The organism is Exiguobacterium sp. KKT215, from assembly GCF_055635335.1.
Window position 1 is genome coordinate 259,341 of the sequence record NZ_CM145756.1, and the last position, 56,009, is coordinate 315,349.

The window sequence follows — 56,009 nt, forward strand, 5'->3', positions numbered from 1 at the left end:
TCTGCTCTTGACGACCTTACTGTACGCACCAGGTACGTTGCTCTATATCAAGGCACAGCGTGAGAACGGCATCAAGACGTTGACGAAGACGGAATGGATTGTGGCCGGTGTCTTGACCGCGCTCGCCATCTTGGCCGTCGTGCGCATCGTCTCAGGAAATATCTCAGTCTTTTGATCGGGGGAAACCAATATGCGGAATAAACGAGTAGTCATCGCACTAGGTGGAAATGCGATTCAACAAGGAAAAGATGCGACGGCCGAGGCTCAAATTCGAGCCGTCGAGGCGACGGCTGAATCTCTGGCCGCGCTTGTCGCCGAAGGGATTGAGGTCATCATCACCCATGGGAACGGGCCGCAAGTTGGGAATTTGATGTTGCAACAGGCTGCGTCGGATAGTCCGGCGACGCCGGCCTTGCCACTCGACGTTTGCGGGGCGATGACACAAGGGATGATTGGCTATTGGTTCGAGAATGCCCTCACGAAAGCTCTGAGATCGCGCGGTTTGGAACGTTCGGTCGCGCCAATCGTCACGCGGTCGGTCGTCGACCCGAACGATAGTGCCTTCAGTCACCCGACGAAGCCGATTGGTCCCTTCTACGACGAGGCGGAAGCGCAGCAGATGGAACGGACGACCGGTTATGTGTTCAAAGAAGACGCCGGTCGCGGCTATCGCCGCGTCGTCCCGAGTCCGTTTCCAGTGGCGATTCTCGAGCACGCGGTCATCCGTGACCTTGTCGCCCATGAGCACATCGTCGTCGCCTCTGGCGGCGGCGGGATTCCCGTCATCGATACACCAGATGGTTATGTCGGTGTCGAGGCGGTCATCGATAAAGATTTCGCCGCTGCGAAACTCGCCGATCTCGTCGACGCCGACATGCTCCTCATTTTGACGGCCGTCGAGCACGTATTCGTCGATTTTGGGACCCCGTCGGCTCGGGCGCTCGAGGAGACGACGAAAGAACAGCTCGAGACGTATATCGCCGAGGGGCAATTCGCACCGGGCAGTATGTTGCCGAAAGTTCGGGCGGCCCTTCAGTTCGCCGAATCAGGACACGACCGGGTTGCCGTCATCACGTCGCTCGAACAAGCCCTTGCGGCGGTCCGAGGTGAGGTCGGGACGCGCGTCCGACTCGCCGCGACGCTCCAACAATAAGCTCAACGCCACAGACATCAGCGTCTGTGGTTTTTTTCTGAATTGGTAGCTCGTCGTTTTTTATGGTCCGACATGGGGAAGGAATGTTGTATGTCGATTTAGACATTGCTATCATTTTGAGTGTAAACGTTTGCACAAATTAGAAGGGGAGTGACGAAGAGCGGTAACGCTCGAGCTTATGCGTCTATTTGAAGAGGAGAACGTCTATACGCAACAAATGAAACCACAGGCAGATAATCGAGCAATCGTCCAAGGGAGCTGCTATCGCTTCACGGTGCTGACGAGCCAATTGATTCGGATGGAATACGCGGAAGATGGGGTGTTCGAGGACCGACCGACCCAAGTCGTCTTTAACCGGGCGTTCGCAGTCCCGGAGTTTCGCGTGATCGAGGATGAGACAGAACTGCAAATCATCACAGAGCACGTCCACCTCTATTACACGAAAGGGCCGTTCGCGCCGAACACGCTCTACGTCGATGTGAAAGGGAACTTCAGTACGTACTATAGCCGCTATACATTTAACGGACCGGAGCGGACGTTGAAAGGGACGGCGCGAACGCTCGACCATGTCGACGGGGCGACGGAACTCGGTGAGGGCATCGCCTCAAAACAAGGATATGCCGTCATCGATGACTCCGATTCGTTCATCATGACCGAGGATCGTTTTGTGGAACCGAGACGGAAGCATATCCATGACTTGTACTATTTCGGTTATGGACATGAATATAAGCGGGCGCTGCGTGACTTCTATCAACTGACAGGCCCGACGCCGCTGTTGCCACGAAAAGCGCTCGGCAACTGGTGGAGCCGCTATTGGCGCTACGACGAGACGGAATATAAAGAACTCATGCGTCGGTTTAAGACAGAAGACATCCCGTTCTCGGTCAGCGTCATCGACATGGATTGGCACGTCACCGATGTCCCCGAAGAATACGGGAGCGGATGGACGGGTTATTCATGGAATAAAAACCTGTTCCCGGACCCGAAAGGCTTCTTGACGTGGCTCAAACAAGAGAGTCTGCTCGTCACGTTGAACTTGCACCCGGCGGACGGCGTGCGTGCCTTCGAAGATCAGTATACGGCGATGGCCGAGGCGATGGGCATCGACCCGTCCCAGGGTGACCGCATCCCGTTCGACTTCTCTGATAAGCGCTTCATTCAAGCTTATTTCGAGCAGATGCACCATCCGCATGAAGTCGACGGCGTCGATTTTTGGTGGATTGACTGGCAACAAGGCTCGACCTCGAAAATGGAGGGGCTCGACCCGCTCTGGATGTTGAATCACTATCATGCGACCGATATCGCCCGGGATGGCAACCGTCCGCTCATCTTCTCCCGTTACGCGGGGCCGGGCAGTCATCGCTATCCGGTCGGATTCTCGGGTGACACGCTGATTTCGTGGGCGTCCCTGGCCTTCCAACCGTACTTTACAGCGACGGCGGCCAATATCGGTTACGGCTGGTGGAGCCATGACATCGGCGGGCATTATCGCGGTTCGAAAGACGACGAGCTCGCCGCACGCTGGGTCGCGTTCGGGGTGTTCAGTCCGATTATGCGACTGCACTCGACATTGAGTACGTTCAACGGCAAGGAGCCGTGGCGCTTCGGTCTCGAGGCGGAACGGTCGATGAAGACGTTCCTGCGTCTGCGCCATCAATTGATTCCATATATCTATACGATGAACTGGCGCAACCATGTCGGCGCCTTGCCGCTCGTCTTACCGATGTATTACGAGCACCCGGACGAAGACGCGGCATATGAGGTGCCGAATGAGTATTACTTCGGCAGTGAACTCATCGTCTCCCCAATCGTCGAACCGATGAATCGACAGCTCCACGTGGCGGCGACGAACGTCTGGCTACCGAAAGGCGACTGGTTCGACTTCTTCACGGGTCATCGCTACAGCGGAGACAAATCGGTTCGCATGTTCCGTGGGCTCGAAGATCAGGCGGTGTTCGCCAAAGCCGGGGCGATTATCCCGATGGCACCACACCATTCGGGTCGAAACGATACCGACAACCCGGCCGATTTGGAAGTGCTCATCTTCCCAGGCGCCTCGAACACGTTCACGCTCTATGAAGACAATGGGAAGGACCGTGGCTATGAGACGGGAGCCTACGCCGAGACGACGTTCACGCTCGATTGGGAGGAACGGAGCCTTCATATCCAAGTGACAGGTGACCGGTCTGTGTTACCGGTGGACCGCCATGTCACGTTGCTCCTTCGAGGGGTGACCGGGTCTGGTGAATACAAACGGGAGACACAGACGCTTCGCCTCGAGCTCGGACCGATCAGAGACGAGCTGACCGTGGAACTCCCGGTCGATGTGACGGCGAACGACCATCGTCTCGATCGGTTGTATCGCTTCTTGGACCGTGCGGAAATCTCATACGATTTAAAAGACCGGTTATACCGGTCAGCGGCGGCGAAGACGCGACTCGAAGCATGGCTGTTCGATTTACATGCGCTCGAACTCGATCGCGACCTGCAAGACGCGATCATGGAATTGATGCTCGACTGAATACTTTATTGTGACGAAGAGGGGCGGTTCATGCCCTTCTTTTTTTGTCAGAAAATCGTCGGATTTTGTAAGCGTTTTCAATAAGAGGTCGCTTTATACTTAAAAGAGAGGCAAGATGGATTGGAGGATGCGACATGAAACCAAAATGGACGGTGGACGATTTGAGACAGCTTGATGTGTTCGCCAAATGTGCCACACGAGAGCTCGAGGCGCTGTTGCCGCATGTCTATTGCCGCACGTATCGGAAAGGTCAACTCTTGTTCATAGAGGGCGATCCCCGGGAACGGGTCTATTTCTTGATTAGCGGTTATGTGAAGCTTGAACGTTGCAACGAGACGGCGACACATCAATATACGGACTACTTGAAACCGAAGCAGTTGTTCCCGTATCGCGGCTTGCTGACGGAACCGTACTATCAACATTCAGCCGAGGCGTTGACCGATATCGAGGTCATCTATATGCCGACCGATCGATTCGAACAACTCGTCTCGCGGAACGCATCGATGTTGCTCCACATCGTCGGACAGATGAACCGGATTCTCGATTTGCACGAGCGCCGTGTCCAGGACATCATCACACCGAGTGCGACCGACCGGGTGCTCAACACGATTCATTACTTGATTGAAGACCTCGGGGAGGCGGAAGCGACGGGCGTTCGTGTCCGCTGCCCGTTCACGACGATTGAGATTTCGCGCTTGTCGGGCACGTCACGAGAGACCGTATCGAACATCTTGTCGCGGTTGCGAAAAGAAGACGTGCTTCAATTTGATGCGCGGGAATTGATGATCGGTCATCCTGAATATTTTGAACAGTCGCTGTGATGGCGCCGCGTGTGGGACGTGGCGTTTTTTGCATGTCTGAGGAAGCGAAGCGTTCGCCTTGCAAGGGTGCATCAGGTATAATTAGTGAGAATCCTCACAAAGAAAAAGTCTCCTGATTGATAGAAAGGATGAACGCAGTGAAACGACTGCAAGCTCTCGCTTTAGCAGAAAAACGCCATATCGTCGGACTCATCATCGCGGCAGTGATGATTGGGTTGTCGATTTTAGCTCAAGCCTATTTGATTGTCGACATTGTCGATCAAGTCTTTTTAAAAAATGCATCGTTTGAAAGCATCGTTCCGACGCTCGGGTGGCTCATCCTCGCGCTCGTCACACGAGCTGGTTTCGGCTATATGTCGGGGAGGATTGGAGCGAGCCTGTCAGAAAAGGCGAAACGAACACTCCGATTGCAATTGCTCGACCGCTATACGTCGAATCCGATTGAGACGTCACTATCCGGTCAATCCGGTAAAAAGGTGAGCGTGTTCATGGACGCGGTCGACGAAGTCGATGCCTACTTCAGCCAATATTGGCCGCAAGTCATTCAAACGTCGATTATTCCGCTACTCATTCTCGTCGTCGTCTTCAGCCAACATTGGATTTCAGGCGTCATCATGATGGTGACGGCTCCGTTCATCCCGATTTTCTTCATCATCATCGGGATTGCGACCCAGAAGAAGTCAGAACAGCAGATGGAGAAAATGAATCAGTTCTCCGGCAAGTTCTTGGACGTGTTGCAAGGATTGACGACGCTCAAACTATACGGTCGGACCGAGCGTGAGGCGCAAGCGATTGAAAAGAGCAGTCTCGACTTCCGCGACGCGACGATGGTCGTCTTGAAGACGGCGTTCCTGTCGGGTCTCATGCTCGAGTTCATCTCGATGCTCAGCACGGGCGTCGTCGCACTCGAAGTGGCGCTCCAAATGGTCGTCTGGGAGAACTTGACGTTCTTCTCCGGCTTTTTGATTCTCGTCTTGGCCCCGGAATACTATTTGGCCATCAAAGACCTCGGCGGTGCGTTCCACACCGGACGAGGCAGCATGGGGGCGGCCGACCGTATTTTCGAGGCGCTCGATGCACCGGATGAACGCTTGACCTGGGGCGACCGGACGTTGACGAGCCCGACACCCGACCTCGAGCTCGACGCCGTCTCGTTCGCCTATGAAGGTGGACGCTTTACGCTGCATCCATTAAGCGGTGTGATTCCTGCCGGTGCCCACGTGGCGCTCGTCGGGGCGAGCGGGTCCGGCAAGACGACCGTCTTGAACGTGTTGTCCGGGCTCGTGAAACCGGACAGTGGACGTGTCCTCGTCGACGGAGAACCGCTCGAGACATACACCGATTCGTCATGGTATGACACGATTGGCTACATCTCACAAAATCCGTATTTGTTCGCCGGTACCGTCGCCGATAATATCGCCCTCGGGGAAACGGCCGACGAGATAAACATCCTTGAAGCCGCGAATGCAGCCGGATTGAACGATGTCATCGCGCAATTGCCGAACGGCATTCATACCGAACTCGGTGAAGGCGGTTATGGATTGTCTGGAGGCGAACGGCAACGGCTCGCCTTGGCCCGCGCCTTCTTGAAACGACCGGGCATCATCTTGTTCGATGAACCGACGACAGGGCTCGATTTAGTGACGGAGCAAATCGTTCGGCGCTCGATTGAGGAGTTGTCGCGCGAGGCGACGCTTGTCACGGTCGCGCATCGCTTGCATACGATCAAGCAGGCGGACGCGATTTGGTTCATGGACGATGGGAAGCTCCTCGCCCAAGGCACGCATGACGAATTGCTCAGCGTTCCGCAATACGCTGACTTGTTCACGCTACAGAAAGGGGTGAGAGGATGAACTCACTTTGGACGATCACGAAATGGATGATGCGCGAGAAGAAGGATATCATCCTCTCGATTTTCTTTGGGTACGTGGCCGGCATCGCGGCCGTCGCCTTGTTCGCGGCGAGCGGTTACCTCGTCTCACGGGCCGGTCTCGTACCGCCGCTCTATGCGCTCATGGTGCCTGTCGTTTTGATTAAATTGTTCGGTGTGATTCGGGCGAGTGCGCGTTATCAAGAGCGCCTTGCCTCGCACCGAGCGACATTCACAATTTTGAGCGAGTTGCGGGTCCGGTTTTACCGCCAGCTCGAACCGCTCGTGCCGAGCATCTTTGCCAAGTATCGGAGCGGGGATTTGCTCGCTCGCGTCGTCGGTGACGTCGAGAGCTTGCAAAACTACTTTTTACGGGTATTCTATCCGCCGATTATCTTGGTGCTCGTCTTCTTGAGTACGATTTTTTTCGTCACGTATTTCTCGATGTGGGTCAGCCTCTGGATTTTGTTCGGTGTGTTCGTGACCGGTTTTTTGATTCCGGCGTTCTTCGCCCGAATCCGTGCCAAGCACGACCGCGAGCTTCGCGCCTTACGGGGTGACCTGTCGAGTGGGATGACAGAGATGATGTACGGATATCGCGATTTGTTGCTTCATCATCAACTTGGACGGACACGCGGCGAGCTGCTCGAACAGAGTGACCGTTACGCCGAAGCGCAGAAGCGGGATGTGACGAATCAGTTCTTCAACTCGTCACTCGTCGTGGCGGCCTCCCTGCTCGTCTCGTGGGGTGTTCTTGCCATCGGGACGTATCTCGTCGTCGACGGCGAGTTGAACGGCCTATTTTTGGCCATGCTCATCATGATGTCGCTCACCGCGTTTGAGAACGCGACACCGATGGCGGTCTTCCCAGGTCACTTTGCCGACAGCAAGCAAGCGGCCGATCGACTGCTCGAAGTCGTCGAGCCGAGTGAAGCAATCGTCGCGGCCGAGGCCGCCCGGACGGACATGATACTCGAATCCGCTCCGGACGTATCGTTCGAGCGCGTGACCTATCGTTATCCGGATACGTACCGCGATGTCCTGAGCGACGTGCATGTGACGTTACGAAGCGGGACGAAGACGGTCATCGTCGGGCCGAGCGGCTCAGGGAAATCGACGCTCCTGCAACTGTTGCTCGCTTTCGTCAGACCTGATTCCGGTGAGATCCGAGTGAATGGGCAACGGTTGGACGATGTGACCCAAGCATCGGTCTGGCGTGAAGCCAGCGTCGTCCTTCAAGAGAATCACTTCTTCTTCGGGACGGTGCGCGAGAACTTGGCGTTAGCCGGAGAGTTCACCGACGCTGAGATGGAAGCGGCGCTCGCGAGCGTCCGGCTCGGTTTCTCACTCGATGAGCCTGTCCTCGAGAAAGGGGCGAACTTGTCGGGCGGAGAACGGCAACGGCTCGCCATCGCCCGGGCGCTCTTGAAGAACGGGGTGCTCTGGATTCTCGATGAAGCGACGTCGGCTCTCGATGCGCGGACCGAGGCGGACGTGTTCGCCGAAGTCTTCCGCCGTGCCGAGTCATCGACACTCGTCATGGTCAGCCATCGCTTGACCGGGCTCGAGCGCTTCGATCACATCATCGTCATGGAAGGCGGTCGCGTCGTAGAGACGGGAACGTATGATGAACTGATGCGGTCCCGCGGTGTATTCTATGGATTGAAACAGATCGAGCAAGATATTTTCGCATGAAAAAACGAGCGGCTCCGTCGGAGAGCCGCTCGTTTTTTGGATGGCAAATTTGGGTGCAACAAATGGGGGTTGTCGCATTGCTTTCAAAAAGAGTGTCGTGGAGGGGAATCCACGTGACGCAATAGTTTGGGGAACGGTTACGTCAAGCTTTTGGGAGCTACACCTTGAGTATAGGTGATAACGATTCTCATTGTCAATTAGAAAATGATACAAAAAAACCGCAACCGGTTCGGGTTGCGGTCGATTGTCAGCTTGATGGTACGCCCTTGCGGAACGTGAAGCGAATCAAGCTGAACAAATAGCGGATATAGAAGAGCGCGAACGCATAAAATACAGCGATGGCTGATGCGCCGAGTTCAACACCTGGAATGTTCATCAAGAACTCGAGGATGAGAATCGACAGCAAGAAGATGTAGAGGCCAGCGTCGAGATAGAGCGGCATCAACTTGCCGCGTTGATGCCAGAACGTCCGGACGAGCGGAGCGACGATCATCCCGATGATGCGTTCCGCGAAACCGATGCTAAGCACGGAAATCATGAACGCAGCGACCGTTTCGAACGAGACGAGCTCTGAGAACGCAAACATCGAGATAAGCAAGAGCGGGCCGATGAAAATCATCATTGAGAGTGACGTGCGTAAAAAGATCAGTAAGTTCCGTTTCATCGTGTCGACTCCCCCGAAGAGCGACTGGCGGAACGTCTTGCCACGTTGATAGTCGAGGATGAACGATCCCACAAACATCAAACCGAATAGTGATAACAATACTGTCATGAAATGTGTTTCCCCTTTTTCTGTCCAAATCTATGATCAACTGTAAGAATCATCGAATCAAAGTCTAGCCTAGTGTACCGATTCACTAGTTGAAAGTAAAGCGGGAAAACTGTGTAAAACCGCAATCTTTAGCGAACGATTCGCCGATTACGACGCCAAGATGAAGCGATTGCGACCAGATTCCTTAGCGTGGTATAACGCTTCGTCGGCATGCTTCAACACGCTGTCGACTTCGATGTCGTTTGAATGGCAGGCGCCGAGCGAGACCGTGATATGTAACGTCCCGGCGCTCGTCTCGAACGGGAATGTCGAGACTTTTTCTCGTATAGATTCGGCGAGGCGAGTCACGTCCTCTCGATTGGCGTTCGGCATGATGATTAAAAATTCTTCTCCGCCGAAACGACCGACAAGATGCCGTTCGTCGCTCTCGGCGACGAGTAACATGCCGAGCTCACGCAATACATCGTCCCCGACGTCATGGCCGTACGTGTCGTTCACGCGTTTAAAGTGGTCGATGTCGACGAGAATCAACGCGTACTCTTTCGCCTCGACGTTCAGGTTGGCCATGGCTTCATTCAATAGACGTCGGTTGGCGATGCCGGTCAATGCATCCGTCCGAGCAAGTTGTTGCTGGTGCTGGACGTTCTCAAAGTGACGTCGCAACTCTTGGAGCAACCGGTAAGAAGCACAGGCACCGCCGTATGCCATCACGACGTAGGCAAAAATGACAGGGTAGAACAATTGAAGCGGTAACGCGTAATAGATGGCGGCACCGAAAACAGCGATACTGATTGTCGTGAAAATAAGTAGCGTATTGCGGGTATTATCGAGTTTGAGGCGCAATAGACTGATGGGAAGGACGAGCCCAATCATGCTCAAAACGGCCAGATAAAAGCCGATGTACGCCCCGTCGGTGACCATCAAAAAACGAGCAGTCAAAAAGATAACGGCGGCAACCGTTCCGCTGACCCATCCACCGAACAGGACGGCAAGTGAGATTGGGATGGAGCGCAAATCAATTAGGATCCCTTCAAGTGGCAGTGCGTTCGCTAGTAAAATCAAGGCGACGAACCCGGTTTGAACGCCGAGCAGAATTCTGCTTTTTAAAGGTGATTTCGGTGTGAGCCGTGGACGGTTTCGGAAAGGGAGAAACGAAATCGTGAATAGCGTGAATAGGATACACAGATTTAGAAAAAATGAGTTGATGATTGTGAGCATGAACGCATCCCCTAACGTGAAATGGAAATAATTAGTTTCAGTTTAGCACATTACAACCAGGTTGACGCTTGATGGATGGGGATAATGTGTTCACCATTCCCGCCATTCTTCCGTCACGTCTTCTGTCGTCTCATAACCGGCTAAAATGGCACCGGCTTGAATGAAGTCGTACAATTCCTCACGCTCGACCGTCTCGATGAAATGGTCGTGTTCTTCGTCAATTTCGTTTAAACGCAATACGACGTCGCGGACGGCCGCTAACACGTTTGCTTCCGTGCCGTCTGCCTGTGTCAAGGCGGTCACGTACCGCCGAAGCGCGGCATCGACGGCAAAGATGATCTCGACGGTATACACGTCATCTCCCTCGTTCATTCGGTCTTCCCACATCAGTGTCGGGCGATTGGCCCATAATCGTTCAACTTCCATATTAGGTGCCTCCTTCGAAATGGAACATCATCTTCCACTCTATCTTAGCAAATAAGTTTGGTATGATAGAGAAAAAGGGGGACTGTCCGTGCGGTATTGGGACCATTTCAAACGAGCCTTCATTCCGATTGCGCTCATCTTGATCGGGTTAGCCATCTTTTATACATTATCGGCTCGAGGCAATCTGGCATTGACTGCTTTCGGAGCGGCCATCGTCGGCGTCATCTTATTTTTAGTGATGCGTCATATGAATCGGGTCGAAGAAGACTAACGAGAACACGTTCGGGGTTCTCGTTTTTTGTTGTCTGTGAGATTTTTTGGGTACACTACATAGTAAGGAGGGATTTATTATGACAAAAGCTACATTTGCGGGAGGCTGTTTTTGGTGTATGGTCAAACCGTTTCATAAATATGAGGGGGTCGAGCGCGTCATTTCCGGCTATACGGGCGGACATGTCGACAACCCGACCTACCAACAAGTCTGTTCAGAGACGACAGGTCACCTAGAGGCGATCGAGGTCACGTTCAATCCGGAAGTCATCTCGTACGAGGAACTGTTGCGCATCTATTGGCGTCAAATCGACCCGACCGATGGTGGCGGACAGTTTAACGATCGGGGTGAATCGTATCGACCGGCGATTTTCTATCATTCAGAAGAACAGCGTGCGGCGGCTGAACGCTCAAAACAAGAAATCGAAGACTCAGGCCGCTTCGATCGACCAATCGAAGTGGAGATTCGCCCAGCGAAGACGTTCTGGGAAGCAGAAGACTACCATCAGGACTATTACAAGAAAAACCCATTCCGTTATGAGATGTACCGGGTCGGTTCTGGCCGGGCCAAGTTCGTGAAAGAGGCGTGGAGTGACAAGAAGATTCAGAAAGAATTGAAAGATCGTCTGACGCCGATGCAATATAAAGTCACGCAAGAGAACGGCACCGAGCCCCCGTTCCAAAACGAATATTGGGATGAGGAGCGGGAAGGGCTGTACGTCGATGTCATCGATGGGACACCGCTCTTCACGTCACGCGATAAATTCCAATCGAATTGCGGTTGGCCGAGCTTCGCGCGTCCAATCGAAGAGAAGCGCATCGACATGAACATGGACACGACGCACCATATGGTCCGGACGGAGGTCCGTTCGAAGGGAGCCGACAGCCACCTCGGCCACTTGTTCGATGACGGTCCGAAAGAGCTCGGTGGCTTGCGCTACTGCATCAACTCGGCAGCGCTCCGTTTCATTCCAAAAGAAGAACTCGAGTCTGCAGGGTATGGAGAGTACAAGCACTTATTCGATGCGTGAAGGAGAGAAGGCCATGTTCACATCCGTCAAACAACAGATCCGTCGTGAGACGCTCGCGACCGTCTTGGACTATTACGACAAATCGATTCGAAATCTATCGGAAGCCGCCAGAGACGAGAAGTATAACAAGATGAGCGCGACGCCGTTCTCGTTTTTCCGGGGGAGTTCGCACTTGTTCTATTACGACTTTGCGAAAGTCCCGCTCGCGTTCGATACGGATGCGTCCCATCCGACGTTCATTCAAGGAGATCTCCATTTTGAGAATTTCGGTGTGTTCGAGGATGGCGCCGGGACGATCATTTACGATGTGAACGATTTTGATGAGGCGTATCTCGGCTCTTATTTGTTTGACGTGCTGCGCATGGCCATCTCGGTCGACTTGTTTGCCGCCGAGTCAGGTTTTGACGCGACTCGGGCCATCGAGACGTATGCCGACACGTATGCGCGCGCGATGGAGCGCTATGCGAATGGGAAAGACGAGGATGTCCAATTCACGAAAGCAAACACGTGCAAAGCGATCAAGAAAGTGATTAAAAAGGCCGAGAAGAAGAAAGACGCGTTCATGGCCGAGCGGACGGAAGTGCGGGATGAGGAGCGTTACTTTGCGACGAGTGACGACCTCGTTCCGGTCAGTCCGAAGACGGCGAAGCAAATCAAGCAGGCATGGCCGGACTATTTGTCGTCGTTATCGGAGAAACATCGCCATCACGCCGACCATTACAAGATTAAAGATATCGCCATTAAACGTGAGAGTGGCACCGCTTCGATTGGACTCGAACGCTATTATATTTTGATTGAAGGCGCGGACGAGGAGCATGACGAGGATCTCATCCTGGAAATGAAACAAGCCCAATCGGCCGTCCCGTCTCTCTTCTTGCCGACGCATCCATTGTTTGAGGACGGGCTGTCCCATCAAGGGGCCCGTGTCATCGCGGCTCAGCGTGCCATGGTGCACAGTCGTGACCCGTATCTCGGCTACTTGACGATTGATGGGAATGAATACTACGTCCGTCAACGGTCACCGTATAAGCGAAAAGTGAAAGCGAAGCACATCAAGAATGAGGAATCGCTCATCGAGACGTTGAAAGTGCAGGCGGAAATCACCGCCAAGATTCATGCCCGGGCCGATGCGGATGCGAACGTGCTCGATTATGAGGCGAGTGAACGCATCGCGGCGGCCATCGGTGTGTCGCGCCCGCTGTTTATCCGTCAAATCACACGTTGGTCCCAATTTTACGCCAATCAAGTCCGGTTTGATTTTGAAGCGTTCCAGACATGGCTCACGACGCGCTCGGAGACTCACGTCTGAACGAGCATCGGACTTGCGGCCAGCCCCTCGTTTGCTTCAGAATGGAACGGTAAAGGATGTGTGCGATAGATGATTACGGAACAACAGGTCATCTTGCAGATGAAGCAAGTGATGACACAAATCGAACAGTCGAGCGGAGAGGCCCAGAAGCGCCATTTGGCCAAGCTGATGGGGTATTGCGAGCTACTGCTCGCCGATTCGGCTTCGACGCAACAAGCAGTGGTTCCTGTGGCCCAACCGGTCGAGTCGAAGCCGCCGCTCGATCGTCAGATGGCGGCGTTCCTTGGAATTCCGCTTGAAGAAGAGGATAAACCGAAAACTGATTCATTGCTCGACTTTTAAGCTGTGCCCTGTGGCACAGCTTTTTTTGTGAGGCGTTCGCGTTGACTTATATACCATAGGGGGTATAATGAGGTTAACTAAAATATAGCTAACGGAGGCGTGACTATGCTTGATTTCTTGTTTGTTGCAGTAGTGATCGGATTGATTTATTTTTGGTGGACGAAGCGAAACAGTGTCAACACGGTATCGACCGATGAGTTGAAACGGAAAATCGCGGAAGAGCGGAACATTCAATTGCTCGACGTGCGGGAACCGCATGAGTATAAGGGCGGGCATATCAAACAAGCGAAAAACGTCCCTTTGTCTGGATTCGGCAATGCGAGCGCGCAGTATCCGAAAGATAAAGATCGTCCGGTCTACGTCATCTGTCAGAGCGGGATGCGAAGCCAGCGGGCCGCTGCCATGTTGAAGAGCGCTGGCTATACGGACGTCTACTCGGTCAAAGGCGGTATGAATTTCTGGCGTGGATCATGAGAATAGCTCCAGCCGAACAATATGTTCAGCTAGAGCTATTTTTATGGAACGTTTCCGCTTTCGGTTTTCAGGGGATTCTGCTACGGTAGGAACATAGGAAAGAGAGAGGGGACCAGACAATGGCAGTCATTTTATTTGATATCGATGGGACGCTCGTCGACACGACCGGACCGATGACGCAAGCGATTCACGAGGCGTTGGAGCAACTTCCACATTTACCGAAACCGAGTGAGGATGCGGTTCGTTCCGGTTACGGGTTGGCCGGCAACGCATTTTGGGAGCACGTCATCCCGGAAGCGACGATTGAAGAGATTCGCCAAATCCGCAAGTTGCGGCATGAGACGCTCGAGCGAGCGATGGAAGGACAGCTCGTCTTGTTCGACGGCATCTATGAGATGCTCGAGGCGCTTCATAAAAAAGGGCACACGTTGACGACCGCGAGCAACTGCGGTGTCCATTATTTGAACTTGATTCTCGACTCGCAAAATATTCGCCAGTTCATGACGGCGCCAGAATGCCTCGAATCCGTAAGTGGTGAGAAAAAAGCCGACATTTTGACGGCGCATCGCCTCCGTCACGGCGAGAACGACTATGTGATGGTCGGGGACCGGAAATCGGATGTCGAAGCGGCTCGGGCCCATGACTTCCCGGTCGTCTTGACTGGATTTGGGTTTGGAAACGAGGACGAATGGGCGCTCGCGGATCATGTAATTGCGACGCCGAACGACTTGATTACGTATATCGAATCATAAAAAATTCCGGTTGAACGCGATGTTCAACCGGAATTTTTTTAAAGTCCAAGCGAGATATATTTGATTTCTAAAAATTCTTCGATGCCATGGTGACCACCTTCACGGCCGAGACCGCTCTGCTTCCACCCGCCGAACGGTGCTTGCGGCGTCGACGGGAGACCGTCATTGACGCCGACGATGCCGTATTCGAGCGCTTCGGCCAAATAGAGGGCCTCGTTGATGTCTTGCGTGAACACATAAGCGGCGAGACCGAACGGGGTCGCATTCGCCCGCTCAATTACTTCCTCGAGCGTATCGAACGACGCAATCGGTGCGACGGGGCCGAATGTCTCCTCGTTCATGCACAGCATATCCTCATTCGCATAGCGGACGACGGCCGGCCGGACGAACAATCCGTCGAGCTGTTCGCCACCCGTAATTTCCCCGCCCCGGATTTGGGCGTCTTCCAAGTGCTTCATCACTTTCTCGACCGCGGCCTCGTCGATGAGCGGGCCGATATCCGTCCCTTCGTCGAGTCCGTTCCCGACTTCGAGCGCCGCGACGGCCTCAATGAATTTTTCAGAGAACGCATCGACGATGGATTGCTCGACATAAATCCGGTTGGCACAGACGCACGTCTGTCCGCCGTTACGGAATTTCGTCGCGACGGCTTGAGGCACGGCCTTGTCGAGGTCTGCCTGCGCTGTGACGATGAGCGGGGCGTGACCACCGAGCTCGAGCGAGATTTTCTTCATCGTATCGGCGGCACCGCGCATGAGCGTCTTGCCGACCTCGGTCGAACCGGTGAACGTCAATTTGCGGACACGGGGATCGTGTTGCCACGTGTTCACGATGTCAGAGGCTTTCCCGGTGACGAGATTGATGACACCGGGGGGGAAACCGGCTTTCTCGGCCAGTTTGACGAGTTCAATGGCCGTCAGCGGCGTCGCGGAGGCCGGTTTCAGGACGACGGTGCAGCCTGCAGCCAGAGCCGGTGCGAGCTTCCGGGTGATCATCGCCGCCGGAAAATTCCATGGCGTGATGGCGGCGACGACGCCGACCGGTTGCTTGATGGCGAAGATTCGCTTCTTGTTCGACGAGGCCGGGATGGTCTCGCCGTACACGCGTCTTCCTTCGGCGGCGTACCACTCGATGAAGCCATTCGCATAGCGGACTTCGCCGATGGCTTCTTGTAACGGCTTGCCTTGTTCTTCAACCATCGTCCGAGCGATGGCTTCCGTATGTTCATCAATCAGGCGGTTCCATTCGAGCAGGAGAGCGCCGCGTTCTTCGGCGGTCTTCTCTTGCCAGTCCTTCAAGGCATCGTACGCGGCATCGACAGCCTGTTTCGCTTCGGCCGTGTCACTCTTTGTCACCGTGGCCATGATGTTTCCGGTAGCGGGGTTGCGCACCTCGATCGTGTCCGATGTATCAATCCATTCTCCATTGATGAAATTGTTCTCCACTCGCATCTTGATTTCCCCTTTCGTCTAGGTCACATTGTAAAAGTACCCGTTTTCAAAAATCATACACAATTTTACAAAGAGGAGGGTCGCCATGTGGATCATCATCGTAGGTTATGTCGTCGGCAGTATCCTGGGCGGGCGCTTGTACGGCATGTGGAGTGGTCAACATCTGGCTACGACCGGATCGGGGAACACCGGTGCCCGCAATGCGTTACGGATTGGCGGGAAGCGAGCCTTTTTGTTCGTTTACGGATTCGACGTCTTGAAGACGGTACTCGTGTTGTCAATCAGCGGTCCGTACTTTTTTGAGACCGGACTCGCCTTGACGCTCGGCCACATTTATCCGATTTGGCATATTCGTTCCGGGGGGAAGGGGTACGCCGTATTTTCTGGAATTATATTAGCGTACAGCCCGCTATGGTTTATCGTGGGACTTCTGCTGTTGTTGCTTCTCATCAAAGTGACGCGTAACTCGCGCGAGACGGGGCTCGTCATGCTCGTGCTCCTACCGCTCGCGGCCTGGGGGGACGCAACAGATGTCGGATTGGCCGGTTTGACGATGCTACTCATCGTGTATCACCACATAAGGGGGAAACAACGTGATTGAATTTCGAAGAGCAACGCCGGAGGATGCTTCGGCGATTCACCGACTGAACTATGAGACGTTCGTCGAGGAAATCCCGCAGCACCATCCAAACGCGGACCGATTTCTCGTCGACCGCTTTCATGACACGAATACATATTGGATTGGGTTGGCGGACGGGCAGCTCGTTGCCATGTGTGCCATCCGGGACGAGCACCCGTTTTCACTTGAACAAAAAGGTGTGACGCTGCCACCGGGAGAGTGGATTGAAGTCCGGCTATTGGCCGTGACGCCCGCCTATCGGAACACGAGGACGTTTGCCGGACTTATGCGAGCGATGCTCATGGAAGCGACAGACCGGGGTGTGGAAGGGATTGTCATCAGCGGAACCGTACGCGAACAGAAGCTATATCGACGGTTCGGGTTTATCCCGTTCGCAGAACCGGTCGGGACGGCGGAGGCATTATACATGCCGATGCAGTTGACGCGCTCTGGGTTCATGCAGTCAGAGACCGCGCGAACGTTGCGGCCAAAGCTACTCCTCGCCGGGCCCGTCGAACTGTCGAATCAAGTGCGCGCTGCGCTTGCCGCTCAGCCGATATCACATCGGTCGGCCGAGGCCAGCCGTTTGCTCCATTCGGTCCAGTCGAGGCTGAGCCGTCTCGTCAAGTTGCCCCATGTTTACACATTGCTCGGGAGCGGGACGATTGCGAACGATGCCGTCGCCGCCCAGTTAAGCGGACGTGGCGTGATCATCGACACAGGGGAGTTCGGACGGCGGCTGATTGACCATGCCAATCGGGCTGGTCTTGAATTTGATGTCGTCCCGCTTTCGACTGGGCGTTGTCTCGACTTAAAGCGAATCGGACAACATGCACCAGATTGGATTTGGACGGTCCATTGCGAGACGTCGACGGGGAAGCTGGTCGATTTGGACCAGTTGCGTCAGTATGCACAAACACATCCGATGAAGATTGCAATTGATGCCATCAGTGTGGTCGGGACGAAAGTGACCGACTATTCGTTCGCGCATCTGGTGACGTTCGTCTCGGGCAAAGCGCTCCGGAATGCTCCTGGATTGGCGTTTGTCGCCATGCGAGAACGAGCTGTCCCGAACCCGTCGATTCCTCGTTATTTGGACTTGGCAGGCTATGACCCAATCGCCTTCACGCAATCGGTCCCGCTCATTCAAGCGATGGACGTCGCCTTGCGCGAACTGACGGACGCGGAGATTGCGACCCATCAATCCAAACTTGATGCGTTCGTACATGAACTGGTGCGCCGCGGTGTATCGGTTGAACTCGGGGACGACCAAGCGCCGGGCATTTTTTCGCTCACGTTGCCAGACACACTGTCCTCGATTGAACTAGGGCATCAATTGGCGTTCCATGGCTATCAAGTGCAGTACGAGAGCGTTTATTTGCGGCACGCGAACTGTCTCCAAGTCGCGACGATGGGATGGACGACCGACCGGGATTTGCAGCAAGTCGCTGCCTATATCGGGACGTGGCTCCAGAAAAAAACCGCCACTCCAGGGAGTGACGGGTTCAGACGCGGAAATCTTGGCGGGCCAAATGACGAATCTTTCGACCGAGGCGTCTTGAGTTGAAATAAGCGATGACCGAGACGACACCACCTGACCAGAACAGCCACTCATCCGGTCGGAGATAGCCGAATAGCCCGACGACAAGGCCGAGAATAATCAAGCCAGCGTTGAACGTTTGACGATGGAGCAGTTCTTTCGACTCGAGCTCACGTTGGAACATCGCTTGTTCGGACAGGCGCTTCCGGGTCGGCTCTTTCAAATAGTTATCGAGGAGCGGCGGGACGTTCAGCAACTTCTTGCCGTAGTTGAGCGCCGTCATGACGTAACGGTTTTGAATTGTCGTGCCGTCGGCCTCGAGCCATTGAATGACAATCGGTTTACCGAGCGTAAACAAATCGATTTTTGAATCAAGGATTTGTAAAATCCCGAGCAAGGTCGAGGCGGCTCGACCGAAGAACGCGAACTCGGCTGGCAATTGAATCGGCTCGTTCTTGACGAGCAACTGGATGTCTTGCAACACTTTTTCAATCAATTTCGTGTCGACCGTGTCGATATCGGTCTCTAAATAGAACGTGACCGCTTTCTCGAGTGCCTGGCGGATATTGTGCTTGTTCGCCGTCGGCAACAAGAAGCGCAAGTCTTCGAGACCGTCGACGACCCCGTCATAGTCGAGCGAGATGAACGCCTGCAGGATTTTACGGATGGTCGCCATATCTTGTGGTGTCGTCGAGCCGACCATTCCGAAGTCGAGCAGGATGATCGTGCCATCGGCTCGGATCTGCACGTTACCCGGGTGTGGGTCGGCGTGGAATTTCCCGCCGAACAACAGTTGCTCGGCCGCCATCGTGAATAAGCGTTCGGCCAGGGCGGAGCGATCGATGTTATTCTCTTTCAAGAAGGCGAGGTCGGTGATGCGACGCGCATCGACCCAATCCATCGTCAACACCCGGTTCGAACAGAGATGATCATAATAGTCCGGTATGTAGACGTCCGGATTTTCGGCGTACTTCGCTTTGAAATAAAGGGCATTTTTTAATTCGGTTTGGAAATTTAATTCATCCCCGATGACAAAAATCATTTGGCGATATAAGCTATCTAAGTCGGTCGATTTTGCCAGCGAGGTCCGCTTGAGCATCGTCGTGACGATTCGCATCGCTTTAAAGTCGGTTCGAATGATTTTTTCGATGTCCGGACGCTGGATTTTCAGAGCGACACGCTTCCCTGTCTCAAGCAGGGTCGCGCCGTATACCTCCCCAATCGAAGCGGAGGCGACGGCATCGATGCCGACGTCTTTCACGACCTGTGTGTAAGGGACGCCCCATTCTGCTTCCAAGATGGCGCGGGATTTGTCCCAGCCTGAAGTCGGGACACGGTCGACGAGCTCCGACAATTCATTTAAAACGGATGGGGGCAACAAGTCGGCTCGAATCGATAAGAATTGGCCAAGCTTGATTAGCAGCCCCTCGAGTCGGAGCGCGTTTCGCTTATACTCGCGGGCGAGATTCAACATGAGTGTCTCGTATTCTTCGGTCGACGCGAGACCTTGCTGCTGTTTGCGTGAGAAGGCATAAATTTTAATGATGAATCGGGCGAACATTGTGACGATAATCCATATGCGGAACAAGGCGATTCGTTTCATAAAGTACCGACATCCTTTACAAGCAGTCGCTCGACTGGTCTGATTTTTTGTATCTTAACTTTACCACAGAATGCTTTCAAGAAAGGGCAAGGGATGTTTATGGAGTGGGAATTACTCAATGTCGTCGGGACGATCGCGTTCGCGGCGAGCGGCGCCATCATCGCGATGGACGAGAAATATGATATTTTTGGGGTATGGTTGCTCGCCTTTACGACAGCCTTCGGCGGCGGAGCGATCCGAAACGTCTTGCTCGGCAACCCCGTCAGCTTGATTTGGCAACAAAATGATCTCTTCATCCTTTGTTTTCTTGTCGCGTTGCTCATCTTCCTGCTGCCGAGCGTCGTCTTGCCCCATTGGGAACGCTGGGGCGTCATCGTCGATGCGATTGGGCTTGTCGCCTTTTCTTTTCAAGGCGCACAAGTCGCCATCAAGCTCGATTTACCATTATCGGCAGCGATTGCGGCTGCCGTCTTGACAGGTGTCGGTGGGGGTGTCGTCCGTGATTTGTTGGCCGGCCGTAAGCCGCTCGTCTTACAATCGGAAGTATATGCGATTTGGGCCATCATCATCGCGGTCGTCACGTATTATTTCCGGCTCGAAGGTGGGCTTGCGGTGTATGCGCTATTAATTGTCGTGGCGACGCTTCGAGTGATATCCTACTATCGAAAGTGGAATTTACCTGCACGCAAAGTGCGATAAGGGGGAAACTAGTATGAAAGTATTGCTGATCATCGGCGCTGCCTTGATGGCACTCGGCGTCGCGTTCGGTGCGTTCGGGGCCCACGCCTTGAAAGAACGTCTGACACCGAACATGCTCGCGAACTGGCAGACAGGCGTGCTCTACCATATGATTCATGCCATCGGGATTATCGCCTTGGCGAGCGTCTTGATGAAAGTCAGCATCAGCCAGTTCAGCACGGCAGGCTGGCTCATGTTCGCCGGAATCATCTTCTTCTCGGGGAGCCTTTACGTGATGGCGCTGACCGGAATCACGAAGCTCGGAGCGGTCACACCGATTGGCGGCGTCTTGTTTATCGCGGCCTGGGTGTTCGTCATCATTGGCGCGCTCAAACTGTAATCAAACGTTAACGCCTGATTAACAGTCATCATGTATCATTCGGAGTGTGAGACCCCTTGTCTCCACACCAACGAACAATTGGCCCGTTTAGCCTTTTTCGCCTGGAGCGAGAGACTAAACAGGCCCTTTTTACGTTTTTTGGAAATGGTTAGACTTAGAAAAATACCTGGATTATACTTTTTTAATATAAGGTCAATAATTTCCTATTTTCATCTATTATTACAACTATGTTTCGAGAAAAGAAAAGTGAAAAAATGTTGAAATATAAAGGGGTGGGGAGCCGTATAAGGTTTCCCACCCCTTCGTCGTAATAAAAGTGAAATATAACTTTAACAGGAAAACATTCGACACTTCGATATAATTAGTCGTGTTGAAACTAAAAAATTAATCGTTTTTGTTACATAGCAAAACGACTGACCTTTAAATAGTACGTGAACCCTAACCCCGTCAATAGAAAGGATGTCCCCATTGATCAATTGGAAACGCACCGTCTCGACACTCACGCTTAGCGCGCTTCTTCTTGGGACGCACTCGGTGGCTGATGCCTCGACGTCAATCAAGGAGAAACAAGAACAGCAGAAGAAAGTGCAAGAGCAACGGAATAACGTCAAACAGAACCAATCGAATACGTCTTCGAAAATTAAGCAAAATAAAAATGAAATCTCGAAAGTTCAAGCTGAAGTCAACAAGATGGATGCCCAGCTTCAAGACATCATCAATGATGTCGCAGCGAAACGCCAAGAAATCAAGCGTACTGAGTTGAAAATTGAAGACCTCGAAGCTGACATTAAAGGCTATGAGAAGAAGATGAAGGCTCAAGAAGCAATGATGAAAGAGCGTATGGCCACGATGCAAACGAATGGCGGCGGCTCAATCAATTGGGCTGAGTTCATCTTCGGTTCGAAAAACTTCTCGGACTTGATCACACGGATGATCACGGCCGGAACGATTCAACGAAGCGACCAAGAGTTGTTTGAAGACTATGAAGCGACGCGTCAATCGTTACAAGAAGCGCAAGCATCACTTAAAGAAGAACGCACATCGCTCTTGAAGCAACAAAAAGCGCTAGAAGTACGTCAAGCTCAACTCGAGAAGAAGATGAAACAGCGCGAAGCTCGCATCAAAGAGCTCGAGGACAAGAATATCAAATTCGAATCGCAAATCTTCGACCTTCAAGAAATCGAAGCGACGTTAATCGCGCAAGAAGAAGCGATTGCGGCTGAGATTGAAGCGCAACGTCGTGAGGAAGAAGAAGCGCGTCGTCGTGCTGAAGAGGCGGCTCGTCAAGAAGCAGCCCGTAAAGCTGAAGAAGCTCGCCAAGCAGAAGCGGCGCAAGCAGCAGCAGCAGCCCGTCAAGCAGAAGAAGCAAGAGCGGCAGCGGCTAAAGCCGAGGCAGAACGAGCAGCAGCTCAAAAACAGCAGAACAATAACAATAATACCCAGTCGTCTTCATCTTCAAACCAGACGACACAAAATAGCACACCGGCACCGAAACCAGCTACGCCAGCACCAAAGCCGGCGCCAGCACCAGCGCCTAAACCAGCTCCGACGGCACCGACCACATCGGCACCGGCACCATCGGGCGCAATGTTCATTCAACCGACAACGGGACGTTTCTCACAAGGATGGGGACCGGCAAGCGGTCAATTCGGCTACTCGTTCCATAACGGCGTCGATATCGCTGGACCTGTCGGAACACCAATCCGTGCCTCGGCAACGGGAACGGTCATCCGTGCAGGCTGGGGTGGCGCATATGGGAATCACGTCATGATCGCCCACGTCATCAACGGACAAGTCTGGACGACGGTCTATGCACACTTGAACTCGGTCTCAGTAAGCGCCGGTCAACGTGTGACGCAAGGGTCGAACATCGGTGGACTCGGCAACACGGGTAACTCTTCAGGCCCGCACCTTCACTTCGAGATTCACCAAGGAAGCTATTCATATTCAGGAACGAGCGCGGGAAGCACAGTCAACCCACGTCAGTTCTTCTGATATTCAACGAGGACCCGTCAATCGTGACAGGTCCTCGCTTTGTGTTCCAGCAAAACTAAAAACAAGCGCCTATCCGTTGCGGACAGGCGCTTGTTTCAGTTGGCTTGCTCGATGTCGTCTGATTGATCTTTTGCTTTGCGGAACCGCTCACGGACGAGATAGATGACGGTCAATCCGACCAACCATGGAATCCCGAACTTGAGCAGAATATTGAAGTCGGTGAACCATGTTGTGATCATGAGGCTGAGCAACAGTCCGGCACCGAGTAACGGCAAGAACGGGTAACCGATCATGCGGACCGGTAATTTGCGTCCTGTCCACTTCTTACGGAAGAACAAGTGGGAGACGAATACCATGAACCATGTGAAGATGGCTCCGAACATCGAGATGCCCATCAAGAATGGATACGATGTTTCCATGAACACTTGAAGCAACGCCGCGAGAATGATCCCGCCTGTTGAGACGAGCAAGGCGGGCATTGGAATCCCGCTAGCGCTGACTTTTTTAAAGATGCGCGGAGCATCACCGGCCTCGGCGAGGGAATACATCATTCGCGTTGAAGCGTAGAGCTGTGCATTCATCGCCGACAAGGCGGCGATCAAGATGACGAAGTTCAAAATTCCAGCGGCGCCAGGCACGTCGAATTGTTGCATGACGAGAACGAACGGGCTTTGATCGATGCCCGCTTGCTGCCATGGGATGAGCATGAGCATGATCCCAATCGTAATGAGATAAAAGAACGTCAGACGGAACACAGTCGCGCGCAACGCTTTCGGTACGGCGCGGTCCGGGTCTTTCGCTTCGCCGGCCGTGACGGCGACGAGCTCGGTCCCGAGGAAACTGAAGAGCGAGATGAAAATCGTCACCCACATCCCGTAAAACCCGAAGGCGAAGAAACCTTCATCGCCGGTCGTGATCGATTCGATTGGTGAACCGGGTTGACCGAACAGCGTGGCGGCACCGAGGACGATAAACAGAATGATGGCCGTCACTTTGATGAACGATAACCAGTATTCGGTCGTCCCGAACGTATGGACGTGCCGGGCGTTGACGTAGATGAGCAATCCGCCGAATACGGCGACCCAGACGAATCCGTTCACGTCGGGGAACCAGTACCGCATATAGATGGCGATTGCGCTCACTTCGACGCCGATGGCGAGGACGTTGGCGACCCAGTACGAGTAGCGGACCAAAAAGCCGGCGAGCGGATGGACATAGCGTTCGGCGATTGTGCCGAACGAGCCCGAGGTCGGATGGGCGACGGTCATCTCAGCGAGACAGCCCATCAATAACAGGACGATGAAGGCTCCGATGGCGTAACTGACGAGCACACTCGGTCCTGCCGTTTGGATAGCGAGCCCGCTTCCGAGGAAGAGGCCCGTCCCGATGGCGCTACCGAGCGAAATCATCGTCAACTGCCGCGTGGACAGTTCACGTTTTAATTTGCTAGTTTCCAAAGTCAATTCTCCTTTAGTTGAGTGAAGTGTTGTTGGGGACGACTATAGCAGACAAAAAAATCAAGTGTCAACTCGCGAAATCGCAAAAGACGGTATCGATTCGGCCGCACCTATAGAAGCAAAGTTTTTTTACATGCTTTTGTTTGACAGGAGGTTTCTCGACCTGTATAGTACGAGTTAACTTAATTGAAACGAATAAAGGCGTCGACGAAGAGAAGTAACGACGGTCCCCGTATGACAGAGAGCTGATGGTTGGTGTGAATCAGTATGCGGGACGTCGCGAATGGACTTCCGAGCTCTAAACCGAAACTTTTAGTAGGCTTTAGCGGGTCACCCACCGTTACCATGGGAAAGCGGATGTTTGTCCGTGAAGTGGGTTCTACGGAACCAACGAAGGTGGCACCACGGGGTTACTCGTCCTTCTCATAGCGCAAGCTATGAGTCGGGCGGGTAACCCTTTTTCGTTTCAACACATCATAAATCAGTGATTGAGAAGAGTAGCGTGAACAAGTCTCGTTCAGAGAGCCGGGGGTGGTGGGATCCCGGCCGAGGCCATCACGTGAATGGGCTCATGAGAGCATGGCTGAATCAAGTAGGTCATGACGGTTTCCTCCGTTATCGGGATACGATGTGATAGCATCGGAAAGTGGGATCAATCGATCCAACGAGAGGTGGCACCGCGGTCCATACCGTCCTCCATACGACAGACGTCGTATGGAGTTTTTTTATACCCAAAATGCTTGAGGAGGAACGGACATGTTAACACGACTATTGACGAACCCATTGACGACGAATGAAATGAAACTGGCAGCGGCCGAGCTGTTCCAAGCCGATGAAGCGCAAATCGCCGAGGTGTTACTCGCCATGAAAGCGCGCGGTGAGACGGCTGAGGAGATGGCCGGACTCGCTGACTATATTCGTGAGGCGGCAACGTTCCCCGAGACGACGCTCCCTGTGCTCGACGTCTGTGGCACAGGCGGTGACGGGGCGAACACGTTCAACATCAGCTCGACGGTCGCATTCGTCTTGGCGGGATTAGATATCCCGGTCGCCAAACATGGGAATCGCAGCGTGTCGAGCCGGTCAGGCAGTGCCGACGTCCTCGAGTCATTGAATATCCCGATCGTCCAAAGTCATGAGGCGATGCTCGCCGACCTTGAGCGGACGAACTTGAGTTTCTTGTTCGCCCAACATATCCATCCGGTCATGAAACATGTCATGCCGGTCCGGAAACGACTCGCAACGGCGACCATCTTCAATCAAATCGGCCCGTTGACGAACCCGCTCAAACCGAAGCGGCAATTGATCGGCGTGTACCATCCATCGCTCATCGAGAAAATGGCGACGGCGATGCGCCACCTCGGCGTCGAGCGCGGCATGGTCGTCCATGGGGCAGGCGGGCTGGATGAAGCGAGTCTCGCTGGCAGAAATGACGTCTTGTTCTTCAACGGCGACAAAGTGGCCCGTTACACCGTCGACCCGCGCGACGTCGGATTGATGCGCGCTCCGCTATCGGCCTTGCAAGGCGGGACACCAACTGAGAATGCGGCGACGCTCCTGGCCGTCTTGAACGGAGAGCAGGGACCGGCGCGAGACGTCGTCTTATTGAACGCCGCGCTCGCCCTCTGCACATATGGGACGGTCCAGACGCTTCGTGAAGGTGTCGCGGTGGCAACGGCAAGCATCGATGAAGGGCACGCCATCCGCGTGCTCAAACAATTACAACGAACGGAGGTTGGCGCATGAGCTACTTGACGAAAATCATCGGAACGAAAATTGAAGAGGTCAATCAAATGGAAGACATCGAGGTGACGCAGACGACAGCCATCTCATTACCGCTTTTAATGAAGGACGGTTTTCATGTCATCGCCGAGATTAAGCGGGCCTCCCCGTCAAAAGGTGTGATTCGCGAAGAAGTGGACGTCGTGAGCCGGGCCCGCACGTATGAACAGGCAGGGGCGACAATGATTTCCGTTTTGACGGATACGACCTATTTCAACGGTTCGTTCAACGACTTGCATGATGTCGCGGCCGCTGTCGAGATCCCAGTCCTCTGCAAAGACTTTATCATCGATGAACGACAGCTCGACCGGGCGAAGGAAGCTGGAGCGAGTGCGGCACTATTGATTGTTGCTGCGCTCCATCCGAGCCGGCTTCATACCTTAAAACAGTATGCGCGGTCCATCGGCCTCGACGTGCTTGTCGAAGTTCATGATGAGGCCGAGCTCCAGACGGCGCTCGAACTGGGCGATGTGTTGATTGGCATCAACAATCGAAACTTGAAGACGTTCGAGGTCTCGCTCGACACGTCGGTCGACTTGATGACGAAGTATCCAGATGTCGCGTTCGTCAGCGAGAGCGGCGTCAGCACAGGCGAGGCGGCCCGTCGGTTACAGACGGCCGGGGCCCGAGCGATTCTCGTCGGGGAGGCGCTCATGCGACAGGACGACCCGACAGCCTTGATTGAGGAGTTGACATCATGTTCGTTAAAATATGTGGATTGACGACGGAAGCGAGTGTCGCGACGGCGATCGAGGCCGGAGCGGACGCTATCGGATTCGTCTTTGCGAACAGTTCGCGCCAAATCGACATCGCGACGGCGCAACGGCTTCGGGGGTTCATCCCGGAAGATGTCCGAGTCGTCGGCGTATTTCTCGATCCAACAATCAAAGAGGTCGAAGCTGCCGTCGCTTGCGGGTTGACCGACATTCAATTGCATCGCCGGACGCGGCCGCTTGAAACGTTCCGTCAGTTCGGTCTCCCGATCATCGAAGCGGATTACCAGTCTGAGGCCGACGTCATTCTTCTCGACGCACCGACACCGGGCAGTGGGCAGACGCTCGATTGGGCGACGCTCGAACGGCCGGAGCAGACGTTTTGGCTCGCCGGTGGATTGAACGTCGACAATGTCGGTGCGGCGATTCGCGCCATGCGACCGGACGGCGTCGATGTCTCAAGTGGTGTGGAGACGAATGGACAGAAAGATCACGATAAGATTCGCGCGTTCATCCGACGCGCCAAGGAGGAAACACAATGTATACACAACCAGTGAACGGAAAGTTTGGACCATATGGCGGAAAATATATCCCTGAGACGCTCATGCAAGCAGTCGAAGAGCTCGAAGTGGCGTACGAGGAAGCGAAACAAGACCCTGAATTCCAGGAACGCTTCAACGATCTCCTCAGCGAATACGTCGGTCGAGAAACGCCACTCTATTATGCGGAGAACATGAGCCGCCGCCTCGGGACGAATGTCTATTTAAAACGAGAAGATTTGAACCATACCGGTGCCCACAAAATCAACAACACGATCGGCCAGGCGCTCCTCGCCAAACGAATGGGCAAACAAAAAGTCGTCGCCGAAACAGGCGCCGGACAGCACGGAGTCGCTACGGCGACGGTATGTGCGCTGCTCAATCTCGAATGTACGATTTTCATGGGTGAGGTCGACGTCGAACGTCAAGAATTGAACGTATTTCGAATGGAGTTACTCGGTGCGAAAGTCGTTCCCGTTAAGTCGGGGAGTCGAACGTTAAAAGATGCCGTCAACGAGGCGCTCCGTTACTGGGTCAAACATGTCGATGACACGCATTACGTGATGGGGTCGGTGCTCGGACCGCACCCGTTCCCGACGATGGTCCGCGATTTCCAAAGCGTTATCGGGACAGAGACACGTCGTCAAGTGCTCGAGAAGACAGGTCGTCTCCCTGACGCGGTCGTTGCCTGTGTCGGCGGCGGTAGCAATGCGATGGGCATGTTCTATCCGTTCTTGAATGACGAAACAGTCGCCTTATACGGTGTCGAGGCAGCAGGGAGCGGTGTCGACACGGACAAGCATGCGGCAACGCTCACGAAGGGCGAGGTCGGGGTGCTTCACGGGTCGCTCATGTACGTGCTCCAGGACGCAGCCGGGCAAATCCAGGAAGCCCACTCGATTTCGGCCGGACTCGATTATCCGGGTGTCGGACCAGAACACAGCTTCTTGAAAGATATCGAACGGGTCCGCTACGCGGCGGTCACGGACGAGGACGCACTCGCAGCCTGCATGTCGCTCAGCCGCCAAGAAGGGATTATTCCGGCACTTGAGTCATCGCATGCGCTCGCTTATGCGGAAACGCTCGCCCAAACGATGGACGAGGACGACGTGCTCGTCATCTGTCTATCTGGTCGCGGGGATAAGGATGTTCATACGATTCGAGAAAGGGTGACTCAATGATGAGATTAGATGAAGCGATTCGACAGCGGAGTGAAGGGACGGCGTTCGTCCCGTACATCATGGCCGGGGACGGCGGACTCGATCACTTGATTCCGACGATTGAACGGCTAGAAGCGATGGGAGCGACGGCCATCGAACTCGGAATTCCATTCTCGGATCCGGTGGCAGACGGTCCCATCATCGAGGCGGCTGGAATGCGCGCCCTCGAACAAGGTGTGACGTTGACGGACGTGTTGGACCATTTAATAGAAGGAACGGGTCGTTTTTCGGTGCCGATCGTCTTGATGACGTACTTGAATCCGGTGTTCCGGTTCGGGGTCGAGCGTTTCTTCGAGCGGGCGGCAGCGTCTGGGGTCAGCGGCGTCATCATTCCCGATTTGCCGTTTGAAGAGAGCCTCGATTTGTTCGCTGGCATCGATCGTCACGGAGTCGCGGTCGTACCGCTCGTCACGTTGACGAGCAGTCAGACCCGCATCGACACGATTCTGGATCAGGCGGAAGGATTCGTCTATGCGGTGACGCTCAAAGGGACGACTGGGAAGACGGACGTGTTCCCGGATGACTTACTCGAGCACTTGCGTTCGTTGACGGCACGTTCGCCCGTACCGGTGCTCGCCGGTTTTGGTGTCCATCGCACCGATCAGGTCCGGACGCTCGGATCAGCCTGTGACGGGGTCGTCGTCGGTAGTTTCATCGTCGAGGCGCTCCATGCGGGACGTGAACAGGACGTGGCCACGTTGATTGCATCGGCGCGGACGGTCAACGCAAAAAAATAAGGGTCGTGCCTCGGCACGATCCTTATTTATTCTTCGATTTCAATGGTGCGGGTGCTCGAGCCGTCATCGGCTTTCGGTACGGTCAAGTGGAGCACGCCGTCTGACAGTTTCGCTTTGATGGCATCTTCTTTCACGTTCGGTAGATAGAGTGAACGTTGCATCGATGTGACGCGGCGTTCCCGATAGACGTAGTCTTTGTCTTCTGCTTTCTCTTCACGTTGGTCGACCGAGAGGATGAGATAGTCTTTGTCGTAGCGGATGTGAATGTTATCTTTTTTGATGCCTGGCATCTCGGCCTCGATGACGTATTGGCCGTCCTGGTCCCGGACGTCGAGTTTGAACGAGTCGAGGAACGACGTCGCGCCGTCTTTCGGATCGAACAGTTGATTCATCCGATCAAAGACGTCGCCGAACAAATCTTTGCGCAATCGGTCGAGCTCGTTCTTCCGGAATGGCGTCAAATCGAACATACAAATTCCCCCTTCAAAAAACGGACAGAGTAGAAGTGTTGTCACTTTTACTCTCTCCATTTTTAGCTAAGGATAAACGTAATTGACGTGACAGTTCGATGAAGAAAAGAGGGTCACAATTCGACGCGTTCTAACCCGTCTTCCCCGAACTTGCTGTCGAGTTGGTCGTGGCGATACGTCGAGGCGAGGACGTATAACAAGTCGCCTGGCTCGATTTTCGTCTGGCCCGTCGGCGGGATGAGATAGTCTTGACGGACGATTGCATTCACGACCGTGTTCGGTGGCAAGGTGATATCGGCGAGCGTTTTGCCAATCATTGATGATTCTTCGGTCGCCACGTAAGGGACGAGCTGATGTTGCGATTGCTTGCTCGAGACGAGTGCGATCGTGTATGGTGAGCGGATTTTATCCGGTCCGAGCAAATCGAGTTTCGCCGCGAGCGGTGTCAATGTCGTTCCTTGAATCAAGGCACTCGTCACGACGACGAAGAAGACGGCGTTGAAAATCAATTGGGCGTTGTCGATGCCTGCGATGAGCGGGAACGTAGCGAGGACAATCGGCACGGCGCCTTTCAGTCCGGCCCACGAGATAAACAGTTTTTCTTTGTGGGTAAACTGCATCTTAATTGTCGATAAATAGACGGCAATCGGCCGGGCGATGAACATCAGGATGAATGAAATCAATAACCCTTTCCAGATGAGCTCGGGGTCAAGCAACTGTCTCGGGAAGACAAGCAGACCGAGGATGACGAACATGATGATTTGCATGATCCAGGCCAAAGCCTCAGAGAATTGAACGATTGTCACTTCATGGGCCGTGTGCGCATTCCCAACAATCATCGCGGCGAGATAGACGGCAAGTAGTCCGCTACCGGCAAAGTAAGCAGCGACCCCATACGTCATAAAGGCCATCGAAATCATGAGGACGGCGTGCAGACCACTCGACTCGAGACGCAAATGGTTGAGCATGAGTCGGGACAAGTTTCCGAGCATGTAACCGACGAACGCGCCGACAATGATTTGCAGGATGAACATCCAAATACCGTCCCAAATCGTCGTGTCGGGTTTTAACATGAAGTCGAGGGCGAGAATCGTCAAGAACATCGCCATCGGGTCATTCGTGCCGGACTCGGCTTCGAGTGTCGAACCAACTTTCGGTGAGATATTCTTTCCTTTGAAGGCGGCGAAAACAGCAGCCGCGTCAGTAGAGCCGATAATGGCGCCAAATAGGAAAGATTCCACCCAGTCGAAGCCAAATACGAAACGAACGGCCACAGCGATGAGCCCGGTCGTCAACAGCACGCCAATCGTGGCGAGTGAAGCGGACGGGGCGAGCACGCTCCGGATCGACGACCATTTCGTCTGTAAACCACCTTCGAACAAGATGACGACGAGGGCCGCGACCCCAATCATTTGGGCGAGATTGGTGTCATCGAAGAAAATCAGCCCGGTAATATCGCTGCCCATCAGCATGCCGATGCCCATAAACAAAATCAGGGCAGGTAAGCCGAAACGCGTCGATACGCGAGTGGCCAACACGCCGGCGACAAGTAGCAGACCGAATAATAGAATCAAAATATCAGTACTCAAAATCGGTGCGGTCAAACACATCACTTCCTTTTTCACGTTGATATTTACATGTATTATTAAGTTCATTATACCATGAAATGGTTATGAATTAAGAAATGACGCATCGATAATTATGCACATTGGAATAATCGGATATAGATGTGGTACAGTAGGGGCATCAAAAAGGGGGATTCACATGACTAAAATTCACGTGCTCCATGAAAACAACGAATGGACGAACCATCTCGTCCGACGACTCGAAGAATTATCATTGCCGTATGAACTGTGGCACCTCGATCAAGGGACGATCGACTTGGCGAGCGAACCGCCGGAAGGTGTGTTTTACAACCGGATGAGCGCGTCGTCGCATACGCGGGGTCACCGCTACGCGCCGGAACTGACGGAAGGGGTGCTCGCATGGCTCGAAGCGAACGGACGGACCGTCTTCAACGGGACGCGGGCGATTCGGCTCGAAGTGAGCAAGGTCAATCAGTATACGGCGCTTCAACGAGAAGGCATTCGTGTACCGAAGACAGTGGCAGCCGTCGGGAAGAAGCAAATCATCGAGGCGGCCGAGAAGCTCGGGATGAAGCCGTTCATCACGAAACATAACCGAGCCGGCAAAGGACTCGGTGTTCAACTGTTCCATTCGATCGATGCGTTGAAGGCATACGTCGAGGGTCCGACGTTCGAGGAATCGATTGACGGGATTACGCTCATCCAACAATATATCGAGGCGCCCAAACCGTACATCACACGCTGTGAGTTCATCGGTGGTAAATTCGTTTACGCGGTGCGTGTCGATACGTCAGACGGTTTCGAACTCTGTCCGGCCGACGCCTGCTCGATTGAAGACCAGTTTTGCCCGGTCGGCGAGACACCACCGGCGAAGTTTGAAATCGTCGAAGGATTCAATGACCCAATCATCGGACAGTTGGAAACGTTCCTCCAGAAGAACGAGATTGCGGTCGCCGGGATTGAAATCATCGAAGACGCGGACGGGAACGTTTACGCGTATGACGTCAACACGAACACGAACTATAATTCTGACGCCGAAGCGAAAGCGGGGCAGTACGGTATGCTCGAACTTGCGACGTTCCTTGGGGACGCCTTGGCGGTCACAACGAAATAAAGATAGAAGAAAGGGTCAGGCTTTTGCCTGACCCTTTCGCTGTGTATGTTGTAATTGTTGTTCAAATCGAAGTTGGACTAGTTCTGCTGTCGGTGCCATTCGTTCGATGAACGAATCTAAACGTTTCGCAGTGTCTCGATCTGATTCCTTGAACACGCGCATCGTTGTTCACCTCATTGATCATTGTTATGTTGCTTCTACAACAATGATTCCCGAGGGCATGATAGCGTAAACCTCGATTACCCGAGGAATGTGCCGAGTTCTTCTTTTGGAAGGATGTTCCCGACATAAAAGTCGCCGAACTCGCCATATTTGGCACTGACTTCATCAAAACGCATCTCATAGACGATCTTTTTGAATTGGAGCGAGTCTTCCGCAAACAAGGTGACGCCCCACTCCCAACCGTCAAAACCGGTCGAACCGCCGATGAACTGTTGAATCTTGCCGGCGTAGCTGCGGCCGATCATGCTGTGGCGATACATGAGGTCTTTGCGCTCATCCATCGACAACGTGTACCAGTTGTCCCCGTCGCGACGAGCCTTGCTCATCGGGTAGAAGCAGATGTGGGCCGCTTTCGGGAGTGTCGGATAGAGGCGGGCCCGAATGTGAGGGTTCTCGTACGGGTCACCGTCTCCAGAACCTCGGTACATGCCGAGTTCGATGACAGACACGTATGAATAGCTTGGAATCATGTAATCGTACAATTTCGTCTTCCGAAGAGCGAGTTCGACTTGCTCGAGCTCTTTGAACGTCGGACGAAGGACCATCAAGACGACGTCCGCCTTTTGACCAAGGATCGAGTAAAAGGCATGGCTTCCTTCACCGCGTGTCTCGACCTCTTCGAGTGAGCCGAGGAAGGCGACGAACTCGTCAATCATCTCTTGACGGGCGGTTGGGTCGACTGCTTTTAAACGAGTCCAATCGATGGAGCGGAAATCATGGAGCGTATACCAACCGTCTAACGTGGCGGCTGCGTGTTGCGTTTCGGTTGTCGGTGCTGGACGTTCTGACATTAAAAAAACTCCTTTCGAGACTAGGCTTCGCTGACTATTTTACCATACACGTTTGACCGTCTGGCAAATTTGACGCCGTCGTGAGGATAGTCACACTCCGGGCGGGGTAAAGAGATAGGGAGCAAGATTTTTGAAAACGGCTTCACAATGGGCTGTATCAGTCGGAAATGGTAAACTGTTCTATTCATATAATGATTGATTTCAAGCGATTTATGACGAAATGGGCAGAATAGTTTATTTTAAAAATCGTACTGTGTATAATAAAACTCGCATATGGACGAGAGCGTCCGAGAGAGAAAAAATCCGATTTCTTCTAATCGAAAAGGAGTTCATTCACTATGAAACTATTTGACACGTTGAAACAAAAAGTCAGCCCGATTCGCCCGACCATCGTCTTCCCAGAAGGGATTGATGAGCGCGTCCTCGGTGCCGCTGTCCGTTTGAAAAATGATGGCATGGTTGAACCGATCGTCATCGGACCAAAAGCTGAACTCGAAGCGGTCGCTTCGAAGCACGGCTTTGACATCTCAGGTTTGACGCAATACGACCCAGCGACGTACGAAGACATCGATACACTCGTCGAATCGTTCGTTGAGCGCCGCAAAGGTAAAGCGACACCGGAACAGGCACGTGAATTGTTGTCGTCAGACGTGAACTACTTCGGTACGATGCTCGTCCACACAGGAAAAGCAGAAGGTCTCGTCTCAGGTGCGATGCATGCGACTGCCGATACGGTCCGTCCGGCCCTTCAAATCATCAAGATGCAAACAGGCATCAAAAAGACGTCAGGCGTCTTCATCATGGTACGTGACGACGAGCAGTACGTCTTCTCGGACTGCGCCATCAACATCGCACCGGATGCGGCTGACCTCGCCGAGAACGCCTACTTGTCAGCGTTGACAGCGAAGACGTTCGGCATCGAGCCGCAAGTCGCGCTCCTCAGCTTCTCGACAAAAGGATCAGCGAAGTCGCCAGAGACAGAAAAAGTCATCGAAGCGACACGTCTCGCCAAAGAGAAGGCGCCAAACCTTCCAATCGACGGCGAACTTCAATTCGATGCGGCGTTCGTACCGAGCGTGGCTGCGAAGAAAGCACCAGGCTCTGAAGTAGCCGGAAATGCGAACGTCTTCGTCTTCCCAAGCCTCGAAGCCGGAAACATTGGCTACAAGATGGTTCAACGTTTCGGCGGATTCGAAGCGATCGGACCAATCCTTCAAGGTCTCAACAAGCCGGTCAACGACTTGTCGCGTGGCTGTAACGAAGAGGACGTCTATAAATTGACGCTCATCACAGCGGCACAAGCCATCGACGAGCGCAACGAAGCGTAAGTCGCAGCATCCTTCCTGAGCGGAGGATGCTTTTTTTGTATGCCCATTGTAAACTATTGGAAAAGGGGGCGAGGAAATGGATGAAGAGGAAGGCATCATCACATTGCCGGAAGGGCATCGGTACGCCATTTTCGGTGGCGGGGATGATTATCCAATCAAAACGTATTACAAAGGGGTGTTCGAAACAGTATTCGTCGTGTTTCATCCGTTTCTGGTCCCGAAAGACGACCCGACCGCGGTTGACCGTTATGTCGAGTTGGATAAAAACGAGGTCGAACAGCAATTTCGGGCCATCACATGGGCAGATATGTGTCGCCGACTTGATTTCGATGACATCAAACGCATCGATCACGCGCTCCGGACGATGATTGCGGCGCTGAAACCGCATGCCGAAGATCAAGAAGGTGCGAATCGAATCATCGAATTTTGCAATCGCGAGAACGTACTTCCACCAGGCGAAGGGGAGCTGTCGAATCTTTTAGAGAATCAGGTGTTACGAGCACTTCTTGGGATGGGAGAAGAGTGGATGTGGAGCGGAGACGAGTTCTGCACGGAACGGCATCTCATCAACATTCGGGAGACGCTAACCTCCGATACGTGGGGGATGCGGCATCGGACGTTCTTCGGACATCAACATGATTGGCTCATCGTACCGCCTTGGGATAGCCATTTCACGTTGATTTGTGGCAGCCGAGCTTGGGTCGAGCAGGTGGTCGAGCGGTGCGAACTCGAAGGCTTCTATTGTGATGAAAACACGACAATCAATTGGAGTTTGCTTGATCGAAAACTGAGGTAAACTAGTAGGGGACAACACTATTAAGGGGGAACTACCATGCAAAACATCCATGCAACTGAATTACGTGAAAAGCTTGAGAACGGCGAAACGCTCCATATCATTGACGTGCGCGAACAAGACGAGTACGACGCGGGCCATATCCCGCACGTGCCGCTCTATCCGCTGTCTGAATTTCCTGGCGTCACGGACAAGCTCGCGAAAGATAACGTTTATCACGTCATCTGCCGCTCAGGCGGCCGCAGTGTGACGGCATGCGACTATTTGGAGTCGGAAGGCTATAAGGTCGTCAACGTCGAAGGCGGCATGCTCGCGTGGGACGGCGATATCGAGGCGTGATGCTCGACAATCCATGGGTCGTCATCCCGCTGTTAATCGCACTCTATTTGACCGTCTATACGTTCGTCAAACGAGTCGATGGCGATAAATGGAGGCTCGTCTGGGCTGTCTGGCTCATCGTCATCGTCGTGATGTTGACGATTCAGCTCGTCCAAAGTCTATAAAAAACGAGTGAAGCCCACACAGGCTTCACTCGTTTTTAGTTATCGCGCTTATCGAATGTGATTGAGGCAATCGCATCGTGCTGATGAATCGACTCTTCGTTGCGGCATTCGACGAAGAAGTTGACGACTTGTTTCATTTCATACAAGTCAGCCGCGATCAAGCGGACCATGTCTTCGACGAAACGCGGGTTCTCGTACGCGATTTCCGTGGCACGCTTCTCATCCGGACGTTTCAAGACAGGGTGAAGCGGGGCCGATGCGTTCGACTCAGCTGCCTCAAGAAGCGCGAGACGCCAGTCGAAACCGTCGAGCGATGCTTCATCGAGACCGGCTTCAATCGTGATGTAGCCGCGTTGGTTGTGGGCGCTGTACTCGCTGATTTCTTTCGAGCATGGGCAGAGCGTTGTCACGTTGATGACGAGACCGACCGTCACGCTTGCCATCCCTGTCTCGAGGTTGTACGTCACGTTGTGCATGACGTCCGCATTCATGAGACCGCTGAGACCTGTGGCCGGGGCTTTCCGGCTGAAGAACCATGGGTAACGGACCGTCAATTGACCTTCCGTCTGTTCCATGCGCTCGGCGAGTTCTTGCGCGAACTCGATGAGCGAGCGGTTCGATAACGTCCAGCCTTGCGTGTGGTACGCGTCGAGCTGTTCTGTCAGACGTGACATGTTGATACCTTTACGGTCTTGGACGAGCGAAGTCGTCAACTCGAACGTGGCGACCGTCGCTTGGATGCCGTCTGGCGTCTCGATGTTGACTGGGTGTTTGACGTTTGAGATGCCGACGCTGTCAAGCGCGAACAAGAAGTTTTTTGGTGTGTTTTGTAGATCGACCATTTTATCTTTTTCAGTTGGTTTCGTGCCTTTGATGGGCGGGACCGAACCGAATAATTTATGTCGTTCTGCTTTAGTAGGTAAAGCGACATGGCTTGTAGACATAATCGGATTCTCCTTTTTTGAGAGGGCAAATGACTGCCACTCGTTCTTGTTAGGATTTTATCACGAAATGTACATCGACCGGGTACCATTTTGCTCTCTGAACATGCTTTGAACGTGCTTTGCATTGTTACTTCAAATTATATTTTGCGTTTTATTTGACAAACCGTCCTACAATATAAAACTATCAGTAGTTTTATATGGGTTATAGAAGTAAGTAATAATAGAGTAATAGTAATTTTGAATAGAATTTTAAAAAACCAGTAACCTTGAAAAAGAAACTGGTTTTTAGAAATATAAACTCTTTTATAAAAGCTTCCAATAATCTCTCATATGTTAACTAAAAAAGAAATATTGTAAAAATGGTATTTACCCCTTGAACCTTACGTAAGGTAATGTCTTATAGTGAAACTAGCTTACTTTTGTAAAAGGAGGAATTATTGTGGAAAATACCATTGTTAAGGCATTGATCTACGAAGAGCAGATACGTTTATATTTTATTGATAATACCCAGCTGCTTCGAGACATCTTTGCCTTAAACCAGGAACTTCCTGAATCTCTTAAACTCATGTTGGGTAAAACGGTATCAGCGATGAGCATACTCTCTGGCACGCTTAAAGGGAACCAGCGCATGAGCATCCAGGTAACGTTGAGTAACCCTCACCATAAGATTTTTGCGGAAGCCGAAGCGAATGGAAATGTCAGAGGATACTTGAACGATGAACTTTTGAGATCTTCTGATACAGAAGAAAAGTCGATGCAAGATTTGATTGGACCTTCTGGGATGATCCGTGTCATAAAGGGTTCTGAGATGAATCAATTCACCAGCATTACCGATATGCCAAATCAACATATCACGGATGATATCGCCAACTATTTTGTGCAGAGTGATCAGACGCCGACCTATCTTTATTCCGACATTCAGTTGGATAATGAAGCTTCCCTTCTTTCCAGTCATGCACTATATGCACAACTGCTTCCCGGTGCATCACCAGACCTGCTTTCAGAAGTGAAAACGATTGTGAAAGCCAATCCGGATATTTTCAGCAAGCTAAATACAGAGGAAGCGAGTGACAGCGAAGAAGCGTTAATCCAGTTGTTTACGGATGCAAAAATTATCGGCCATAGCTCCAGTCAATTTTTCTGCGGATGCAGCAAAGAAATGTTTTATGGCATGCTTTATTCACTGAGTGAAGAGGAGATCAAACGGAGTATTGCACAAAATGAAGACATTGAAGCTTTTTGCCATATTTGCGGGAAAACCTATACGTTCGAGCAAAAGGAGATGCAGCAACTCTTCTAACTTCGAATTTCTCGTTTTTAGTTGATGGATAGAAATATTATTAAATGGAGGCCAAGCGGATGAAGGAACATTGGAAAGTCGGAGAAGTTGCAGAATTGACGGGTTTGACGATTCGAACTTTACGCTATTATGATCAAATCTGCTTATTTTCTCCTTCTCAGTATACGGAGTCAGGGCATCGGCTTTACACGAAAGCAGATTTGGTCCGTCTTCAGCCCATTTTGTCCTTAAAGCAGATGGGAATGTCGTTAGAAGAAATACAACTTCTGTTGTCTAATCCGGAGGAACAAACCGTTGCGGAGATTTTGCAAACCCAAATTTCTCGAGTCAAAAAAGAGATAGAGGTTCAGCAAAAACTAGTAGCGGAGTTGGAAAATGCGTTATCGGCTGCACACAGCAATCGGACCCTCTCGATTTCAGAACTTACTAAATTAATGGAGGCGCTGAAAATGAATAAGGAAAAATACTTTTCGAAGCAGCAATTGGATACCATGGAAAGCAGCTATGAAAATGCGGACAAACAGTTCTTGAAGCATACAGAACAAGAATTTGAAGCTCTTATCATGGAAATTCGTTTGGAAAAAGATAAAGGCACTTCTCCCGCCGATGAAAAAGTACAGCATTTAGCGAAAAAATGGAACGACATCGTGAATGTCTTTTCCGAAGGCGATATGGCTTTCCGTAAGCAAGCCGAGCGTTTCCACGCTGAAAACCCAGGGAACGAACTGCAACATGGAATAGATGGCGAGCTATACCAATTCATCAATAAAGCATTGAATCCTAAGTAATGTTAGAGAAAAAAGGAAGAGGAAAAGCTGGTTATAAAGCTTCTCCTCTTCCTTTTTTTTGTTGGTTTTTAGAGAACTGCTGATAATCTCGTGATATGTAAACTACTCTTTATAGGTCGCCTTATCCTTAGATTACAAACTCAAAACTGAAATAGTTCTCGAATACAGATATGGTATAAATTATTAATCTATTAGTATCTTGTGGAAGCGTTCTTTGACTTGTGGCCAATCCTCTTTTGTCACACTGTACATGACGGTATGTCGAATTGTTCCTTCTTTGCGAATCATGTGGTTCCTTAAAATCCCTTCTTTAATGGCTCCGATTCTTTCAATGGCGCGTTGTGAACGGATGTTTTCATGACCTGTCTTGATTTGAACGCGATTCAATCCCAGTTCTTCAAAACAATACGTCAACAGTAAAAACTTGCAATTGGTGTTGATGTTCGTTCGCCAACTTTTGGGATTTAGCCAAGTTGAACCTATCTCTAATCTTTTGTGTGGCATGGAAATGTCGAGAAACCAGGTGGCCCCAATAATCTTCTTTGTCTCGATATCTACAATCACAAAAGCAAACTCTGTTCCAGCTGCTCTCTTTTTTTGAGCGTCTTGTACATATTGTGCAACGTTCCTTTTGTCCGTCAAATCCACCGACATATGTTCCCAAATTTCATGGTTATTCGCTGCCTCCCAGATTCCTTCTATATGACTGATTTCCATCGGCACTAGCTTGACAACTTCATTCTCTAAGGTTTTCATTTCCCTCACTCCTTTCTATCATTACACTTCATTTCTGGTATGCTTAACATAACCAATTCGGAGTAAAATTTACATACCAAGGAGTGTTTGGAGTGGAACTGCAAGTAACGTTTCCATCGGGAACCACAAAATATATGGCCATTTATGAACACATCAAACAGCTCATTCTACAACAACAGTTAAAAGCGCATTCAAGAATGCCCTCTAAACGCGAATTAGCCAATCAATTGAATGTCAGTGTATTTACCGTACAGGAAGCATATGCCCAATTACTGAGTGAAGGTTACCTGTATTCAACAGAGAGACAAGGTTATTTTATAGGGGAGATTGAAGCCCCCTTCCAAGAAAAAGCTGCCCTTCAAAAAGAAGAATTACTGCCAACGATAAAAGAAGAGTCCTTAAATTTTAGAAACGGACAAGTTGATCCAACAGAATTTCCATACAAAATTTGGAACCGCCTGTATCAAAATTTTCTGGCTCCTGCCCATATTGCGAATGGTGCTTGGCAAGGGGAACCGGAATTACGGAACGAAATTGCAAACTATTTGCGCCGATCCCGAGGATTGCATTGCCATGCAAAACAAATTTATGTTTTCAGTGGTACTCAACAACAATTAAGTTGTCTGTGTCAATTCCTCATTCCTTCTAAAGTAGGAATCGAGGAACCTGGCTTTATTCGGGCAAATGCGGTTTTTCACCAATTAAACATACCTGTTTTACCTCTAAGGTTGGATTCTGAAGGCTGTACCGTACCGAAACAGCCAGTGACACTTCTTTATACAACTCCAGCTCACCAATATCCACTTGGCACCATAATGTCGATCAACAGGCGCCTTGAGTTGTTGACATGGGCAAAAGCTTCTTCCAGTTACATCGTGGAAGATGATTATGATTCGGAATTCCGTTACCGAGGAGCCTCCATTCCAACGTTGGCTCATTTAGACTCTTTAAATCAAGTTATTTATTTTGGTACGTTCTCAAAAACCTTACTGCCTTCTATTCGAATCAGTTATCTTGTCCTCCCCTTATCTTTAGTGAAAGAATATGAAGCATTCAATGCACTGCAGAAATCCACTGTTTCCAAAATCGATCAGTTAGTTGTTGCAGAATTCATTAAGACAGGTAGATATGAGAAGCACATCGCCAAAATGCGAACCCTTTACCGCTCAAAGAGAAAGTGCTTGATTGAAGCGATAGATGAATTTTTAGGAGAAGATTTTTCTGTTAGAGGAGATGAGGCTGGATTGCATATCATTGTTCAATTACCTGCTTTCTTAACGGAACGAGAAGCAATTGCAAGGGCGCATTCGCTTGGCATTGCAGTTGATGCCGTATCCCATATGTATCAAGAAACCAAATCCACCGACCGAGTGATTATCGGATACGGGGCTTTGAGTGTTGGAGAAATTCGGAAGGGCATTCAATCGCTTGCATCGGTCTGGAAAAGTCCCTAAGTTAAAGTCTTAAGAATAGGTTTCATATCTATCAAGCGTTCGTAAATGTGTCAAATCATTTTACGAACGTTCGTCACCTAACACACACTTTTAAGTGCAAGATAACGGTTAAAATCATCGCAAAATAACAGTAGAAGTAACACTTTGCATGTCCTCATAAATAAAAAAACTTCAGCAATTGAAGAAAAGAAGATTGATTTCGATATGAATCGGGAATAAAATGTTCCTGTGAACTTAAAAAATAGATCACTGTTAAATATGAAGGAACACAACAAAAAAGGGGATGTTTTTAATGGATTGGCAGTTAATTCTGCAGTACGCCTGGATCATTGTCGTACTCGTCGGTCTAGAAGGGCTACTTTCTGCAGACAACGCACTCGTCTTGGCGGTTATGGTCAAGCACTTGCCGCGGACGGAACAGAAGAAGGCACTATTTTACGGCTTGCTTGGAGCGTTCGTTTTCCGCTTCATCGCATTGTTCCTAATCTCATTCTTGATCAACGTCTGGCAAGTCCAGGCGCTCGGTGCGCTTTACTTGATCGGAATGAGTGCACGACATCTGTATATGACCTATAAGGCCCGCAAGCTAGAGCCGAAACAAGATCTCGCTGCTGAGGCGAAAGAAGAGACGGCTGTCACAGAGAAGCCGGTCACGAAGAAAGAATTCTGGTGGACGGTTGCTAAAGTCGAGTTTGCCGACATCGCCTTCGCGGTCGATTCGATTCTCGCAGCGGTCGCGCTCGCGGTCAGCTTGCCGCCACTCGGTCTCGGTGAAATCGGTGGGATCGACTCTGGTCAGTTCTTCGTCGTCTTGACAGGTGGACTCATCGGGGTCATCTTGATGCGTTTCGCTGCTCGAATTTTCGTCAAACTGTTGCATCAACGCCCATCACTCGAAACAGCTGCTTTCATCATCGTCGGCTGGGTCGGTGTGAAGTTGACGGTGCTCGTGCTTGAACACCCTGGCTTCAAGAAATTGATTGCCGGCACACCGTTCGAATTCATGGGTCTTCCGGACGGATTCGTCCACTCGACGGCGTGGACCGTGTTCTTCTGGTCGGTCATGGTCGGTATCGCGGTATGGGGTTGGTTCTCTTCAAAACCGACAGCCACTGCCAAACATTAAAAAATGGTCTCTCACCTTTGGGCGAGAGACCATTTTTCATGCTGTCACGTCTTGCTTCTCGTAAATCGGCACCCAGCCTTCGGTCGTCACGAAAATCCGGACGGCGACGACTTTGCGGTCGTCTTGGAGCGTGAAGTAGTGGCGTGTGTTCACCGGCACCGAGATGAGGTCGCCTGGGTTGAGCTCGATGTTGAAATAGCCACGTTCGGCGTCATCGATGGCGAAGATGCCATGGCCGCTGACGATGAAGCGGACCTCGTCATCTGTGTGGTGATGTTCCTTTTGGAAGTTGACGAGCAGTTCGTCCAAGTTCGGCGTCGCATCCGACAACGAGATGACGTCTGCCGTCTCATAGCCACGTCGCTCCGACACGTCGCGAATCTCGTCACGGAACGTCGACAAAATCGCTTGTTTGTCCTCGTCCGTCAACTGATAGTTCTCTTGCAGGTTTTCCGGGAGCTTTGTGATGTCCCACTGTTCGTACAGAATCCCGCGAGACTCTAAAAAGGCACTCACTTCAGTTTGATCGACGTAACGCTCTTCGGTTTGTTGGAAATAGACAGTTGCCATGGTTGGTTCCTCCTTATGAATGGACGCCTAGGGCGCGTAGTTTTAATGTATAACTGAACAAAAATTCGTAAGCCTCTAAATAGCGTTTGGCCGCGTCCGGGGTCTCGCCCCAGACGGTGATACCATGATTGCGGATGAGAACGGCACCGGCGCTTGCGTGGATGTGAGGGGCGAAGGCGGCCGCGAGCGTCGGGATGTCCGCATGGTTCTCGATGATTGGCACGCGAACGACCGCGTCCTCGTCCCAGTAGCCGAGCGCCTTGATGATCTCTTGGCCGGTGAAGACGACTTCGCCGGTGGCAGCATGGAGCTCGGAGATGACGTTATTGTCGACCGTATGGACATGGAGCGAACACGTCGCGTCCGTCCGATTGAACACTTCGACGTGGAGCAGCGTCTCGGCGGATGGTTTTCCTGTCTGTTCGCCGATCAAGCGTCCGGCCGCATCGACGTGAACAAAGTCTTCCGGTGTTCGTTTTCGTTTATCGCGTCCGCTCGCCGTGACGAGAAATTCGAGCGGATCGTCGGAAACGCGAATCGCCAAATTCCCACTCGTTCCGGGGAACCAGTCGCGGGCGGCGAGTTCGTCTTTAATGTCGGCGAGTTCAAGCCAACGTGTCGCAAGGCTCATACGGACACCTCCTTCAAGTGATGGGTGATGTCGTCGAACGTCTCGAACGGGGCGTAACGGATGCCTGCCGCTTCGCAGAGCGTGATGAGTTGACCTCGGGCATAGACGAAGTCGGCACGCTTCGCGACCTCGAAGTCGGTCACTGAGTCGCCGATGACGATCAAGCGGTCGGCGGGATTGACGATGCGGCGAGCGAGCGTCGGTTTGCAACAGCCGCAATCGTTCGTGCACTGTTCGTCGCAAGCGTGTGGCCACGCGACGGTTACCGTCTCAGCGGAGAAGTCGGCGACGTTGCAGTAGATATGCTCGGGGGCGACATGCCCGTCCAAGACCGGCTGCACGAAGAAGTCCATCCCGCCGCTGACGACGTCAAACTTCCAGCCGTGGGCCCGAACTTGTTCTAAAAATGCCGGGAACCCTTGGCGGAGCGTGATCCGCTCCAATAAATAATCACGGTAAGCCGGGGCCTCCGCGCTCGGCAACAGTTGAAACAGTTGACCGACACCGGAGCGAATCGAAATCCGTTGCTCGAGGACCGCATCTTTCAACTCGACCCAAGCCGGCGGGGCGAACGCCTTCATTAACGCGATAATATTGTCTTCCGCCGTGATCGTCCCGTCGAAGTCGCACAGGATATGGACCGTCATCGTGACGCCCACGCCTTCAACGCGGTATCGAGCTCGTCCGTCTGTCCTTCGGTTTGGCCGAGAACGTGAGCGATCGCTTGTCGGAAAGCACGAGCCCCGGCGGCTGCGCCGTCCGGGTGTCCGTGAATGCCACCGCCGGCGTTGATGACGACATCCGTCCCGAAATCACGAATGATATCAGCGACGAGTCCTGGATGAATCCCGGCTGACGGGACCGGTAAAATCGGTTTCGACCAATGCGGTTCGGCGCTCTGGTCACGAATCGTGAACGCCTCTTCACGCGGTGTCGCGAGGGAGCCGTACGGAGACGGGAAGAGCGTTAAATCGGCCCCGGCGAGGCGTGGGAGTTTACCGAGTAAGAGCGAATGACTGATTGACCCGGTCAAGGCGCCGGCAAAGGCCGGATGTGCCAAGATGGGGACGTGGATATCCGGATCGTTCGCGAGTTCGCGCAGTGCGTCGAGACCGTACGTATAGACGTTGAACAGGAGCGCTGTCGCACCTGCCTCGATAAGACGGAGCGCCTGGTCACGTAGACCGAACACGGGGCCGCTCAGCGTGATGGCGTAGAGGACACGTTTCCCGGTCGCCTCGAAGTGGGCTTGAATGACGTCCGCTCCGATCCGGGCCCGTTCGAGCGATGGGGTGAGCGGGTTGTCGTATAAAATCTCGTCGTCTTTGACGATATCGATGCCTCCGGCGAACTGATCGCGGAGTTGCTGCTCGAGAAACGCGAGGTCACGGCCGATGACACCTTTGAAGATGCTCATGACGAGCGGGCGATCATGAACACCGAGTAAATCGCGAATTCCAGTGACCCCGAACTTGGCGCCTTTGAAATGAGGGGCGAGCGTCTCGGGCAACGTCAAATCAATTAACCGAATCGAATCGTCGAGGGACAGTTTCCCGAACGTCGTCGTCAAGATGGATGAAAAGTCAGGGCTGACATTATGTAACGGGTAGCGGATTGTGAAGCGGCTCGTCGTATCCGTATGTGTCGTCGACACGACCTCACCCCGGTACGCCTGTAACTGCTCTTGCTCTAAGTGAGGTAGCTCCGTCCAAGTACCGACGGTCAGCTCGAGGGCGATTTTGTCGGCGACGGTCGCGACCGCGTCCGTTCGTTTGATTTCATATGTGGCAGTGATACTCATATGGTTCCTCCTTCCAGGCAAACAAAAAATGACCCCATGCCGAGGCAAGAGGTCATCATAAAAAATGAACTCTTATCTCTCAGCTTTCGCTGCAAGAATTAGCACCGTGCCATCTCTGGTCGGTTGCTGCGACATCATCGGGCTCGTCCCTCCGTCTGCTCTTGATAAGAATGTGATTTGAAGTTGTGAAATTTAATTGAATTTTTGCACAGAATCATCATGTCGTCAATTCCTTTTTTTCCAAAAAAAATATTTTGGGAAGTTGTTTCCATATATGCACAAAAAAAGACGGAGTTGCGTCGAGAAAATGACGTTGACAATCGTGACGTCGAGTCCGTAATATTCATCACATAAGTTCACCGAATCGAATAACACACTCTTATCGCGAGTTGGCAGAGGGAATTGGCCCGATGACGCCGCAGCAACCGACCACTAGGCACGGTGCTACATCCACCAGACGAATGTCTGACAGATGAGAGGAACAACCATTTTGGCTGTGCCTCTTTCTCGCGGAGAAAGGGGCTTTTTTTGTGGGCAACGTACAGGAAGGGGAAAACATCATGTCATATCAACCATTTACAGAACAGACCGTCGTCGAGCACGTCCGTCAATTAGGATACTTGCAAGAAGGAATCGCCGAGTGCGAGGAGATCGGGGACGGCAACTTGAATCTCGTCTTTCGGATTCGCCAAGGCGAACAGCGCCTGATCGTCAAACAAGCGCTCCCATACGCCAAAGTCGTCGGTGAGAGCTGGCCGCTCACGCTCGAGCGGGCATGGATTGAACAGTTGGCACTCCGTGAGTTTGCGACTGTCGCGCCTCGATTCGTCCCGGCTGTCCTTGGCAGCGACCGGACACTCGCTTACACGATTATAGAAGATCTATCTGATTATGAGATTGTCCGCACCGGCTATTTGAACGGGGAGAGCTACCCGGAACTCGCCCGTCATGTCGGTGAATTTTTGGGCGAGACGCTGTTTGCGACGTCGGATTACGCAGCTGGACCGATCGCGAAGAAGCGGATTGAACGTGACTATTACAACCCGGAACTGTGTGACATCACCGAGAAGCTCATCTTCACCGATCCGTTCAAAGACGCGGAGTCGAACAACATCGAGACGGCGCTGCGAGCAGATGTCGAACGCCTTTGGCAAGACCAGGCGCTCAAGATCGAGGTGACGAAATTGAAAGTCGGGTTTGTCACGAAACATGAGGCACTCCTGCATGGAGACTTACATACGGGTAGCATCTTCGCGACTCAACAAGAGACGAAAATCATCGATCCAGAGTTCGCATTTTACGGACCGTTCGGCTTCGACCTCGGCCAAATCATCGCCCATTTGACGCTGTCGACGTTCCATGACCCGCTCAAACGCTTCGAGCGTTTCACGGACGTCTTGACGGTGTGGGAGACGTTCGAGAAGACGTTTCGGGCCAATTTTGAGCGCGCCGTCGAGCCGTTCAATACGGATGGTTTCGTCGACGAGTTGTTGCGGACAGTCTTCAGCGACACGATCGGCTACGCCGGTTGCGAACTCATTCGCCGTGCCGTCGGACTGGCCGGTGTCGCCGATCTCGAGACATTGCCGGAAGCGACGCGGCTCGAACGAAAACGTGACGCGCTCGCCCTCGGGACGGCGCTCATTAAAGAACGCCACAGCGTCGAATCGATTGACGACTTGGTGACACTCCTGTCGGGGGTGCGCGTATGACGGTCCAAAACATCCGTTTCCATCCACAGACAGATGAACTCATCCTATTGGATCAGACGTTGTTGCCGCACGAAGAGCGTTACGTGACAATCGAGACGCTTGAACAGGCCGAACATGCCATCGAGACGCTCCAAGTCCGCGGCGCCCCGGCCATCGCTTACTTCGGGGCGTTCGTCCTCGCCAAAGAGGCGGGCCGGTTAATCGATGACCCGGACTTCACGCGTCGGCTCGACCTCGTCGGACGCCGCTTGATTGCGACCCGGCCGACAGCTGTCAATCTGCAAAACGTGATTGAATCGCTCCTTGATTTAAATGTCGGGGATGACTTTGAGGCGATTGCCGAGGAAATCAAACGCCGCGCCATCGCTTTGTACGACCGGGACGTCGATACGTACCGGGCCATCGGCGAGCATGCACTGACGGTGTTGCCGGCCGGGGGGAACGTGTTAACGATTTGCAACGCCGGTGCCATCGCGACATCGCGTTACGGTACGGCGCTCGCACCGTTTTACGTCGGAAAAGAACGAGGTGTATCCTTCAACGTCTTCGCCTGTGAGACGCGACCGCTCCTGCAAGGGGCACGCCTCACTGTCTGGGAGCTCGATCGGGCCGATATCGACGTGACGCTCATCACGGACAATATGGCGGCTTGGACGATTCAGTCGAAACGAGTCGACGCGATCATCGTCGGAGCCGACCGCATCACACGGACGGGTCACGTCGCCAATAAAATCGGGACGTTGCAGCTCGCCGTCCTCGCCAAGCATTACGGCATTCCGTTCTACGTCGCGGCGCCGCATTCGACGTTCGATTTGACGGCGGATGACACGATTGAAATCGAGGAGCGGAATCCGTCAGAAGTCACACATATCGGTGGTCAACCGACGGCGCCCGTCGGTATCACCGTCTTCAATCCGGCGTTCGACGTCACGACGCCCGACTTCATCACTGGACTCATCACCGAGGCGGGTGTGTTCGAACCGACAGAGGCCGCCATCACACATCATGTAGGGGGAACGATTCATGTCTAAAAAACTATTGATTTTGTTATTCACATTCGTCTTGGCGCTCGTCGGTTGCACGAACGAGCAAGCGGCCCCATCGAAGCCAGCCGAGAAGACGGCAGAGACCAAGCCCGTCTCGGTCTCGAACGGGACGTTGCCGAAAGAGATCGACGTCGCCTTGATTATGCAAATGTCGATTGGGACGTTCTCGTCGCAGTATATTAACGGGGTGACGGAACAAGTCGAATCGTTCGGCGGCAACGTGAAAGTGTACAACGCCGACAACGATCTGTCGAAGATGGCGAGTTACGTCGACACGGCGACGACGCAAGGCGTCGATGTCATCTTGATTGACCATGGTCGCGCCGATGCGTTGAAAGAACCGGTCCAACGCGCACTCGACAAAGGCATCAAAGTCGTCGCGTTCGACAACGATTTGACGAACGACGGGGTGACGGTCATCGACCAGGACGACTATTCACTCGCTTGGCGTTCGCTCAAGGCACTCGCCGAAGATTTGGACGGCGAAGGCAACATCGTCACGATTTGGGTCGGTGGCTTCACACCGATGGAACGACGCCACACGATTTATGATGCGTTCTTGAAACGCTACCCGGGCATTACGGAAGTCGCCAAGTTCGGTTCGGCGACGAACAATACGGCGCTCGACACACAGAGCCAGATGGAAGCGATTTTGAAGAAGTATCCGGAAGGCGAGATTGATGCCGTATTCGCGATGTGGGACGAGTTCGCTAAGGGTGCGAGCCGTGCCATCAAACAAGCTGGACGTGATGAAATCGCCGTCTATGGCATCGATTTGAGTGACGAAGACCTTCAACTCATGCAAGAGGACGGTAGCCCGTGGAAAGTGACGGCGGCGACCGACCCGGCTGAAATCGGACGGATCCAAGTCCGTTATGCGTATCAAAAATTAGCGGGTGAAGAGACGCCGTCGATTCATTCGGTCGACCCGTATCTCGTCAATCGTGACGTCTTGCCGGACGAGAAAGTGACGATGGACGACCTCGGTCAATACGTCCCGAACTGGGGCGCATCAGACGCGGCCTGGTCGGACTGGATGAAAGGGACGGACTGATGTTACGGCTCGAACGCGTCACGAAACGCTATGGCGACGTCACCGTGCTCGACGATGTCAGCTTCACGCTCCGACGTGGCGAGATTCATGGATTGCTTGGATTGAACGGGGCCGGAAAGAGTACGCTCGTGAAGCTGTTGAGTGGCGCCATCATCCCGACGTCCGGGACGGTCGAACTCGACGAAACGGCGGTCACATTCACACCGGCCGAGGCGATTCGCCGCGGGGTCATCACGGTGTCGCAAGAAGTCGATGACGCGCTCTATCTCGATTTACCGATTTATGAGAACGTCGTGCCGTGGCAGGCGGTCGAGCGGATTCGTCCTCGCGAACTAAAACAGCGAGCGGCTGCCTACTTGGAACGTGTCGGGCTAGAGATTGACGTGACCGAACCGGTCGGGCGTTTCCCGCTCAGTGTCAAACAACGTGTCTTGATTGCCCGTTCGCTCGCGAGTGATGCGGCCTACCTCTTGCTCGACGAACCGACGGCCGCCTTGTCGACGGATGATGCGGCGGCACTGCTCACATTACTGCAGTCGCTCGCAGCAGAGGACGTCGGCATTCTTCTCATCACCCATCGATCGGACGAACTGTCGCGCATCACCACGACGACGACGTTCCTCCGGGATGGGCGCATCGCTTACGAAGGGCCGTTTCAGGCGTTGTCAGAACGGGATATCCATACGTATTTGAGCGGATCTGACATGGCAGAGGCGGTAGAGAAAGCCGTTCCTGAAACCGAGATCCGGATTCAGGCAGACCTCACGTTACCGACGTTCGGGACGAGGCTTTCGTTCACGGCGTATAAAGGCGAAGTCGTCGGCATCGGCGGCGTCACCGGGAGCGGGAAGACGGAGTTGATTGAGGCGCTATTCGGTCTCTCTGGCGTCGAACAACAAGTGACGTTGGACGGGAAACCGCTCAAGATTCGTGAACCGCGTCAGGCGGTCCGGTCCGGATTTGCCCTCGTACCAGAAGAACGCCGGAAACAGGGGCTTTTCCTCGACGATTCGATTGAACGGAACGTCCTCGCGATTGAAGGGAAGGAGAACGCGATCACACGTGTATTGGCCTCGCTGCGAGTGACATACGACCAGGTCGGGCAACCGGTCCGGGAGCTGAGCGGGGGGAATCAACAGAAGATCGTCCTCAGCAAATGGCTCCTCGAGGACCGGGACGTCTATCTGCTCGACGAACCGACGAAAGGCGTCGACGTGACGGCGAAACGGGACATTTATGAACTCGTCACCCGCCTCGCCAAAGACGGGAAAACCGTCATCTTCACATCGAGCGAACCGCATGAATTAGAATTGGTCGCCAACCGGACGCTTTGGCTCGACCGCGGCCGTTGGCAACAGAAAGGAGGCGTCTAACATGGCCCAACTCGTCTTAAAACAACGCACGAAACGCTTCAGTGGCATCGGTCAATATGGGACACTGTTCGCGATTCTCGCACTCATCGCCGTCTTCGGTGTGACGAACGACCAGTTTTTGACGTACGCGAACTTCAGCGACATCATCAAGTCCGTGTCAATCGTCTCGCTGCTCGCCCTCGGGGTGACGTTCTCGCTCATCGTCGGCGGGTTCGACTTATCGGTCGGCTCAACGGCGAGCCTAGCGACAATTGGGGCGGCGTCAAGCCTCGTGTTACATAGTCAAGAACTGCTCGTCGCTTTGCTCGTCCCGATTGCGCTCGGTGTGCTCGTCGGGCTCTTGAACGCACTCGTGACGATCAAGTTCCGGTTACCGGACTTGCTCGCGACGCTCGCCATCATGTACGTCATCAACGGGGTCCAATTGACGTATACGAAAGGATTCTCGATTTACGACAACATGCCGATTGAAGGAGGGACGGCACCCGGACGGTTCATCCCGTCGTTCCTCTTCATCGGCCAAGGCTCGATCGGCCCAATCCCATTCGTCGCCATTTTGATGATTCTTTTCTTCGCCGGGGCCCATCTGTTTTTGACGTATTCGAAGACGGGACGTGAGTTTTATTACGTCGGCTCGAACGTCGAGGCGGCCCGCCGCTCCGGCATCGCCGTCACACGGATTAAGCTGTACGCTTACGTGTTGAGTGGTCTCTTTGCGGCCATCGGCGGCATCATTTTGGCGTCGCGCATCGGCACCGGACAAGTATCGGCCGGCGCACCACTCTTGATGGACGCCGTCGCAGCCGCCTACATCGGCTACGCCGTCTTCGGGACCGGACGACCGAACGTCGTCGGTACGTTGATTGGTGCCATCTTGATTGGGATTTTGTTGAACGGACTGACGATGTGGGACGTGCCGTATTATGCCCAAGATATCGTCAAAGGGGCGATTTTGATTGCGGCGCTCGGTTTGTCATACATCCAAAAGAAACAGCTCACATAGGAAAAGTCCTCAGAACGGTTGGTTCTGAGGACTTTCTTGACGTTCCATCTGGATGAAGGCGAACGTGCTCCCGTTCGTCGATTGTTGAAACGAACCGGTCTGTTTGAAACCGCACGTCTCATAGACACGGATCGCCCGTACGTTGAAGGCGGCGACGGACAAGGTGATGCGATGAGGCGAGTATGTTGTGTTGACGAAGTCGAGAATCGATGTGACGAACGCTCGTCCGCTCCCATTCCCGGTCAAATCAGGCTTCATGCCGAGGCCGAGATCGACCGTCTCGGCATCTGTTTGCGCGACGCTCACGAAACCGATCAATTCACCATCAGACGCGACGGCGAACACGGACTGTCCACGCTGTGCGGCGTCTAAAAATTCGGCTAAGTCTTCCTCGTCAGCTTCCATGTTATAGAACGCATAATCGCCTTCATAGTGCCACGCATAGGCAATCGTTTCGGCCTGTGGCTGGGTCAAGACAGTGAATTGATGAGTCATGTGAATTTCCCCGTTTCACGAGCAGGATGTAGTGCTACACTCATCATAGTACCATCAACTTGGAAACTGGGGTGATCTTATGGGAATCAAGTTAGATATGATTGGCATCGTCGTCGAAGACATGACGCGGGCGCTCGACTTTTATCGGATGCTCGGTCTATCGATCCCGAAAGCGATGGATGGGGAAGCGCACGTCGAGGTCGATGACGGCGGTGTCCGACTCGCCTTCGACACGGTCGAAGTGGCCGAATCGGTGTATGGGGAATGGAGACCGGCGACGGGGCATCGGGTCGAACTCGCCTTCTTATGCGACAGTCGGGAGGAGCTAGATGCGCGCTATGAGGCAATCGTCGAGCACGGCTATGCCTCGCATCGGGAACCGTGGGATGCGTTTTGGGGGCAACGTTACGCCATCGTCATCGACCCGGACGGAAACCTCATCAGTCTATTCGCAGCCTGATCGAACGGCACTCCGATTGTTAGATATATTGAGCAATCGGTGGTGCTGTTTTTAATTAAAATTAATTTTTCCCACTTGATGACCACGCCATATTCTTTGTTAAAAAAATTTAAATGATTTAAAGTTAAAAAAACGACTAAAGGGGAAAAAATCATGTTAAATTCAGATTTGGATTTGCGATTAGAACCGCGTATTAAAGAATTATATCAATTACATAAGGAACGATCTGCAAACATTGATTGGAGTTATCACGAATTTATTCCATGGGACAAGGCCATGTCCTTTAAAAGAGTTCCTTGGGATGAGAGTCAAGTAACTCTTCCAGAAGGTGTCATTATTGCGGTAGAAACAGCCTTACTTACAGAAGTAAATTTACCTTGGTATACTTCGCATTTGGATTATACATTTAAAAATTCAATGGAAGTAATAAATGATTTCGTACGTACTTGGACGGCTGAAGAAGATCAGCACTCTAACTTACTTGAAACGTATTTGTTGGTGACACGAAACGTAAATCCCACAAGATTGCATGAATTAAGAAAACGAGTCGTTGAAAGCGGATGGTTCCCAGACTTCACCAACCCTTTAGCGACAATGGCTTATACTTCTCTGCAAGAGTTAGCTACATTAGTTTTTTATAATAATGTAGCGAGGATTGCGGGTGCCCACGACAAAGACTTAGCAACGTTACTTCGACGTTTAGCGAAAGATGAAGCGCTTCATTATGCCTTCTATCGCGATACCGTGAAAGCACATCTTGAACTTGATCCGAATTTCATTGTTTATTTTGAGAATGTAATTATTAATTTCTCGATGCCAGGTGCCGTTATGCCAGACTTTAACGAGAGAATGAAAACCATTGCCATTGATGCGAACTATGGACCGTTACAATACTTTGATCAAGTATTGGATGTGGTCGTTAAATACTGGGATATCGCCAACCTACAACCTACGAGCGAAGAAGCTAAACAATCACAAGCGAATATCATGAAATATCATGGACGTCTAAAAAGAATTAAAGACCGTCAGCTAAGAAATAAATAAAAGTAGATATGCGAAAGGGGGTTTTTATCATGAAGACGAATTGCGAATTATGTGGAAAAGAAACGAATGATCAAGTGAGTTATTTAGAACTTGAAACGTGGGAATTTGATTTCTTAAAACAAGAGAAAAAAGACTTTTACTCGATTTGTTTTAATTGTTTTGACACCCATACGAATCATTTCATTGATAAAGAAATGGATCTTGAATTGAGAAAAAAACGTTCCCAATTAGTGAATAAAGAGATTGAACAAGAAATCGAGGCTATTCTTGAAATCGAAATTAAATGACTCAACACTATTTATGAAGACGTCATGAGCTGATGTCTTCGGAAGGAGCGTATTGAGCATGAAAGCATGGTTACTCGATCAACCAGGACTTGAACATCTCCACGTCGGTGAGATAGAACGTCCGACACCAGGTGCGGGCGAACTACTCATCAAAGTCGAAGCGGTCGCATTGAACCCGGTCGACTATAAAGTCGGTACGAACGGCAACCCAAATTGGTCGTACCCACATATTCTCGGGGTCGACCTCGTCGGGGAAGTCGTCGAAGTCGGTTCGAGCCTCGCCAATATCATTACCGGTTCACGAGTCGCCGTCCATACGAGTCTCGGAAACCACGGCGGCTTTGCCGAGTACGCGGTCGTCGATGCGCGTGCTTGTGCCCTCGTCGTGCCATCGGAAGTGAGCGACGAGGCAGCAGCGGCCATCCTTTGTGCCGGGATGACGGCATATGAGGCCATCATGCAGAAACTGAACACGCGCGACAAGGAGACGATTCTCGTCCATGCTGGTGCGGGCGGAGTCGGTGGCTATGCGATTCAACTTGCGAAGAAGCTCGGTCTCAAGGTGTTCACGACGGCGTCGCCGGATAATTTTGACTGGGTGAAAGAACTTGGTGCCGATGTCGCCATCGACTATAACACGGAAGATGTGACGGCACGGATTTTAGAAGAAACTGACGGCCGCGGGGTCGACCTCATCTTGAATACGGTCGGACGTGATGTGGCGACGGCGGACCTCGATCGGCTCGCGTTCAGCGGACAGCTCGCCTATATCGCCGGTCCGCCGGATACGTCGGACGTGAAAGGGTTTACGTTGTCACCATCCATCCATGAAGTCGCTCTCGGCGCAGCCCATGCGAGTGAGGATGAGCGCGCCATCCGCAACTTGGCATATATGGCCGAAGAATTGATGAAGTTGCTCGAGGCGGGCGAGTTGAACGACCTCGTCACGGACGTCTTGCCGTTCGAACGACTGAAAGACGGTCTTGACCAACTGCAAACACGCAAAGTACGCGGTAAATTAATCGTCCGCATGCGCGACTAACTGATGGCCTCCTGTCTATGGACAGGGGGCTTGTTGTGGAGGGAATGACATGGATTTACGGACATCGTATCAACAGACGTCGCATCAACTGAGCGGTCACGGCCGACGGAACGTCGGCGTCTTGCAACAGTCGTTCGCCGAAGTCGATCCGAATCAAGCGAGCGACCACTACGGGACGGGCGAGGTCATCGAACGCTTCGAGCAAAAAATGGCGCAAGAACTCGGCATGGAAGACGCGATATTCTTTCCGAGCGGCACGATGGCACAACAGATTGCGTTACGGATTTGGGCGGACGAGACCGGTAATCGAAACGTCGCCTATCATCCGCTCTGTCACTTAGAGATTCATGAACAGGACGGGTTGAAGGAGTTACATCACCTTGAGCCAATCTTAATCGGAGATAACAAGCGGTTGATGACGCTCAAGGAAGTACAGGCGTTGCCGGACGTCGCCTGCCTGTTGATCGAGTTGCCACAACGGGAACTCGGGGGCTACTTGCCACCATTCGATGAACTTGAGGCGATCAGTCACTTGTGTCGGGAGCGGGGGATTCGTCTGCATCTCGATGGAGCACGCTTGCTCGAGACGCTCCCCTATTATGAGAAGACCGCGGAAGAAATATGCGCGCTGTTCGACAGCGTCTACGTCTCGTTCTACAAAGGCATCGGCGGCATCGCCGGCGCCATCTTGGCCGGACCGAAACCGTTCTGTACCGAGGCGAGAGTGTGGAAACGGCGGTATGGCGGGGATTTGATTGGATTGTATCCGTACATCATCCCGGCCGACTATTACTATGAATTGCGGAAAGACAAGATGGGCACGTACTATGAACAAGCCAAAGCGCTCGCGCATCGGTTCAACGCGCTCGATGGGGTATGGACGACACCGAACGTCCCGGTGACGAATATGTTCCACCTTCATGTTAAA

Annotated in this window: 57 protein-coding genes, 2 riboswitches and 2 other annotated features (2 of these 61 cut by a window edge); of the genes, 41 read left to right on the forward strand and 16 right to left on the reverse strand. The window is 52.5% G+C overall.

The window, feature by feature from the left end:
* From arcD to cydC, 6 genes are all read left to right on the forward strand, one after another.
* Positions 1-175, forward strand: the 3' portion of a protein-coding gene (gene arcD, locus ACZ2GZ_RS01515; RefSeq protein ID WP_214715650.1) for an arginine-ornithine antiporter. 1,301 nt of this gene lie to the left of the window's left edge; 175 of the gene's 1,476 nt are visible here — the last part of the coding sequence; the start codon falls outside the window, past its left edge; it ends in the stop codon at positions 173-175.
* A 15-nt stretch (positions 176-190) separates the two neighbouring features.
* A complete protein-coding gene (gene arcC, locus ACZ2GZ_RS01520) occupies positions 191-1,153 on the forward strand; it encodes a carbamate kinase (RefSeq protein ID WP_029594557.1) in 963 nt (320 codons plus the stop codon).
* A 178-nt stretch (positions 1,154-1,331) separates the two neighbouring features.
* Positions 1,332-3,674 carry a glycoside hydrolase family 31 protein gene (locus tag ACZ2GZ_RS01525; protein WP_021065977.1) on the forward strand — a complete coding sequence of 781 codons (2,343 nt, stop codon included), beginning with the start codon at positions 1,332-1,334 and terminating at the stop codon, positions 3,672-3,674.
* Positions 3,675-3,808: 134 nt separating this feature from the next.
* Positions 3,809-4,495: a Crp/Fnr family transcriptional regulator gene (locus tag ACZ2GZ_RS01530; RefSeq protein ID WP_214716397.1), complete on the forward strand. Its 687-nt coding sequence runs from the start codon at positions 3,809-3,811 to the stop codon at positions 4,493-4,495.
* Between the two features lie 128 nt (positions 4,496-4,623).
* Positions 4,624-6,348 (forward strand): thiol reductant ABC exporter subunit CydD, encoded by a 1,725-nt coding sequence (gene cydD / locus ACZ2GZ_RS01535; protein ID WP_214716395.1) that lies wholly within the window; start codon positions 4,624-4,626, stop codon positions 6,346-6,348.
* Positions 6,345-8,060, forward strand: coding sequence for a thiol reductant ABC exporter subunit CydC (gene cydC, locus ACZ2GZ_RS01540; protein ID WP_470295406.1), 1,716 nt, complete (start codon positions 6,345-6,347; stop codon positions 8,058-8,060). Before cydD ends, cydC begins: the two co-directional genes overlap by 4 nt.
* 247 nt (positions 8,061-8,307) lie before the next feature.
* On the opposite strand, the gene ACZ2GZ_RS01545 is transcribed toward cydC, so the two are convergent.
* From ACZ2GZ_RS01545 to ACZ2GZ_RS01555, 3 genes are all read right to left on the reverse strand, one after another.
* Positions 8,308-8,832: a hypothetical protein gene (locus ACZ2GZ_RS01545; protein WP_058764968.1), complete on the reverse strand. Its 525-nt coding sequence runs from the start codon at positions 8,830-8,832 to the stop codon at positions 8,308-8,310.
* A 147-nt stretch (positions 8,833-8,979) separates the two neighbouring features.
* Complete coding sequence (locus ACZ2GZ_RS01550) at positions 8,980-10,050, reverse strand: diguanylate cyclase (protein ID WP_470295407.1); 1,071 nt, start codon at positions 10,048-10,050, stop codon at positions 8,980-8,982.
* 90 nt (positions 10,051-10,140) lie between these two features.
* Entirely contained in the window at positions 10,141-10,476 is a 336-nt protein-coding gene (locus ACZ2GZ_RS01555; protein ID WP_214716401.1) for a hypothetical protein, read from the reverse strand.
* 88 nt (positions 10,477-10,564) lie between these two features.
* On the opposite strand from ACZ2GZ_RS01555, the gene ACZ2GZ_RS01560 reads away from it, so the two are divergent.
* The 6 genes from ACZ2GZ_RS01560 to ACZ2GZ_RS01585 all read left to right on the forward strand — a co-directional run bounded on the left by ACZ2GZ_RS01560 (position 10,565) and on the right by ACZ2GZ_RS01585 (position 14,654).
* Positions 10,565-10,747: a hypothetical protein gene (locus tag ACZ2GZ_RS01560; RefSeq protein ID WP_470295408.1), complete on the forward strand. Its 183-nt coding sequence runs from the start codon at positions 10,565-10,567 to the stop codon at positions 10,745-10,747.
* Positions 10,748-10,826: 79 nt separating this feature from the next.
* Positions 10,827-11,777 (forward strand): peptide-methionine (S)-S-oxide reductase MsrA, encoded by a 951-nt coding sequence (gene msrA / locus ACZ2GZ_RS01565; RefSeq protein WP_470295409.1) that lies wholly within the window; start codon positions 10,827-10,829, stop codon positions 11,775-11,777.
* Between the two features lie 13 nt (positions 11,778-11,790).
* Entirely contained in the window at positions 11,791-13,086 is a 1,296-nt protein-coding gene (locus ACZ2GZ_RS01570; RefSeq protein ID WP_470295410.1) for a DUF2252 domain-containing protein, read from the forward strand.
* 69 nt (positions 13,087-13,155) lie between these two features.
* A complete protein-coding gene (locus tag ACZ2GZ_RS01575; RefSeq protein ID WP_470295411.1) occupies positions 13,156-13,428 on the forward strand; it encodes a DUF5327 family protein in 273 nt (90 codons plus the stop codon).
* A 105-nt stretch (positions 13,429-13,533) separates the two neighbouring features.
* Entirely contained in the window at positions 13,534-13,902 is a 369-nt protein-coding gene (locus ACZ2GZ_RS01580; RefSeq protein ID WP_058764955.1) for a rhodanese-like domain-containing protein, read from the forward strand.
* 119 nt (positions 13,903-14,021) lie between these two features.
* Entirely contained in the window at positions 14,022-14,654 is a 633-nt protein-coding gene (locus ACZ2GZ_RS01585) for an HAD family hydrolase (RefSeq protein ID WP_021065989.1), read from the forward strand.
* 38 nt (positions 14,655-14,692) lie between these two features.
* Here the strand turns inward: ACZ2GZ_RS01585 and ACZ2GZ_RS01590 are convergent, their stop codons facing one another.
* Complete coding sequence (locus tag ACZ2GZ_RS01590; RefSeq protein ID WP_215114946.1) at positions 14,693-16,105, reverse strand: NAD-dependent succinate-semialdehyde dehydrogenase; 1,413 nt, start codon at positions 16,103-16,105, stop codon at positions 14,693-14,695.
* Between the two features lie 85 nt (positions 16,106-16,190).
* Here ACZ2GZ_RS01590 and ACZ2GZ_RS01595 point away from each other — a divergent pair, with 85 nt between their 5' ends.
* Both ACZ2GZ_RS01595 and ACZ2GZ_RS01600 read left to right on the forward strand, forming a co-directional pair.
* Positions 16,191-16,706: a glycerol-3-phosphate acyltransferase gene (locus tag ACZ2GZ_RS01595; RefSeq protein WP_214716370.1), complete on the forward strand. Its 516-nt coding sequence runs from the start codon at positions 16,191-16,193 to the stop codon at positions 16,704-16,706.
* Complete coding sequence (locus ACZ2GZ_RS01600; protein ID WP_470295412.1) at positions 16,699-18,291, forward strand: GNAT family N-acetyltransferase; 1,593 nt, start codon at positions 16,699-16,701, stop codon at positions 18,289-18,291. The genes ACZ2GZ_RS01595 and ACZ2GZ_RS01600 overlap by 8 nt, the downstream gene beginning before the upstream one ends.
* Here the strand turns inward: ACZ2GZ_RS01600 and ACZ2GZ_RS01605 are convergent.
* The gene (locus ACZ2GZ_RS01605) at positions 18,230-19,867 is read right to left on the reverse strand and encodes an ABC1 kinase family protein (RefSeq protein ID WP_021065993.1); all 1,638 of its coding nucleotides are present in this window, start codon (positions 19,865-19,867) and stop codon (positions 18,230-18,232) included. The two genes, ACZ2GZ_RS01600 and ACZ2GZ_RS01605, sit on opposite strands and share 62 nt — an antisense overlap.
* A gap of 93 nt (positions 19,868-19,960) precedes the next feature.
* Here ACZ2GZ_RS01605 and ACZ2GZ_RS01610 point away from each other — a divergent pair, with 93 nt between their 5' ends.
* The 3 genes from ACZ2GZ_RS01610 (at position 19,961) to ACZ2GZ_RS01620 (ending at position 22,940) form a co-directional block, all read left to right on the forward strand.
* Entirely contained in the window at positions 19,961-20,566 is a 606-nt protein-coding gene (locus ACZ2GZ_RS01610; RefSeq protein ID WP_021065994.1) for a trimeric intracellular cation channel family protein, read from the forward strand.
* 13 nt (positions 20,567-20,579) lie between these two features.
* Complete coding sequence (locus ACZ2GZ_RS01615; RefSeq protein ID WP_021065995.1) at positions 20,580-20,945, forward strand: DUF423 domain-containing protein; 366 nt, start codon at positions 20,580-20,582, stop codon at positions 20,943-20,945.
* Positions 20,946-21,404: 459 nt separating this feature from the next.
* The gene (locus tag ACZ2GZ_RS01620) at positions 21,405-22,940 is read left to right on the forward strand and encodes a murein hydrolase activator EnvC family protein (protein ID WP_470295413.1); all 1,536 of its coding nucleotides are present in this window, start codon (positions 21,405-21,407) and stop codon (positions 22,938-22,940) included.
* 95 nt (positions 22,941-23,035) lie between these two features.
* Here the strand turns inward: ACZ2GZ_RS01620 and ACZ2GZ_RS01625 are convergent, their stop codons facing one another.
* Positions 23,036-24,403 carry an amino acid permease gene (locus ACZ2GZ_RS01625; RefSeq protein ID WP_412778522.1) on the reverse strand — a complete coding sequence of 456 codons (1,368 nt, stop codon included), beginning with the start codon at positions 24,401-24,403 and terminating at the stop codon, positions 23,036-23,038.
* Positions 24,404-24,592: 189 nt separating this feature from the next.
* Positions 24,593-24,822, forward strand: a binding site (T-box leader).
* A gap of 50 nt (positions 24,823-24,872) precedes the next feature.
* Positions 24,873-25,097, forward strand: a binding site (T-box leader).
* A 56-nt stretch (positions 25,098-25,153) separates the two neighbouring features.
* Here ACZ2GZ_RS01625 and trpD point away from each other — a divergent pair.
* From trpD to trpA, 5 genes are read left to right on the forward strand one after another with little or no spacing between them, the layout of a single operon-like run.
* On the forward strand, positions 25,154-26,143 hold the full coding sequence (gene trpD / locus ACZ2GZ_RS01630; RefSeq protein ID WP_214835898.1) for an anthranilate phosphoribosyltransferase: 990 nt from the start codon (positions 25,154-25,156) through the stop codon (positions 26,141-26,143).
* Positions 26,140-26,901 carry an indole-3-glycerol phosphate synthase TrpC gene (gene trpC / locus ACZ2GZ_RS01635; protein ID WP_214716364.1) on the forward strand — a complete coding sequence of 254 codons (762 nt, stop codon included), beginning with the start codon at positions 26,140-26,142 and terminating at the stop codon, positions 26,899-26,901. The genes trpD and trpC overlap by 4 nt, the downstream gene beginning before the upstream one ends.
* A complete protein-coding gene (locus ACZ2GZ_RS01640) occupies positions 26,877-27,449 on the forward strand; it encodes a phosphoribosylanthranilate isomerase (protein ID WP_470295414.1) in 573 nt (190 codons plus the stop codon). The genes trpC and ACZ2GZ_RS01640 overlap by 25 nt, the downstream gene beginning before the upstream one ends.
* Positions 27,431-28,612, forward strand: a complete 1,182-nt coding sequence (trpB, locus tag ACZ2GZ_RS01645; RefSeq protein WP_021066001.1) for a tryptophan synthase subunit beta — start codon at positions 27,431-27,433, stop codon at positions 28,610-28,612. The genes ACZ2GZ_RS01640 and trpB overlap by 19 nt, the downstream gene beginning before the upstream one ends.
* Positions 28,612-29,388 carry a tryptophan synthase subunit alpha gene (gene trpA / locus ACZ2GZ_RS01650; protein ID WP_470295415.1) on the forward strand — a complete coding sequence of 259 codons (777 nt, stop codon included), beginning with the start codon at positions 28,612-28,614 and terminating at the stop codon, positions 29,386-29,388. Before trpB ends, trpA begins: the two co-directional genes overlap by 1 nt.
* 26 nt (positions 29,389-29,414) lie before the next feature.
* On the opposite strand, the gene ACZ2GZ_RS01655 is transcribed toward trpA, so the two are convergent.
* Positions 29,415-29,858, reverse strand: coding sequence for an Hsp20/alpha crystallin family protein (locus ACZ2GZ_RS01655; protein ID WP_214719152.1), 444 nt, complete (start codon positions 29,856-29,858; stop codon positions 29,415-29,417).
* Positions 29,859-29,971: 113 nt separating this feature from the next.
* Complete coding sequence (locus ACZ2GZ_RS01660; protein ID WP_470295598.1) at positions 29,972-31,468, reverse strand: potassium/proton antiporter; 1,497 nt, start codon at positions 31,466-31,468, stop codon at positions 29,972-29,974.
* Between the two features lie 154 nt (positions 31,469-31,622).
* Between ACZ2GZ_RS01660 and ACZ2GZ_RS01665 the strand changes: the two genes are divergently transcribed.
* A complete protein-coding gene (locus tag ACZ2GZ_RS01665; protein ID WP_408584168.1) occupies positions 31,623-32,558 on the forward strand; it encodes an ATP-grasp domain-containing protein in 936 nt (311 codons plus the stop codon).
* A gap of 239 nt (positions 32,559-32,797) precedes the next feature.
* Here the strand turns inward: ACZ2GZ_RS01665 and hemQ are convergent, their stop codons facing one another.
* Entirely contained in the window at positions 32,798-33,571 is a 774-nt protein-coding gene (gene hemQ / locus ACZ2GZ_RS01670) for a hydrogen peroxide-dependent heme synthase (RefSeq protein ID WP_021066007.1), read from the reverse strand.
* 338 nt (positions 33,572-33,909) lie between these two features.
* Between hemQ and pta the strand changes: the two genes are divergently transcribed.
* From pta to ACZ2GZ_RS01690, 4 genes are all read left to right on the forward strand, one after another.
* Positions 33,910-34,899: a phosphate acetyltransferase gene (gene pta / locus ACZ2GZ_RS01675; RefSeq protein WP_029594589.1), complete on the forward strand. Its 990-nt coding sequence runs from the start codon at positions 33,910-33,912 to the stop codon at positions 34,897-34,899.
* Positions 34,900-34,975: 76 nt separating this feature from the next.
* On the forward strand, positions 34,976-35,695 hold the full coding sequence (locus tag ACZ2GZ_RS01680; RefSeq protein WP_470295416.1) for a DUF2711 family protein: 720 nt from the start codon (positions 34,976-34,978) through the stop codon (positions 35,693-35,695).
* Between the two features lie 36 nt (positions 35,696-35,731).
* Positions 35,732-36,031: a rhodanese-like domain-containing protein gene (locus ACZ2GZ_RS01685; protein WP_021066010.1), complete on the forward strand. Its 300-nt coding sequence runs from the start codon at positions 35,732-35,734 to the stop codon at positions 36,029-36,031.
* Entirely contained in the window at positions 36,007-36,195 is a 189-nt protein-coding gene (locus tag ACZ2GZ_RS01690; RefSeq protein WP_408584166.1) for a hypothetical protein, read from the forward strand. The genes ACZ2GZ_RS01685 and ACZ2GZ_RS01690 overlap by 25 nt, the downstream gene beginning before the upstream one ends.
* Before the next feature lie 35 nt (positions 36,196-36,230).
* On the opposite strand, the gene folE2 is transcribed toward ACZ2GZ_RS01690, so the two are convergent.
* The gene (gene folE2 / locus ACZ2GZ_RS01695; RefSeq protein ID WP_021066012.1) at positions 36,231-37,139 is read right to left on the reverse strand and encodes a GTP cyclohydrolase FolE2; all 909 of its coding nucleotides are present in this window, start codon (positions 37,137-37,139) and stop codon (positions 36,231-36,233) included.
* Between the two features lie 439 nt (positions 37,140-37,578).
* On the opposite strand from folE2, the gene ACZ2GZ_RS01700 reads away from it, so the two are divergent.
* Both ACZ2GZ_RS01700 and ACZ2GZ_RS01705 read left to right on the forward strand, forming a co-directional pair.
* On the forward strand, positions 37,579-38,439 hold the full coding sequence (locus tag ACZ2GZ_RS01700) for an Hsp33 family molecular chaperone HslO (RefSeq protein WP_470295417.1): 861 nt from the start codon (positions 37,579-37,581) through the stop codon (positions 38,437-38,439).
* Positions 38,440-38,498: 59 nt separating this feature from the next.
* Positions 38,499-39,227 (forward strand): MerR family transcriptional regulator, encoded by a 729-nt coding sequence (locus ACZ2GZ_RS01705; protein WP_470295418.1) that lies wholly within the window; start codon positions 38,499-38,501, stop codon positions 39,225-39,227.
* Positions 39,228-39,410: 183 nt separating this feature from the next.
* Here the strand turns inward: ACZ2GZ_RS01705 and ACZ2GZ_RS01710 are convergent, their stop codons facing one another.
* Positions 39,411-39,983, reverse strand: a complete 573-nt coding sequence (locus ACZ2GZ_RS01710) for a GNAT family N-acetyltransferase (protein WP_404582651.1) — start codon at positions 39,981-39,983, stop codon at positions 39,411-39,413.
* Positions 39,984-40,075: 92 nt separating this feature from the next.
* On the opposite strand from ACZ2GZ_RS01710, the gene pdxR reads away from it, so the two are divergent.
* Together pdxR and ACZ2GZ_RS01720 are read left to right on the forward strand one after the other, a co-directional pair.
* On the forward strand, positions 40,076-41,437 hold the full coding sequence (pdxR, locus tag ACZ2GZ_RS01715) for a MocR-like pyridoxine biosynthesis transcription factor PdxR (protein ID WP_470295419.1): 1,362 nt from the start codon (positions 40,076-40,078) through the stop codon (positions 41,435-41,437).
* A 292-nt stretch (positions 41,438-41,729) separates the two neighbouring features.
* The gene (locus tag ACZ2GZ_RS01720) at positions 41,730-42,563 is read left to right on the forward strand and encodes a TerC family protein (RefSeq protein ID WP_470295420.1); all 834 of its coding nucleotides are present in this window, start codon (positions 41,730-41,732) and stop codon (positions 42,561-42,563) included.
* Positions 42,564-42,599: 36 nt separating this feature from the next.
* Here the strand turns inward: ACZ2GZ_RS01720 and ACZ2GZ_RS01725 are convergent, their stop codons facing one another.
* The 4 genes from ACZ2GZ_RS01725 to ACZ2GZ_RS01740 are packed head-to-tail and all read right to left on the reverse strand — an operon-like array spanning position 42,600 to position 45,565.
* Positions 42,600-43,133 carry a 1,2-dihydroxy-3-keto-5-methylthiopentene dioxygenase gene (locus ACZ2GZ_RS01725; protein ID WP_021066014.1) on the reverse strand — a complete coding sequence of 178 codons (534 nt, stop codon included), beginning with the start codon at positions 43,131-43,133 and terminating at the stop codon, positions 42,600-42,602.
* 13 nt (positions 43,134-43,146) lie between these two features.
* Positions 43,147-43,764 carry a methylthioribulose 1-phosphate dehydratase gene (locus ACZ2GZ_RS01730; protein ID WP_021066015.1) on the reverse strand — a complete coding sequence of 206 codons (618 nt, stop codon included), beginning with the start codon at positions 43,762-43,764 and terminating at the stop codon, positions 43,147-43,149.
* Positions 43,761-44,411 carry a 2-hydroxy-3-keto-5-methylthiopentenyl-1-phosphate phosphatase gene (locus ACZ2GZ_RS01735; RefSeq protein ID WP_470295421.1) on the reverse strand — a complete coding sequence of 217 codons (651 nt, stop codon included), beginning with the start codon at positions 44,409-44,411 and terminating at the stop codon, positions 43,761-43,763. Before ACZ2GZ_RS01735 ends, ACZ2GZ_RS01730 begins: the two co-directional genes overlap by 4 nt.
* Entirely contained in the window at positions 44,408-45,565 is a 1,158-nt protein-coding gene (locus tag ACZ2GZ_RS01740; RefSeq protein ID WP_470295422.1) for a 2,3-diketo-5-methylthiopentyl-1-phosphate enolase, read from the reverse strand. Before ACZ2GZ_RS01740 ends, ACZ2GZ_RS01735 begins: the two co-directional genes overlap by 4 nt.
* A gap of 69 nt (positions 45,566-45,634) precedes the next feature.
* A riboswitch (SAM riboswitch) is annotated at positions 45,635-45,736 on the reverse strand.
* A 205-nt stretch (positions 45,737-45,941) separates the two neighbouring features.
* Positions 45,942-46,044: riboswitch (SAM riboswitch) on the forward strand.
* Between the two features lie 81 nt (positions 46,045-46,125).
* On the opposite strand from ACZ2GZ_RS01740, the gene mtnK reads away from it, so the two are divergent.
* The 5 genes from mtnK to ACZ2GZ_RS01765 are packed head-to-tail and all read left to right on the forward strand — an operon-like array spanning position 46,126 to position 51,753.
* The gene (gene mtnK / locus ACZ2GZ_RS01745; RefSeq protein WP_470295423.1) at positions 46,126-47,277 is read left to right on the forward strand and encodes an S-methyl-5-thioribose kinase; all 1,152 of its coding nucleotides are present in this window, start codon (positions 46,126-46,128) and stop codon (positions 47,275-47,277) included.
* Positions 47,274-48,308: an S-methyl-5-thioribose-1-phosphate isomerase gene (gene mtnA / locus ACZ2GZ_RS01750; protein WP_470295424.1), complete on the forward strand. Its 1,035-nt coding sequence runs from the start codon at positions 47,274-47,276 to the stop codon at positions 48,306-48,308. Before mtnK ends, mtnA begins: the two co-directional genes overlap by 4 nt.
* Positions 48,301-49,377 carry a sugar ABC transporter substrate-binding protein gene (locus tag ACZ2GZ_RS01755; protein WP_408584163.1) on the forward strand — a complete coding sequence of 359 codons (1,077 nt, stop codon included), beginning with the start codon at positions 48,301-48,303 and terminating at the stop codon, positions 49,375-49,377. Before mtnA ends, ACZ2GZ_RS01755 begins: the two co-directional genes overlap by 8 nt.
* Positions 49,377-50,750, forward strand: coding sequence for a sugar ABC transporter ATP-binding protein (locus tag ACZ2GZ_RS01760; protein WP_470295425.1), 1,374 nt, complete (start codon positions 49,377-49,379; stop codon positions 50,748-50,750). The genes ACZ2GZ_RS01755 and ACZ2GZ_RS01760 overlap by 1 nt, the downstream gene beginning before the upstream one ends.
* 1 nt (position 50,751) lies before the next feature.
* Positions 50,752-51,753, forward strand: a complete 1,002-nt coding sequence (locus tag ACZ2GZ_RS01765; RefSeq protein WP_051627667.1) for an ABC transporter permease — start codon at positions 50,752-50,754, stop codon at positions 51,751-51,753.
* A gap of 9 nt (positions 51,754-51,762) precedes the next feature.
* Here ACZ2GZ_RS01765 and ACZ2GZ_RS01770 read toward each other — a convergent pair whose 3' ends face one another.
* Complete coding sequence (locus tag ACZ2GZ_RS01770; RefSeq protein ID WP_470295426.1) at positions 51,763-52,248, reverse strand: GNAT family N-acetyltransferase; 486 nt, start codon at positions 52,246-52,248, stop codon at positions 51,763-51,765.
* Positions 52,249-52,327: 79 nt separating this feature from the next.
* Here ACZ2GZ_RS01770 and ACZ2GZ_RS01775 point away from each other — a divergent pair, with 79 nt between their 5' ends.
* The 5 genes from ACZ2GZ_RS01775 to ACZ2GZ_RS01795 all read left to right on the forward strand — a co-directional run.
* Entirely contained in the window at positions 52,328-52,708 is a 381-nt protein-coding gene (locus tag ACZ2GZ_RS01775) for a VOC family protein (RefSeq protein ID WP_029594600.1), read from the forward strand.
* Positions 52,709-52,861: 153 nt separating this feature from the next.
* A complete protein-coding gene (locus tag ACZ2GZ_RS01780; RefSeq protein WP_029594601.1) occupies positions 52,862-53,752 on the forward strand; it encodes an acyl-ACP desaturase in 891 nt (296 codons plus the stop codon).
* Between the two features lie 29 nt (positions 53,753-53,781).
* Positions 53,782-54,039 carry a hypothetical protein gene (locus ACZ2GZ_RS01785; RefSeq protein ID WP_029594602.1) on the forward strand — a complete coding sequence of 86 codons (258 nt, stop codon included), beginning with the start codon at positions 53,782-53,784 and terminating at the stop codon, positions 54,037-54,039.
* A 58-nt stretch (positions 54,040-54,097) separates the two neighbouring features.
* Positions 54,098-55,081 carry a zinc-binding dehydrogenase gene (locus ACZ2GZ_RS01790; protein ID WP_470295427.1) on the forward strand — a complete coding sequence of 328 codons (984 nt, stop codon included), beginning with the start codon at positions 54,098-54,100 and terminating at the stop codon, positions 55,079-55,081.
* 49 nt (positions 55,082-55,130) lie between these two features.
* Positions 55,131-56,009, forward strand: the 5' portion of a protein-coding gene (locus tag ACZ2GZ_RS01795) for a threonine aldolase family protein (protein WP_470295428.1). It continues 195 nt past the right edge of the window; 879 of the gene's 1,074 nt are visible here — the first part of the coding sequence; it begins with the start codon at positions 55,131-55,133; the stop codon falls past the right edge of the window.

What these genes read in the sequence shown, in the direction of transcription:
- arcC (WP_029594557.1), top strand. Translation starts at nt 191, where the DNA reads ATGCGGAATAAACGAGTAGTCATCGCACTAGGTGGAAATGCGATTCAA.
- ACZ2GZ_RS01525 (WP_021065977.1), top strand. Translation starts at nt 1,332, where the DNA reads ATGCGTCTATTTGAAGAGGAGAACGTCTATACGCAACAAATGAAACCA.
- ACZ2GZ_RS01530 (WP_214716397.1), top strand. Translation starts at nt 3,809, where the DNA reads ATGAAACCAAAATGGACGGTGGACGATTTGAGACAGCTTGATGTGTTC.
- cydD (WP_214716395.1), top strand. Translation starts at nt 4,624, where the DNA reads ATGAACGCAGTGAAACGACTGCAAGCTCTCGCTTTAGCAGAAAAACGC.
- cydC (WP_470295406.1), top strand. Translation starts at nt 6,345, where the DNA reads ATGAACTCACTTTGGACGATCACGAAATGGATGATGCGCGAGAAGAAG.
- ACZ2GZ_RS01545 (WP_058764968.1), bottom strand. Translation starts at nt 8,832, where the DNA reads ATGACAGTATTGTTATCACTATTCGGTTTGATGTTTGTGGGATCGTTC.
- ACZ2GZ_RS01550 (WP_470295407.1), bottom strand. Translation starts at nt 10,050, where the DNA reads ATGCTCACAATCATCAACTCATTTTTTCTAAATCTGTGTATCCTATTC.
- ACZ2GZ_RS01555 (WP_214716401.1), bottom strand. Translation starts at nt 10,476, where the DNA reads ATGGAAGTTGAACGATTATGGGCCAATCGCCCGACACTGATGTGGGAA.
- msrA (WP_470295409.1), top strand. Translation starts at nt 10,827, where the DNA reads ATGACAAAAGCTACATTTGCGGGAGGCTGTTTTTGGTGTATGGTCAAA.
- ACZ2GZ_RS01570 (WP_470295410.1), top strand. Translation starts at nt 11,791, where the DNA reads ATGTTCACATCCGTCAAACAACAGATCCGTCGTGAGACGCTCGCGACC.
- ACZ2GZ_RS01575 (WP_470295411.1), top strand. Translation starts at nt 13,156, where the DNA reads ATGATTACGGAACAACAGGTCATCTTGCAGATGAAGCAAGTGATGACA.
- ACZ2GZ_RS01580 (WP_058764955.1), top strand. Translation starts at nt 13,534, where the DNA reads ATGCTTGATTTCTTGTTTGTTGCAGTAGTGATCGGATTGATTTATTTT.
- ACZ2GZ_RS01585 (WP_021065989.1), top strand. Translation starts at nt 14,022, where the DNA reads ATGGCAGTCATTTTATTTGATATCGATGGGACGCTCGTCGACACGACC.
- ACZ2GZ_RS01590 (WP_215114946.1), bottom strand. Translation starts at nt 16,105, where the DNA reads ATGCGAGTGGAGAACAATTTCATCAATGGAGAATGGATTGATACATCG.
- ACZ2GZ_RS01595 (WP_214716370.1), top strand. Translation starts at nt 16,191, where the DNA reads ATGTGGATCATCATCGTAGGTTATGTCGTCGGCAGTATCCTGGGCGGG.
- ACZ2GZ_RS01605 (WP_021065993.1), bottom strand. Translation starts at nt 19,867, where the DNA reads ATGAAACGAATCGCCTTGTTCCGCATATGGATTATCGTCACAATGTTC.
- ACZ2GZ_RS01610 (WP_021065994.1), top strand. Translation starts at nt 19,961, where the DNA reads ATGTTTATGGAGTGGGAATTACTCAATGTCGTCGGGACGATCGCGTTC.
- ACZ2GZ_RS01615 (WP_021065995.1), top strand. Translation starts at nt 20,580, where the DNA reads ATGAAAGTATTGCTGATCATCGGCGCTGCCTTGATGGCACTCGGCGTC.
- ACZ2GZ_RS01620 (WP_470295413.1), top strand. Translation starts at nt 21,405, where the DNA reads ATGTCCCCATTGATCAATTGGAAACGCACCGTCTCGACACTCACGCTT.
- trpD (WP_214835898.1), top strand. Translation starts at nt 25,154, where the DNA reads ATGTTAACACGACTATTGACGAACCCATTGACGACGAATGAAATGAAA.
- trpC (WP_214716364.1), top strand. Translation starts at nt 26,140, where the DNA reads ATGAGCTACTTGACGAAAATCATCGGAACGAAAATTGAAGAGGTCAAT.
- ACZ2GZ_RS01640 (WP_470295414.1), top strand. Translation starts at nt 26,877, where the DNA reads ATGTTCGTTAAAATATGTGGATTGACGACGGAAGCGAGTGTCGCGACG.
- trpB (WP_021066001.1), top strand. Translation starts at nt 27,431, where the DNA reads ATGTATACACAACCAGTGAACGGAAAGTTTGGACCATATGGCGGAAAA.
- trpA (WP_470295415.1), top strand. Translation starts at nt 28,612, where the DNA reads ATGAGATTAGATGAAGCGATTCGACAGCGGAGTGAAGGGACGGCGTTC.
- ACZ2GZ_RS01655 (WP_214719152.1), bottom strand. Translation starts at nt 29,858, where the DNA reads ATGTTCGATTTGACGCCATTCCGGAAGAACGAGCTCGACCGATTGCGC.
- ACZ2GZ_RS01660 (WP_470295598.1), bottom strand. Translation starts at nt 31,468, where the DNA reads ATGTGTTTGACCGCACCGATTTTGAGTACTGATATTTTGATTCTATTA.
- ACZ2GZ_RS01665 (WP_408584168.1), top strand. Translation starts at nt 31,623, where the DNA reads ATGACTAAAATTCACGTGCTCCATGAAAACAACGAATGGACGAACCAT.
- hemQ (WP_021066007.1), bottom strand. Translation starts at nt 33,571, where the DNA reads ATGTCAGAACGTCCAGCACCGACAACCGAAACGCAACACGCAGCCGCC.
- pta (WP_029594589.1), top strand. Translation starts at nt 33,910, where the DNA reads ATGAAACTATTTGACACGTTGAAACAAAAAGTCAGCCCGATTCGCCCG.
- ACZ2GZ_RS01680 (WP_470295416.1), top strand. Translation starts at nt 34,976, where the DNA reads ATGGATGAAGAGGAAGGCATCATCACATTGCCGGAAGGGCATCGGTAC.
- ACZ2GZ_RS01685 (WP_021066010.1), top strand. Translation starts at nt 35,732, where the DNA reads ATGCAAAACATCCATGCAACTGAATTACGTGAAAAGCTTGAGAACGGC.
- folE2 (WP_021066012.1), bottom strand. Translation starts at nt 37,139, where the DNA reads ATGTCTACAAGCCATGTCGCTTTACCTACTAAAGCAGAACGACATAAA.
- ACZ2GZ_RS01705 (WP_470295418.1), top strand. Translation starts at nt 38,499, where the DNA reads ATGAAGGAACATTGGAAAGTCGGAGAAGTTGCAGAATTGACGGGTTTG.
- ACZ2GZ_RS01710 (WP_404582651.1), bottom strand. Translation starts at nt 39,983, where the DNA reads ATGAAAACCTTAGAGAATGAAGTTGTCAAGCTAGTGCCGATGGAAATC.
- ACZ2GZ_RS01720 (WP_470295420.1), top strand. Translation starts at nt 41,730, where the DNA reads ATGGATTGGCAGTTAATTCTGCAGTACGCCTGGATCATTGTCGTACTC.
- ACZ2GZ_RS01725 (WP_021066014.1), bottom strand. Translation starts at nt 43,133, where the DNA reads ATGGCAACTGTCTATTTCCAACAAACCGAAGAGCGTTACGTCGATCAA.
- ACZ2GZ_RS01730 (WP_021066015.1), bottom strand. Translation starts at nt 43,764, where the DNA reads ATGAGCCTTGCGACACGTTGGCTTGAACTCGCCGACATTAAAGACGAA.
- ACZ2GZ_RS01735 (WP_470295421.1), bottom strand. Translation starts at nt 44,411, where the DNA reads ATGACGGTCCATATCCTGTGCGACTTCGACGGGACGATCACGGCGGAA.
- ACZ2GZ_RS01740 (WP_470295422.1), bottom strand. Translation starts at nt 45,565, where the DNA reads ATGAGTATCACTGCCACATATGAAATCAAACGAACGGACGCGGTCGCG.
- mtnK (WP_470295423.1), top strand. Translation starts at nt 46,126, where the DNA reads ATGTCATATCAACCATTTACAGAACAGACCGTCGTCGAGCACGTCCGT.
- mtnA (WP_470295424.1), top strand. Translation starts at nt 47,274, where the DNA reads ATGACGGTCCAAAACATCCGTTTCCATCCACAGACAGATGAACTCATC.
- ACZ2GZ_RS01755 (WP_408584163.1), top strand. Translation starts at nt 48,301, where the DNA reads ATGTCTAAAAAACTATTGATTTTGTTATTCACATTCGTCTTGGCGCTC.
- ACZ2GZ_RS01760 (WP_470295425.1), top strand. Translation starts at nt 49,377, where the DNA reads ATGTTACGGCTCGAACGCGTCACGAAACGCTATGGCGACGTCACCGTG.
- ACZ2GZ_RS01765 (WP_051627667.1), top strand. Translation starts at nt 50,752, where the DNA reads ATGGCCCAACTCGTCTTAAAACAACGCACGAAACGCTTCAGTGGCATC.
- ACZ2GZ_RS01770 (WP_470295426.1), bottom strand. Translation starts at nt 52,248, where the DNA reads ATGACTCATCAATTCACTGTCTTGACCCAGCCACAGGCCGAAACGATT.
- ACZ2GZ_RS01775 (WP_029594600.1), top strand. Translation starts at nt 52,328, where the DNA reads ATGGGAATCAAGTTAGATATGATTGGCATCGTCGTCGAAGACATGACG.
- ACZ2GZ_RS01780 (WP_029594601.1), top strand. Translation starts at nt 52,862, where the DNA reads ATGTTAAATTCAGATTTGGATTTGCGATTAGAACCGCGTATTAAAGAA.
- ACZ2GZ_RS01785 (WP_029594602.1), top strand. Translation starts at nt 53,782, where the DNA reads ATGAAGACGAATTGCGAATTATGTGGAAAAGAAACGAATGATCAAGTG.
- ACZ2GZ_RS01790 (WP_470295427.1), top strand. Translation starts at nt 54,098, where the DNA reads ATGAAAGCATGGTTACTCGATCAACCAGGACTTGAACATCTCCACGTC.